Source organism: Mesorhizobium escarrei, assembly GCF_935825525.1.
GTDB classification, from domain to species: domain Bacteria; phylum Pseudomonadota; class Alphaproteobacteria; order Rhizobiales; family Rhizobiaceae; genus Mesorhizobium; species Mesorhizobium escarrei.
On the sequence record NZ_CAKXZT010000150.1, the window covers coordinates 54,914 to 104,363 of the forward strand.

The following is a 49,450-nucleotide window of genomic DNA, read 5'->3' on the forward strand; positions in this document are numbered from 1 at the left end:
TCCGGCCACGTCTCGACGCGACCGCCGAACAAGGCGCCCATGCGCGACGCAAGATCCGAGGCGCGACCGGGTTGACTGTCGAGGACGAACAGCCGGCCAACGCCCATTTGCATCAGCGCGTATGCGACTGCGGCGCCCGCTCCGCCGGCGCCGAACATTGCAACACATCCCATCGATGCGCCTGTCATCGCCTCGCGAAAACTTTCCGCGAAACCCCAGCCATCGGTGTTGTGGCCTTCCTTGCGTCCGCCAGCAAAGACGACCGTATTCGCCGCGCCTATTGCGCGCGCTTCCGGCGACAGCGCATCGAGGACGGGAATGACAGCCTGTTTAAACGGATGAGTGACGTTGAGGCCGTGAAAGCCGGCAATTTCCGCCGCCGCGATCAAGTCGCCGATCGCCGCGTCCGGAAATCCGAGCCTATCGAAATCGAGCAAAAGGTACGAATAGCCGATGCCAAGGCGCCGGGCTTCACGCTCGTGCATGCCGGGAGTGCGCGAGGACTGAATGCCGCGTCCGACGAGGCCAATCACGACCTTTTCGCTGTCGCCGCTGGCGGCGCCCTGGTGCGCGTCGGCAAGACGGCAAAGGAGGTCGACAAGGCTGTCGCCCATCTCCCGAAATTCCTCCCTGTGCGGACCGCCTCCCAGCCCAAATGCGGCAATTCCTGGATCGCCCTTGTGTTCACGCCAAACGCGCCGGTAAATGAGCCTGTCGCGATTTGCGAATGATGTACTAACTGGTTAGTTTAGTCAAATGCCGGCTGCGCCGGGGCGGGAACTCAAACTGCATGGCCGTGATCAAGAAGGAACGAAAGCCGAAGCCGGACGCGAGCACGACGCGTATCCAGGACCCTGAGGGCACGCGCCGCAACATCCTAGAGATCGCCTGCAAGGAGTTTGCCCTGAACGGCTTGTCGGGCGCGCGCATAGACGAGATTGCGGCGCGTACACGCTTCAGCAAGCGCATGATCTACTACTACTTCGGCGACAAGGAAGGCCTCTACCTGCGCGCGCTCGAGAACGCGTATCGCCAGGTGCGCGAGGGCGAGGCCCAACTTGATATCGAAGGTCTGCCCCCCGAGGCGGCCCTGACACACCTGGTGGAGTTCACGTTCGACCACCATCACCGACACGAGGAATTCATCCGCATGGTGATGATCGAGAACATCCATCACGGCCAATACCTCGAACAATCGGATGCGATCCGCGAACTGAACGTGACTGCGATCGACCACATCTCTCGCATCTATTCACGCGGTGTCGAAGAGGGGGTCTTCCGGCCGGGGCTCGACGCGGTCGAACTCCATTGGCAGATAAGCGCGCTGTGCTTCTTCAACGTTTCCAATCGCACCACCTTTTCGATGATCTTCGGACGCGACTTCGGCGCGCCGGCACAACTCGAGCGGCTCAAACGCAACAGCGTCGAGATGCTGTTGCGTTTTGTCGCGAAGGACGAAGCTGCCGCAGAACGTTGAGCGCGCCGAAACTTGCGATGCTGGCAGCGCTGCCTTAGTGTATGTACGAACTGGTTCGTTCACAACAAACCAGGGAGGAGGCGCGTCTGAAGACTTCGATCGCGACGGTGTCGATCGCCGGTAACTTGGCGGAGAAATTCGCGGCAATTTCCGCCGCGGGCTTCGACGGTGTTGAAATCTTCGAGAACGATTTCCTCGCCTTTGACGGCTCACCGCGCGACGTCGGCCGAATGGCTGGTGACACAGGTCTGACCATAACGCTCTTCCAGCCGTTCAGGGATTTTGAGGGTTTGCCGGAGCCGCAGCGCAACCGCGCCTTTGATCGTGCCGAGCGCAAGTTCGACGTCATGCAGGAACTCGGCACCGACCTGATGCTGGTATGCTCGTCGGTGTCGCCCGTCTCGCTTGGCGGGATCGACCGGGCGGCCATGGACTTTCACGAGCTTGGCGAGCGCGCCGCCAAACGCGGTCTGCGCGTCGGCTACGAGGCATTGGCCTGGGGGCGTCACGTCAACGATCATCGCGATGCGTGGGAAATCGTGCGCAGGACTGACCATCCCAACGTCGGGCTGGTTCTCGACTCCTTCCACACGCTGGCCCGCAGGATTGAACTCGGCTCCATCCGTTCGATACCCGCTGACAAGATCTTCATTGTCCAACTCGCCGACGCGCCGCTGATCGAAATGGACTTGCTCTATTGGAGCCGACACTTCCGCAACATGCCAGGCGAAGGTGATCTGCCGATGCGACAGTTCATGCAGGCGGTCGCGGCAACCGGTTATGACGGCTATCTGTCGCTCGAGATTTTCAACGACCAGTTCCGTGGCGGGTCGGCAAAGGCGATCTCGGTCGACGGACGGCGTTCGCTCGTATGGTTGATGGATCAGGTGCGGCGTGAAGAACCGGCACTTGAAATGGCCATCCCGCCAATGCCCGACCGCATCGGGGTTGGAGGGGTCGAGTTCATCGAGTTCGCGGCCGATCGCCAGGACGCAGGACAGCTTGGATCGCTGTTGCGCATGCTCGGCTTTGTCGAGGCCGGTCGGCACGTCTCGAAGGAGGTCACGCTCTACCGCCAGGGCGAGATCAATATTGTCATCAATACCGAGCGGCAGGGCTTTGCCCATTCTTTCTTTGTTGTCCATGGCACGTCGGCATACGCGATGGGCCTGAAGGTCGAGGACGCCGCCGCCACGGTTGCGCGCGCCGAGGCGCTGGGCGCCGAGATCTTTCACCAGCGGGTCGGGCCCGGCGAGTTGTCGATCCCGGCGATCCGCGGCGTCGGCGGCGGACTGATCTACTTCCTCGATGCCAAGACCGACCTGGCAAAGGTCTGGGACATAGAGTTCACGCCGGTCACGTCGGCAAGTTCCGGCAATGGCGTCGACCTCACCCGTATCGATCATGTCGGGCAGACGATGGCACAGGAAGAGATGCCGAGCTGGCTGCTGTTCTATGTCTCGATCTTCAGGACGACCAAGACCCCAATGGTCGACATCGTCGATCCGGCCGGCCTCGTGCGCAGCCAGGTCATCGAAGGTCTGGACAAGCGCTTCCGCCTCACGCTGAACGGCGCCGAGAGTCACCGCACCCTGGCCGGCCATTTCATCGCCGAAACCTTTGGTTCCGGCGTCCAGCATCTGGCACTCGCGACGGATGACATCTTTGCAACGGCGGCGAAGCTGCAGGCCAACGGCTTCGAACCACTTCAGATATCGATGAACTACTACGACGACGTAGAAGCGCGCTTCGGTTTGGATCCGGAGGTCGCCGATCGGTTACGCTCAGCCAACATCCTTTATGACCGTGACGACAACGGCGAATTCTTCCAGCTCTATGCGCCGACATTCGGAGAGGGTTTCATTGTCGAGTTCGTTGAACGGCGCGGCGCGTATGCAGGATATGGTGCGCCGAACGCACCATTCCGCATTGCCGCGCAAAAACGGCTGATGCGGCCCAAAGGAATGCCAAAGCTATGACGGATATGAACTTTGCTCGCATTAATGGCGCGACGATCCACTACCGGCATCGTCCCACAGCTGGCAGGCCGACGGTCGTCTTCGCGAACTCGCTCGGCACGGATATGCGCATCTGGAACGAGGTCGAGCGAAGGCTCGCCGACGACTGTGCGTTCGTTGCGTTTGACAAGCGCGGACACGGCCTGAACGAACTGGGTGGCGCGCCACAAACAATCAAGACCCATGCGACGGACCTTGCGGGGCTGCTCGACCATCTTGGCGTAAAGCGCGCGGTGATTTGCGGGCTTTCGATCGGCGGCGTCATTGCGCAATGCCTTTACAAGACGCGGCCGGATTTGATCGAGGGGCTGACCCTTTGCGATACGGCAGCGAAAATCGGTACGCCCGAGATGTGGAACGGGCGCATCAACGCGGCCCTGTCGGAGGGCATCGCGAGCTTTGCCGACGACGTGATGCGAAAATGATTCACGCCGGATTTCCATAAGAATCGCAGCGAGGACCTGGCGGGTTATAAAACGATGCTGACGCGCCAGGATCCGGCCGGCTACGCTGCTGCCTGCGCGGCTGTCCGCGAAGCCGATTTCACTTCTACGACCGCCGCGATCAAAGTGCCGACACTCTGCATTGTCGGCGATCAGGACGGATCGACGCCGCCTGAACTGGTGGAATCGCTGGCCCGCTCAATCCCCGCCGCACGGTTCGAGGTCATCGCCGGTGCGGGCCACATTCCCTGCGTCGAGCAGCCGGAAAGGCTCGCCGGGCTGATCCGTGGGCTCTATGTAGCTGCGCCCCACCCATGCGCGCCTATAACACGAAGAAGTCGTCCACTGTGAGGAATGTGCTCGGGTCCACGGCTGCAAACTTGACAGTCGCCGCTCCTCCTGCCCCGTCGACATCGAACAGCAGATCACCGGTCTGCTTGTCGTAAACGATGTGGTCGTTGTCATCCATGGCGTGCTTGCCGACGACGAAAACCGCAGCGGAAAGCGAGCCGGCCGACAGCCCGACGAATGCGGAGCTGTCCAGCCAGAACACATCGTCGAGCGCATTGAAGTCTTCTATCCGGTCGTAGTTCGCCGGCCCAAGTGCGTCGAACACGAAGACATCCCTGCCCGCCTCGCCGGCCAGCCGGTCGCGGCCGGCGCCGCCATTGAGGATGTCGTCGCCAGCACCACCTCGCATGTCGTCGGAGCCGGCGCCGCCGTCGAGGACGTCGTCGCCAGTGTCACCGCGGACGCCGTCTGCGCCCTCACCTCCGCTGATCTCGTCATCGCCAGCGCCGCCCTTCAGCCAATCGGTGCCCGCGCCTCCAATGATGTCGTCGGCGCCCGCGCCGCCGAACAGCTGGTCGTGGCCGGCACCGCCGTCGAGCGTATCGTTGAACGGGGTGCCGCTGATGCGGTCGCCCCCGCCCAGCGCGGCGACGAGCACGGCATGATCATGGCTTGCGTAGCTCGCGACGTTTTTGGCGTCGGTCAGGGTAATGGATTCGGCAGGCGGAGTGACCGTGATCGTAATCGTCGCCACATTGCTGTTGCCCTGGCCATCCGTAGCGTAAACCGTAAAGCTGTCGGTGCCGATGAAGCCGGCGTCCGGTGTGTAGTCGAACAGGTTTCCGCTCAGAAAATCCGCATGATAGTGCAGGGTAGTGCCATAATGACCCTGGTGAAACGGGTAGTAGTTGCCGTCGAAACTCGTCTCCTGCTCCAGGGTGCCGCTGTCCGGCCCGTCCAAGACGATAAAGTTCAAGAGATCGTAGTCGGCATCTGTCGCGCTGAACTTGACGTCGTCGAGAGATTGCGCCTGCGAAATCGACAATTCCAGGTCGGCAACGGTGGGCGCGTGATTAACGAAAGTGTCGGACTGAAGCACGCCCCCTTTCAAGATGATCTGGTGCTGACCGTATTGGGTGTTTTCGCCGCCGAAATATTCGTTCGCCCCGATCCATGTCACCGTGAGGTCGTCGGGGCTGTCGGCGCTGATCGAGACGATCCGGACCGACTGGAAGGCCGCCTGGTCGGACACGGTGCGGAGAAAATTGCCTTCGTTGTCGAAGACCTGCGTTTCCACTGTCGTCCAGGTTTCGGTCCTGCCCTCGTGGGTGAAGCTGGTGATGGTGAAGAAGCCGTCGAAGACATCGACCGAAGCTAGTTCGATCCCACCGAAGGGGAAATCCGGCTTTGCGCCTATCGGTCCGATTACGTCGCCGTCTGTTTCCGTAATGCTGAAAAGGACCGAGTCAGGGGTCGGATTGGGATTCTCGGGTTCGTTCCATACGATGAGTTCACTGCCATTGCTTAAGATCGGCATCCTGTCTCTTCCTTGCCTTTGCGCCGGACGTGCTGCGGATGCCCCCAATTCCAACGGTAACATGCTACGCGAGACGGATCGGTGACAACCCAGCCGCCCTTCGCCTTCTTCGAATGTGGTTAATTCTGTTTCTCGGCCGCGGGAGGTTCTCTCTTCACAGGGGGCCTTGGCTTTGAAGTGTGGTGGCGTGGACAGTCGCTGTTCTGACGACAGTGTTTTTTATTACGCAGGCGAAGACGGATCAGTTGCAGTCACCATGCCGTTTGGTCGCGGCAACTTTACCACCTGCTTTCGAAGCCGATTCACGTCGGCAAGATCAGGCACAGGGATCAGGTCTACGAAGGAGAGCGCGAGCCGATCGTCACGTCGGCCACATTCGAGGCGGCCCAGGCACTCCTCGCCTCTCAAGCGCCGCTGCGGCGAAGCCAATCCAATGTCACGCAACCTCATCTGCTCACCGGGCTGCTGTTCGATGAAGCCGGCGAAAAATTGCGATCGGGTTCATGCCAACACCGCGGCGTCTCAGCCAAGTGTTGCGGGCAACCCGCCGCTAACCTACGGAAATGTCGAAGCTATCCTGAGACGGAATGAAAACCGGTCGCGGCGACAGGAATGTCCGAACCGGCAACCAGGACGATAGTCCGGTTCGGGACGCATTCCGGCCTTTCATTCTGGAGATCCGCGTGTCCGCGGGTCATAACTTCCGCAAGCGTCGCGTCGATCGGTGTCGGTGCGCCGCCGAGCGACGCAAGCCACGCACTGTCGGGATTCTGTGCGAGCGAATCTTATTTCGTGATCACACCTATGACCACCTCGAGCGGTCGGTGAGCGCCTCCAGGCCATCATCCTTGTAGCGATTGAAGATCCGCGGCGACATAGAGGATGCACGCGGCACTGCAGTCCAGCCGCAGCCGCGCATCATGTCATTATGGGCAGCAGCGACCGACATCAGCACCGCCGGCCACACCGGCGCGCTCTGCGCCTGGCGGAGATGTCGTCTAGAAATAACCGAGAACGGATTTGACCTCGAGATACTCCAAGATGGCCATCGAGGACGCAACAAGGATCGTTCAGTCGAAAAAGCCCGCATCCTCTTCCTTGAGATACTTCCTGGCTGCTTTGGCGTCGATATCGAGGCCCAGCCCCGGCGCTTCCAGCAGGTCCACCATGCTGTCCTTCACGATCTGCGACGGCAGGCCGATGACGAGGTCCTCCCACCAGGGATCGGAGGCGCTCGGGTATTCGAAGGCGATGTAGTTGGCGGGCAAGGTGGCGCAGACATTGATCAGCGCGCCGAGGCCGAGCAGGCCGTTCGCCGTGCCGTGCGGCGCCATCAGGATCGAGTGCATATGGGCGTGCTCGGCTACCCATTTCAGCTCGGCGATGCCACCGATATCGGCCGGGTCTGGACCGATGATACGGACCGCCTGCGTCTCGATCAGCTCCTTGAAATTATGGCGCAGGTAGATCTGCTCGCCGGTATGGATTGGCGTCGAGGTGGAGGTGGTCAGCTCCCGATAGGCCTGCGGATTGACCCACGGCACATAGTCGCCAGTCAGCATGTCCTCGAGCCACATCAAATTGTACTTCTCGACCGCGCGAGCGAACTTGATCGCATCGGGCAGCATCCAGCCCGGGCCGCAGTCGAGCGCCAGGCTGACCTTGTCGCCCAGCACTTCCTTCATCGCGATCACGCAGTCGAGCATGTGATTGAAACCGCGCTCGCTGATCACACCCTGATCCATGGCACCGTGATAGCCGGCCTTCTTCTGCGTCACGCCGTAATGGAAGCCCTCGATGGTGTCCTTCATGTTGGAGTGGAACGAGATTCCTTGCTTGATCATGAAGAAGTTCTGCGGCTGCTCCATCATCCATTTGACGTCAGCGGCGTAGTCCTCCGGCCGGTCGCCAGTGCGTTTCCGACGGATGGAGCCGTTATAGACGCGCACCTTGTCGCGCACCTTGCCGCCGAGCAGTTTGTAGGCCGGCACGCCTGCGGCCTTGCCGGCAATGTCCCACAGCGCATGCTCGATAGCGCTTACCGCCGCGCCATAGGGCTTGAAAGAGCCACGTTGGCGGATCTTCAGCATCACCCGTTCGACGTCGGTCGGTTCCTCGCCGATCAGCGCCTCGCGAAAATGCAGGACCCAGGGCTTGAGGTAGGGCTTGGTGTACTCGACCTCGCCCAGGCCATAGAGGCCCTCGTCTGTGACGATGCGAACGATGGGGTGCTTGCCGATGACGGCACAGCGGAGATCGGTGATCTTCATCTTGGGTTCTTTTCGCCTCAGCTCCAGGTGCGATCCCAGGAATACTCGTCGTCCCAGCGATCGGTGGGCTGCCAGATGCCGGTGACACCCGGCTGCAGATGCTGCGAGATCACCTCGTCGACGACGTCGTCGATCCCCAGGCCCGGCTTGTCGGGAACAGTGATAAAGCCGTCCTTAACCAGCGGCTTGGCAACGCCGGTGACGATATCGTCCCACCAGTCGACATCGGCAGAATGGTATTCGAGCGCCATGAAGTTTTCGGTCGCGGTCGCGACATGTGCCGCGGCCATTGCGGCGATTGGACTTTCCGCCATATGGATCGCCATGGCGACGCCGTGATCCTGCGCCATGTCGCCGATCTTCTTGGTCTCGAGGATGCCCCCGCTGGTGAGCAGGTCCGGGTGGATAATGGAGAGGCCGCCGCTCCTAAGCAGAGGCTCGGAGCCCTCCTTGAGGTAGATGTCCTCGCCGGTGCAGATCGGCACCGTGGTGGCGTCCTGCAGTTGTCGGTACTGCTCGGTGTATTGCCATGGGATCACATCCTCGAGCCAGGCTGGGACATATTTTTCAATCCGCCTGGCGAGGCGAATACCATTCTGCAGTGAGATGTGGCCGACGTGGTCGATGGCGAGCGGAATATCCATGCCGATAATTTCGCGAACCTCGGCAATGTACTGCTCAAGCAGGTCGAGGCCCTTGTCGGAAAAGTGGAGACCGGTAAACGGGTGGCGGACGTTGTGCAAATCGTAGGCGGCGTTGCGGGCGCGCCGCTGTTCAAGGGTCTTGACCGGACCGCGGCCGGGGTGGACGCGGTACCCTTCAAGTGAGCCGGCAGGAGACACGACCGCACCGGGGACATCCGCGATCTGCATCAGCCCCAGATCCATCTTGAGGAAGGTGAAGCCGAGCGCCATGCGCTGCTTGAGGCGCTTGCCGGTCTCGGTGCCGCTCGGCACAGTGGCGTCGGTATCGCAATAGAGGCGCACCTTCTCGCGAAACCGGCCGCCGAGCATCTGGTAGATGGGCACGCCATAGGCCTTGCCGGCGAGATCCCACAACGCGATTTCGACCGCAGAGACGCCGCCGCCTTGCCGGCCGTGGCCGCCGAACTGCCTGATCCGGCGAAACAGGCGATCGATGTCGCAAGGATTCTCGCCAAGCAACCGGCTCTTCAGCATCAGCGCATAGGTGGCGCTGGCGCCGTCGCGCACCTCGCCAAGCCCGACGATGCCCTGGTTGGTGTAAATCTTGAGCAGCGCTGAGGTGAACGGCGCGCCGACGATTTCGGCTACCCGCATGTCGGTGATGCGAAGCTCGGACGGCCTGGAATTGGTGTTCACCCGATTGAGCGCCTCGTCGGCGCCACCCGTCTTTGCCATGACTTGTCCTCGTTCTGGTGGCTGGGGCTTGTCGCCCGCACGCCGGGCCGGCACAGTGCCTTGCTAGCCCAGCTCGATCTCGTGAGCCTGCAGGTAATCGCGGTTCATCTCGATACCGAGACCAGGCTTCGACGCCAGCTTGAGGCTGCCGTTCGAGACGTCGAGCGGTCTGTCGATGAGGTGATCGTATTTGCCCAGGTTCCACTCCGACGTTTCAAGCTTGTAGAAGTTTGGAACAGTCATCATCACCTGGGCTCCCGCAACCACGTTGATCGGTCCCGCGGCGTCATGCGGCGAGACAGGGATGTAGTAGGCTTCGCATAGGGCGGAAATCTTCTTGAGTTCGGTAATGCCTCCGGTCCAGGTGATATCAGGCATGATGTAGTCAGCGAGCCTGTTTTCGAGTACCGGCACGAAATCCCACTTCGTGTGGCCGCGCTCGCCCCACGAGATGGCGGCACTGACCTTCTCACGCACCTGTTTGAGGGCGTTCAGGCTCTCGGGCGGGCAAGGCTCCTCGAACCAGTCGATCTGGCCGGCTTCCTCAAGGCTCCGACAGAGGCGAATGGCGGTGGGAACGTCGAAGCGGCCATGCGCATCGATGAGAATGTCGACGTCAGGCCCCGCCGTTTCGCGGATCAGCGCCGTGAGTTCGGCGGCTTCGCGCTCGTCCTTGCGGCCCATGCTGCCATCGAGGTAGCCGTCTCGCTGTTCGCGGGACAGGCCGTCGGCGCTGCGGCCCTGGTGGGGGAAAGGATCGAACTTGAGCGCAGTGTGCCCGGACTCGACGATGTCCAGAATTTCGCGGACCACAGCCTCCTTGCTGGTAAATTTGGCCTGGTTGGGATGGGTGTAGAGGGCGATTTCATCGCGTACCGGTCCGCCCAGCAACTCGTAAATAGGCTTGCCGAGCACTTTGCCCCGGATGTCCCAGAGGGCTATGTCGATGGCGCTCACGCATTCGACGGCGGCGCCGCGGCTGCCCATATAGGTGAAGCTGCGAAAGATCTTGTGCCAGAGATGCTCGATACGCGCTGGATCCTCGCCTGTCACGGCGACGCCGATCTGCCGCAGGATCGTGCAGAGAGCGCGGTTGGCGAGCCTTGTAGTGGTGGTGATCTCTCCCCAGCCACTCACCCCCTCATCGGTCGTCACTTCGACGAACAGGAACTCACCCCAATAAGAAGCATCGGACTTGATCAGCCACGGCCGAATGCTCGTGATTTTCATCTCAATTCCTTTATCTGAAATGGTCAGGGCTAACGATGTTCGAGACTGGGCCTTCGTTTCCTAACCGGCCCGCGCGGCGTTGCGCGCACGCATCTGTTCGAGAATATGCCGGCCGGAACCCTCGACATGGCGGGAGATGAGCTCGGCTGCCTCGTCGGCACTTCCCGCTTTTACGTGCGCTATGAGTTCGCGGTGCTCGCGAATGATCGCGGCACGCCGCGCGAGCGTGAAATTGAAACGCCGGCTGACGGCTCGCAGCACTTCGCGATGCTTCCACCAAAGTTCGGCGGCATGGCGGTTATAGTGCCGCTGGTACATCACGGTGTGGAAAGCGGTATCAAGCTCACTGTGCCTGAATGTGTCGGCAAAGTTGTTCTCTTCAATCAGGCCTTGGAGACGTTCAAGTTCGGCGATGTCCTCGCCGGTCGCCATATTCACAAACCATCGCGTCAGGGCCGGCTCGATCAGAACACCGATTTCATAGATATCCCGGACAAAATCCTGATCTATGGGTCGGACGCGCGCCCCGCGGTTGGGGAGAAAGATGACAAAACCCTCCCCGCGCAAGAGCTGCAGGGCCTCGCGCACGGGGTTGGTCGAGGTGCCGTGACGCCGGGCGAGATCGGTGACCACAAGCCGTTCGTTGGCGGCGAGCCGCCCCTCGATGATGTCTTCCCTGATCAGCTGATACAGCGAGGCGCCCTCGCTGGAGGCACCGATGGGATCAGTGCCCACAGGTGGCATGGCTTTGAAATCGCTCATTTCGGCCAAGGCCCGGCTCTCCTAATCAATACACACCCTGCCCGATATCATACACGGTTTCCACAAACAATGTACGATCCTACGCGTTGACAGGCAATCCACGATCTGAAAACGTACAAGATGATCGAAGGGATACATAGAACAGAAAGGCGTCCCGCGGTCGAACGAGCTAGACCGCCTTGCCTCGGCGCAGGGCGGCATGGAGAACCAGGGAGGATACCTATGACGAGGATTACGCTCGGCAGTGCGGTCCTGCGCGGCACTGTCGCCACTGCTTTGATGGCATCGCTGATGTCCACATCGGCGCTCGGCGCGCCGCCGGTCGACCTGAGCAAGTGGTCGCCGGAATATGTGCGCTCCATTGCGGGCACACAGGATTTTGACACGGCGGCCGATTGCGCCAAGGTCACCCCACTCGACTACAAGGGGCGACTGACCTTCTGGTATCAGGGCGTGTTCGAGGGTGACCCCGACCTCTTGCGCCAGTACTACAAAGATTTCTTTGAGACCTTCCGCAAGACCTATCCGAACATCCAGCTCGAGGAACAAGCCCTCACCTATAACGACCTTCTTGACAAGTTCCGCACGGCGCTTCTGGGCAATGCAGCGCCGATGGCGGTCCGCCTGCAGATCCTGGGTGGTACCGAGTTCGCGTCAAAGGGCTATCTGGAGCCGCTCAAACCCGAGGATGTCGGGTATTCCACCGACGACTTCTGGCCCGGCGCCATGAAGGCCGTGACCTGGGAGGGGGTGAGCTACGGCATTCCAACCAATAACGAGACGATGGCGTTCATCTGGAACGCCGACATCTTCAAGCGTGCGGGCCTCGATCCGGACAAAGCTCCGGCAACCTGGGACGACGTCGTCAAATATTCCAAGCAGATCCACGACAAGCTCGGCATTGCCGGTTACGGCCTCGTGGCCCGCAAGAATGCTGGCAATACGCCGTACCGCTTCATGCCGCAGCTGTGGGCCTATGGCGGCGGCGTCTTCGACGAAGCCACCGCCAACCCAACCTATGAGCAGGTCAACCTCGATAGCCCGCAGAGCAAGGCTGCGCTGCAAGCCTCGTACGACATGTATGTTCGCGACAAGTCGGTTCCGGTTTCGGCGCTCACCAACCAGCAGGCCGATAACCAGCCCCTGTTCCTCGCCGGCCAGCTTGGCATGATGATCTCGCACCCGTCCGACTATGACGTCATGCTCGACCTGCAGAAGAAGGCGACGGGGGCCGACAAGGACAAGGCGCAGACCGTCATCGACAACATGCGCTACGGCCTGATTCCGACTGGCCCCGACGGCAAGCGCGCAGTCGTGTTCGGCGGCTCGAACATTCACATCCTGAAGCCTGAATATGTCGAGGGCGGGAAGGTCGACGAGCCGGCTGCAAAGGCTATCATCTGCATGTGGACGAGCCCTGAATGGTCGCTGAAGATGGCCTATGCCGGCTCGAACCCGGGCAACCTTAACGGCTTCAAGACCAAATGGATGAAGGAACGCCTGGACAACATCAAGTTCCTCGATGTCACGACCTCGATGCTACCATATGGCATCCCGTTCCCAGCGCTGCCGCAGGCCCCCGAGATCATGAACATCATCGTCCCGGACATGCTGCAGAATGCCCTGACCGGCGCGATGACCGTCGACGAGGCAGCGGACGACGCGGCCAAGAGGGTAAGAGACCTGATGGGCGGACTCTAAGCATGTCGCGCAAAAGCATGCCCTCGGGCTTGAACCGAGGGTGTGCAGCGGTTTTGCGATAACGACATGCATAAACAGCAACCTAAAGCGCGTCGCATGAGGCCGATTAAACGCGACCCGCTTTAGTCCAAGCCTGACCGGCTGCACCGATGATGCAGCCGGTGGGTCCCGAAAAAATCCGGTTCGTTCAGAAGAAACAAAGGCACGCCACAGTGACGATCGTGACCTGCAAGGCCGAGGCTCGCCGAAGATTGCAACCCGGCAGGTCCGGCGTGCTAGGCAAGATATGGAAGCATCGCGCTGACTACGCGTACGTGCTCCCTGCGATCGCGGTGATGCTCGTCGTCATCGCCTATCCGATCTACTACACGATCGAGCTGTCGTTCTTCAAGACGCCGCCTGGCCTGCAGCTTCGCGACAAGACCTTCATCGGCTTCGACAATTACGCGACCATCCTCACCAGCGAGTTGTTCTGGAGAGTGACCTGGAACACTCTGGTCTGGACGTTGGGCTCTACCTTGATTGCCTTTGTCCTGGGGTTTGCCACCGCGCTGGCGCTCCACCGCGAGTTTGTCGGCCGCAGCTTGCTGCGCGCCATCCTGATCATTCCCTGGGTCATCAGCGCGGTCGCCGCCTCCTATATCTGGAAATGGATCTATCATTCGGACTTCGGGATCATCGGTGCGGTGCTGGTTGGCCTCGGATTGGCCGACCGACCGCCCAACTTCATCGACAGCGTCAGCACGGTGCTGCCTTCCCTGATCGTCGTCAATATCTGGCGCGAGTTTCCGTTTGCCATGATCATGATGATGGCCGGCCTGCAGACCGTGCCCGAACAGTTGCTGCGCGCCGCAAGAGTTGACGGGGCCAGCGCCTGGCAGCGCTTCTGGCACGTCACCTTCCCGCACTTGCGCAACGTCTCGACGGTGACGATCCTGCTGCTCGCGGTAGCCAATTTCAATTCCTTCATCATCCCCTGGATCATGACCGGCGGCGGGCCCTCCAACGCATCGCATATCTGGATCACCCACATTTATGAGCTCGCCTTCGGCCGGCAGCGCTGGGGCGTGGCATCTGCCTATTCGGTGCTCCTGTTCCTCACCCTGATGACGCTCGGCTACTTCTACGTCCGTGCGCTAAGCGGTAACGAGCGGCAAGAGGGGAGCCCATGAGCACGACTGCCGAGACAGTCCCGCAAGGCCTGGGCCGTCGCCGCATGCGCGTCGACGGATGGCGGTGGACCGGGCGCATCTTCCTCGCGTTCATGCTGCTTTACACCGCGGTGCCGATGATCTGGATGCTGATCACCTCGATCAAGTCCGGGTTCGCGGCGATGCAATTCCCGCCGCAATGGTGGCCGGACGAACCTACTCTCGCCAGCTATGAAAAGCTGCTCGATCCCCAGAACAGCGTCGGCCAGGACTTCCTCCGCTTCTTCTGGAACAGCCTTTTCGTGTCGACCGTCACGACAATCCTCTCGGTGATCGTCGCCGTCCCTGCGGCCTACGCGTTTTCGCGCTTCAGTTTCCCCGGCCGGAACTTCCTGTTCTTTGCCGTGTTGCTGCGCAACATGTTCCCGGCGGTGATCTTTCTCGTACCGCTGTTCATCCTGATGCGCCTGCTCGGCTTGATGAACACGCATGGCTCGCTGATACTCACCTATCTCACCTTCGGCCTGCCGCTGGCGATCTGGTTGCTCAAGGGCTTTTACGACAACATTCCGGTGCAGCTCGAGCAGGCGGCGCGCATCGATGGGGCAACGCGGTTCCAGGCCTTCATCTTGATTGTGATGCCGCTCTCGACGCCGGGGATCATCGCCACCGCGATCTATTCGTTCATCGGCGCGTGGAACGAGTACATCTACGCCTACACCTTCCTCACCAAGAACGACCAGTTGACACTGCCGGTCGGCATCCAGCGCTTCTTCTCGGAAAACACGACGGACTTTCCGGGCCTGATGGCGGCCAGCTTCATGATGAGCGTGCCCGTCGTGGTGCTGTTCCTCGTCCTGCAACGATACTTCGTACGCGCCCTTACAGAAGGCGCGGTCAAGCACTAGGGAGTTGCCGATGGCCCACGTGGTCCTCAAAGAACTCGTCAAGGCCTATGGCAGCTTCAAAGCCGTCAACGACGTGTCGCTGACGGTCAATGACGGCGAGTTCGTTGCGCTCGTCGGCCCTTCAGGCTGCGGCAAGACAACCACGCTCAATCTCGTCGCGGGGCTGATCCCGATCACATCGGGCGACATCGTCATCGGCGACCGGGTGGTCAACGACCTCGACCCCAAGGACCGGGACATCGCTATGGTGTTCCAGAACTACGCGCTCTATCCGCAGAAATCGGTTTACAAGAACCTGGCCTTCCCGCTGCAGATGCGCAAACTGCCTAGGGACGAGATCGACAAGAAGGTCAAGGAAGCGGCGCGAGTGCTCGACATGACGCACCTGCTCGAGCGCAAGCCGCGCGAACTTTCGGGCGGGCAGCAGCAGCGGGTGGCCCTGGGCCGTGCGCTTGTCCGCGACCCCGCCGTGTTCCTGATGGACGAGCCGCTCTCCAACCTCGATGCCAAGCTACGCGTGCAGATGCGGTCTGAGATCAAGCGCTTCCACCAGGACCTCAAGGCGACAATCATCTATGTGACGCACGACCAGCTCGAAGCCGTGACCATGGCCGACAAGATGGCGGTGATGAACGGCGGCTACCTGCAGCAATACGATTCACCGGCGCAGGTCTTTGCCCATCCGGTCAACATGTTCGTCGCCAGCTTCATAGGCAGCCCGGCGATGAGCCTTATTCCGCTGCAGGCATCGACGGCAAACGGCAACGCTGTGTTGACCAGCGCGGAGGGTTGGAGCTTCGAGCTTTCGCCGCGCAACGCCCAGAAGGTCGCAAGGGCAACGACCAGGAAAGTCGTGCTCGGCGCACGCCACTCGACGATCAAGCTGCGCAACAGCGCGGCCCCCGGTGCCATTCCGGCCAAGGCTTACACGGTGGAGCCGACCGGAGACGTGACCTTCGTGCAGGCGTTCCTGTCCGGCGCTATCATCAACGTCAGCGTGCCGCCGAACATTGCCGTCGCCCCCGATGAACAGATCTGGCTCGAGTTCGACCAGGAGCGGATGCATCTGTTCGACGGCGAAACCGAAATGGCCCTCAAGGCGAACTGAGACAGGGCGGATGCGTGGGCGCGGATGACTGAGAAGCTTAAGATCACCGCGATCAAGTCCTATCCAGTGTGGGTAGGAACGCGCAACCAGATGCTCGTCAAGGTCGAGACCGACCAGGGCATCTTCGGCTGGGGCGAGAGCGGCTTGAGCGGTCGCGAGAAGGCGGTGGCCGGCGCGGTCGAGCACTATCGCGAGTTTCTCATCGGCCGCGACCCGATGCAGATTGGCCGGATCTGGCAGGAGGCCTATCGCAGCCAGTACTTCGAAGGCGGACGAGTTCTGCAGGCGGCGATTTCCGCCATCGACATCGCCCTTCACGACATCAAGGGCAAGGCGCTGGGAGTGCCGGTCTACGAGTTGCTGGGCGGCAAGCAGCGCTACCGCATCCCCACCTTCGCCTCGACCGGAGACGAGGCCGAAGGTGACGCTGCCATCGAACGAGCCCGCGAGCTGCGCGCACAGGGCTGGCAGGCGATCCGCTTCTTCCCCGCCGGGCAAAACAGCAGCAACATCTTCGAGCCGCGCGAGTCGATCGGCGCTACCGCGAGTATGCTTAACAGGGCGCGCGAGGCGCTGGGCGACGACGTCGTCCTCGGCATCGACTATCATCATCGGCTGTCGGTGGCCGAGGCGGCGAGCTTCTGCAACAAGCTCGGCCGCGGTGTGCTTGATTTCCTCGAGGAGCCGATACGGGACGAGACACCGGAGGCCTACGAATCCCTGCGCACGATGACCGACATCCCCTTTGCCATCGGCGAGGAATTTGCCAGCAAGTGGCAGTTCCTGCCCTACATCGAGCGCGGCATTCATCAGTTCAACCGGCTCGATGTTTGCAATGTCGGCGGGCTTACCGAGGCGATGAAAGTCGCGGGCTGGAGCGAGGCCCACTACGTGGACCTGATGCCGCACAATCCCCTTGGTCCGGTGTGCACGGCCGCGACCGTGCATTTTGCCGCCGCGGTACCCAACTTCGCGTGGCTCGAGACCAGGGAACCCGAAACAAAGCTGGGCTTCGACAATTCCGACTTTTTTCCCGTGCAACCACGGCTCGACGGGACCGACTATCCGGTCGGCGATCTCCCGGGGCTCGGCGTCGACGTCAACGAGGAGGCGATCCAGGCGGCGAGCTTTCGTTTTTGGGAAGCGCCTCACCTCAAGCGCCGCGACGGTTCTGTTACAAACTGGTAATTGCCTTTCAACCGGAGTCCACCATGACACATGCTCCCGACATCACCCGGCCGCCAAAAGACCTGATCGATGCGCTAAGGGAGATCGGCGCCGCGACGGTTGCCGGCACGCTTGGCCAGATGGGTTTTCGCAATCCGCACATGGTCGGACCGGTAGCGCAGAACCATGGCAAGTCGATCGTCGGGCCGGCGCTGACGCTGCAGTTCATGCCACAGCGGCCGGACCTGTTCACCGAGGGAGAATATGCCGATCCGGAGACGCAGCTGCATCGGCACGTGCTTTATCACGCACAGGAGGGTGATGTGGTCGTGGTCGACGCGCGCGGCGACATGAGCTCGGGCGTCTTCGGCGATATGATGTCGACGTATTTCAAAGGCAGGGGCGGCGCGGGCATCGTCATCGATGGATGCATGCGCGACCGGCCTAATGTTGAAAAGCTCGATCTGGCTCTATGGCTGCGCGGCTGGACGCCGAACTATCATGTGCAGACAAGCATCTATCCCAATGCCGTCAATGTTCCGATTGCCTGCGGCGGTGTCACGGTGATCCCCGGCGACATCATCGTCGCCGACGACGACGGGGTGGTGGTGCTTCCTGTCGCAATGGCCGCAAAGGTGATCGAAGAATCACAGAAGCATCACGATTGGGAGGAGTTCTCGCGAGTGAAGCTAATGGAAGGCGGGCCGTTGCAACGCTACTATCCGCTGCATGACGATGCCCGCGGGGAGTACGAGGAGTGGCGCAGGACAAACCGCCTGGAGAACCCCGGTTAGCGCATGGATACCCTGTGGCGGGCGGCAGCGGGGCTGCCATCAGCCACACTGAGCGCTCTCGCAGGCATCGAGTGGGTTGGAAATGGCCGTGCCCTGGTTTGCCGACAATTGTGCGGCCATACCCATGGCGACAGCTTTCCAACCATCATCCAGCGTCACCTCAACCGGCCCTTCGCCTCGTAGGGCGGCGCAGAACCGCTGATGCTGATAGAAAGTCGAGCCGTTGTGATCGCCGGCCGTCAGCAATTGTGGGTCGACCGGGATCTCGACCGTGTACGGTCCCTGCGGAGAGCGCGGGCTGACGATCAACTGCGGCGTCGGCGCCGCGCCGAGATGAGCCGGCCAGAAGCGGCCGGGACCCGGCACCAGGCATTCGACTTTACCTCGCGCACCAACGGCGCTGATCTCCTCCTGATAGCGGCTGCCCTCTGCATACATGCATAGTTCCAGCATGGCGCGCGCGCCGCTGGCGAAATCGACCAGCACGTAGCCGCAATCCCAGATATCGGGTGTCTCGCCATCATAATTTTCGTTGAGATGGTTCACTTCCTGTCCGGCCGACGCCATGATCCTCACCGGTTCCGATTTCAGAATCAGCCGCATGAGATCGAAGAAGTGGCAGCATTTTTCGACGAACGTGCCTCCCGATCGACGGTTGAAGCGGTTCCAGTGGGCCACCTTGTCCAGGAACGGGTAGCGATGTTCGCGGATCGTCAGCATCCGGATGCCGCCGGTGGCGTTCTGCGCCTGCTCGATGAATCGAGCGACCGGCGGCATATAGCGGTATTCCATCGCGACCCAGACTGGTGCGGCATAGGTCGCGGCGAACGCCTTCACCGCGGTTGCGTCGACCGGATCGGTGAAAAGCGGCTTCTCGACCAGGATGGGCAGCGCGCGGATAGCAGCGATTTCCTTGAGCTGCGCGAAATGCACATAGTTCGGACTGGCGATGAGCAAGCAGTCGACGCGCGGATCGGCCGCCACCTCCGCGACCGAGCCGGCGATCGACGCTTGCGGGGCAAGGTCTGCCGCGCGTGCGCGCATCATCGCGTCGGGCTCGAAGATCGCCGCGACGCCAACATCGGGCAGCAGCGCGATATTGCGAAGATGCTCCTGCCCCATCATGCCGCAGCCGATGACGCCGTAGGAAATGTGCTTCGCCATATCCGTTCCCTATCGAAGCCGCGCGACATAGCGCGCGACGCCATGATCAAACCAGGTCCTGGAAAACTCCGCGCTGGCGCCGTCCTGCATCCAGCCGGTACGCTCGATGAAGCCGGCGGCGGCGCCCGGCACGAGGCCGAATTCAGGCAGCGCCCATCCCGGCACCTGGCCGACCCCGACGCGGTCCTCTGCACGCAAGATCCAGATACCGAGCGCCTTGCGGTAGTAGAGATAGAGCGAATCCGACAGTTCTTCGATAGCAACCGTCTCCGCACGGGAACCGTCGAGCCAGATCTCCTCCAGCGCCGCCGGTTTGCCGCCGAGGCTCCGCAGCCGTCTTATTCTATGGGCCTCGCCGCTCGATCCGAACACCGGCAGGTCCATCGGTTTCGCCAGCCGATCGACTGACAGAACGCGCGCCGTCGGCAGCCCGCCTCCCTCCATGAGTTCCAGCCGGAACATGGAATAGACACTGGCCACGTCGGGTTGCGAACGTACGTAGTTGCCGGAACCCTGGATGCGACTGAGCAAGCCCTTGCGCTCGAGATCGCCGAGCGCCTTGCGCAATGTACCGACCGCTATTCCGAGGCCCGCAGCCATGTCGCGCTCCGGCGGAAGCTTCTCGCCCTCGATCATCCGCCCAGCCGCGATCTCGCGGATGAGCATTTCGCTGACCTGCTGATGCATCGGAAGCGCGTAGGCGTTTCTGGACGTGCTCAAATTGTCTCCAAACGCAAAATTGATACACTATTGATCTACACAAACACGAATGATATGCAACAGGGAAATCCAGTCTCTGACAACGAGGGAGTGCCGACATTGACGGTCGTTCCGGTGACGTCCGCAGATCTCGATGCTGCTGAAGTGTCGTGGTTTTCCGCTTTGTGCTCCGATGATTTCCGCTATCTCGGCGTTCCGGATGGCGCGCTGCGGTCGAGTTGGGAGCACTGCTCCGATATCGTCAAGACAGCCGAAGGACTGGGCTTTCGCAATATCCTGTGTCCCTCGTCCTATCAGGTTGGCCAGGATACCCTGTCCTTCGTGGCGGGCTGCGCTCCGATAACCTCGACGATCAACTTTCTCGCGGCGGTGCGTTGCGGCGAAATGCAACCGATCATGCTGGCGCGCACGCTCGCAACGCTCGACCACATGCTAAGGGGCAGATTGACTATAAACGTCATCTCTTCCGACTTTCCCGGCGAACTCGCCGACAGCCGCTTCCGCTATCAGCGTTCGCGCGAGGTTATCGAGATCCTGCGTCAGGCCTGGACGCGCGATGAAATCAACCATCAGGGCGACGTCTATCAATTCAAGAAAGTGACCGCCGACCCCGCAAAGCCCTACCAACAGAATGGCGGGCCGCTACTCTATTTCGGCGGCTATTCGCCCGACGCGCTCGAACTCTGCGGCGCACAGTGTGACGTGTATCTGATGTGGCCGGAGGCGAAGGACGTGTTGGCGCACCGCATGCGTGATGTTCACGAGCGTGCAGCCGCCCATGGCCGCACACTGGATTACGGCCTGCGCGTCCACGTGATTGTGCGCGACACCGAAGTCGAAGCCCGCGAATATGCCGAGGAGTTGGTTTCGAAACTCGATGACGAGCAGGGCAGAATTATCCGCGCCCGCGCACTGGACGCGACATCCCTGGGCGTCGCGCACCAGGCAAAGAACCGCGCCGGCGCCGACGCACACGGCTATGTCGAGCGGCATCTGTGGACCGGCGTTGGCCGCGCACGCTCCGGTTGCGGCGCCGCGATCGTCGGCTCGACCGACCAAGTCATGTGCGAGATCGAGGAATACCGGAAAATGGGCATCCGCGCCTTCATCTTCTCCGGCTATACGCATCTCGACGAGGCCTTGTCCTTCGGCAAGCGCGTGCTGCCGAACATCAACACCTGCTCGCTGCCGCATGTCTATGGCCGGGTGCCAGAAATCACCCCGCCGACTCCGCTCGGAACCGGGGAGCGGCGATGATGATGCTGCGAATGCGCCTCAGCGAGATTGAAGCTTCCACCGCAGCCCTTGGCCAGGAGGGCGACTGATGTACCACTTCCTCGACCCCGAGCAGCAACCGATGAAAAGCTTCGTGCCCGGCCCCGACCACAAGCGCGAGTTCCGCGACGCGCTCGGCCGGTTTGCGACCGGTATCACAGTCGTCACCACGATGACGCCTGATGGTCCCGTCGGCATCACCGCGAACAGCTTTGCATCGGTGTCCCTCGATCCGCCGATCGTGCTCTGGTCGATCGGCCGGCATTCCAGGCGCTTTGCCGCCTTCGCAGGTTGCGAGCACTTCGCGGTTCATGTTTTGGGGGCGGAGCAGATGGAGCTGAGCCAGCGCTTCGCTCGCGTCGGTCAAGCCTTCGACGGCCTCCCGCACGAGTTGAACGATGCCGGCGTGCCGCTGCTGGGCGGCTGCCTGTCGCGGTTCGAATGCGTGCGGATCTCCGGGCATGAGGGCGGCGATCATTTGATCGTCGTTGCCCGCGTAACCGCCGCGACCTTGCGAGACGGCGAACCTCTGCTTTTCTTCGGCGGAGCTTACGGACGCTTCGAAGACGGTTCGAACGTGACCCCATCGATGTAGCGATGGCCCGGCCCACACAGCGGTGTGAACGATACGTCTCAGGCGCGAGCCGGGCCGGTCGACTGGCGTTGCACGATATGGCAGGCGAATTCGATACGGCGCGGCGGCAGGTCCCCGCCGAGATCGGCGAGCAGGAGGTCGAGCGACGCCGCGCCGATCTCGCGCATCGGGATATGCATCGTCGTGAGCGGCGGGTTTTGGAAAGCCGCCTGCGGAAGGTCATCCATGCCCATGACCGACACGTCGGCAGGCACCTCGTAACCCGACTTCCGGATCGCCATCATCGCGCCGATAGCCAGGCTGTCGCCCGCGGCGAGCACAGCTGTAAAGTCGAGGCCACGAGCCTCGATGCGCCGCGCAGTCGCTTCGGCCGCAAGGTCCGGCAGCCAATCCGCCACCTCCACAGCCAGGTCGCCGGCCGCCAGGCCGCGCTCTCGCAGTGCATCCTGCCAGCCCTCGAAGCGACGCTCGATCGTGCGCCGCCCGCGCCGCATCAGGAACAGGATGCGCCGGTGGCCGAGGTCGAGCAGGTGCTGCGTCGCGAGATGCGCCGCGGAGCGGTTGCATGGCGTCAGGCTCGAATGGTGCATCGCCGGGTCGTCGCCGTTTATGAGCACGATCGGCTTGCCGAAACCGCCGGTCAGCGTCAGCACCGCCTCGTCGTCAAGCGTCAGAAACAGGCAGCCGACGACGCTCTTGTCTTGCCTGGCCTCATTGAGCAGCGCGATCTGCTCACCGGCGTCGGCGATCGAGCGCGACACCAGCTCGACGCCGAGAGTTCGTGCGCGCTCGTTCAGTCCGTCGAGCACATAGAAGTTGAACTGGTTGCGGCCATAGTCGATCCTGGCAGCGTTGCTTGCGGCGAGGATCACCTTGCGGCCGGCGATCGAAGTGGGGATCGTGTAGTTCAACTTCTTGGCGGTTTCGATGATCATCGACCGGAGGTCGCCGCGCACGCCCTTGCCGCCGGCAAGCGCCCGCGACGCCGTGCTGACGGAAACGCCACAGCGCGCGGCGACGTCTTCGAGCCGCACGCGCCGGCTGGGCGTGCCGCGCTTCCCGGTTTCGACCTTCACGACCATCGGCTGTTTCCTCACAGACCTTCATGCTGCAAAAAAATTTCAGATTGCGCAACAAAAATGCTTGTGGCACCCATTTGCCCGGCATCGCGCAAAACCTGGGAGGAGTAGTGGCGTCGTCAACGAGAGATATGCGCTCGAAACTCGACCTGCTCGTGCGCGGCATGACGGGCCTGCGCCATGACGGCCGTTTCGACGAGCCCAATCTCGACGGCACGGCCGGCGACTACATCAGCTTCGATTCCTGGGAATGGCCGCAGGGTGTGGGGCTGTACGGCCTCGTTTGCCTCTGGCGGCACAATCGCGACCCGAAGCTTCTGAAGACAATTGAAGACTGGTACGAGCGCCATTTAAGGGCGGGCCTGCCGCCGATGAACATCAACACCACCGCTCCGATGATGGCGCTGGCATTGCTCTGGGGCGAGACACGCGATCCGCGCTGGGAAACGCCTCTCGGCCAATGGGCCGAAAGGCTGCTTCGCGACATGCCTCGCACGCCCGAGCGCGGGTTCCAGCACAATGTCTCAGACAAGATCAACGACGACGAATTGTGGGACGACACGCTGTTCATGGCTGGCCTGTTCCTCGCTTTCCACGGACGCGCAGCCGGCCGGCAATCTTGCATCGACGAGGCTGTTCGCCAGTTCCTCGTCCATGCTCGCTATCTCGCCGACCCGAAAACGGGCTTGTGGTTCCATGGCTGGACATTTGCCGGCCGACATAATTTTGCCCGCGCTCTCTGGGCCCGCGGCAACGCCTGGATCACAGTCGGCATCCTCGACCTGATCGAAAATGGCGGCGTCGGCAAGCCGGTCGAAGCCTATCTGCTCGGCGTGCTGGAAGCGCAGATCGACGCCCTGCTGCGCCTGCAGGCGCCATCGGGAGCATGGCACACTTTGCTCGATGACCCGACCTCCTATGAGGAGATGTCGGCCACCGCCGGCATCGGCTATGGTCTCATGAAAGCTGCGCGCATAGGCGTCGGGCCCAAGGAGTGCGGTCCGGCGGGCCGGCGCGCACTCGACGCGGTGCTGGCCAGCATCGACGAGAACGGCGTGCTCGGAAACGTTTCCTATGGCACCCGCATGGGCCATGATCTCCAGTTCTACCGCGACATCCCGATCCAGCCTACCGGCTACGGCCAGGCCCTGGCGATCCTCTGCCTCACAGAGGGGATGATCCATGCCGAAGCTGCCGAGGCCGCGGCATGACGATGCGCGTTCTCTTTGGCGCCGGTCCGGGCGATATCGACGGCTACGGGACGGAGCGGCTACGCGCCGAGTTTCTGGTGGAGCGGCTGTTCGAGCCCGGCCGCATCGCCTTCGCTTACACCCATGTCGACCGCATGATCGTCGGCGGCGCGTGCCCAACCGGAGAGCCGCTGAGTTTCGGCGATGGCGCGGACGTCGGCACGCCGCATCTGTTCACCGCGCGCGAGATGGGCATCGCCAATCTCGGCGGCGCAGGATCAGTGAGCGTCGACCAGCAGCGCTTCGCGCTCGCCAACCGCGATGTGCTCTATGTCGGGCGCGGCGCTAAACAAGTGACGCTCGAAAGCGACAGCGCCGCGCATCCCGCCTGGTTCTATATGAACTCGGTTCCGGCCGGCGCAGACATCAGGCATCGGCTGATCGCTAAATCCGAGGCGAAGCCGCTTGAACTCGGCGAGGAGCGACGCGCCAACAAGCGCACGTTGCGCATGTACATTCATCCGGAAGTCGCGCCTTCCTGTCTGCTGCTGATGGGCATCACCGATCTCGCTGCGGGCAGCGTCTGGAACACCATGCCCCCTCACCTGCATGAGCGGCGCATGGAAGCCTATCTCTATTTCGACCTCGCGGCGGAAGACCGGGTGGTCCACCTGATGGGTCGGCCGGACAATACCCGCCATCTGATCGTGGCCAATGGCGACTGTGTCATCTCGCCGGCCTGGTCGATCCATATGGGCAGCGGAACCGGACCCTACGCCTTCGTCTGGGGCATGACGGGCGAGAACCAGGCCTATAACGACGTGTCGCCCGTGCCTGTTGAGACGCTGCGATGAACACCGTGGAACCGATCACGCACGATCTTACGCTGCGCCGGCCGCTTGCGCTCGGCCGCCCTGTCGTTTACTGGCTCATCGGCACGACGTCTGAGCAGCGCTACGATGTTGCAGATCAGCCGATGCAAGGGGAGATGGATCCCTTCTTCTTCCTGACCAAGCACAAGAATTTCATCCCGCACGAATATCCCTGCCGAACCGAGTTCGCCGCCGAACGCCGCGGGAAGCGGCCCAAGCCGCAGGGCGTGTTCGAGCCGGACCGTGTTTGGCTTCCGTTCGGCTCGCCGCGCGTCGACCTGTCGGGCTTCTGGTTCCGCCCGACCGTGGTCGCCACCTGGGCAAGTACCGCGCTCGACGCAGGCTCGGACGGCCGGGCGCGGCTGCGGCTGCGCACCTGCGGCGGCGCCGTTTTGTTCGTCAACGGGATAGAGGCCGGCTGGATGGCGCCCTACGGGCGCAATCTCGAGGCTTCTCAGGATTTCGAGGTCGATCTCGTCGCCGGCGCTAACCAGATCAGCATCTGGTTCGACGATCTCGCCGAGCGCGACGCACGCTACTTCTTCCAACTCGACTATCTCCGGGGCCCAGCTGCCGAACAGGTCTTGCCCACGACCGTCAAAGACGACGTCGCGGCGGCCATGGAAGCCGCTCTCGACGCGATGCATTTCGAGCGTCCATTTTATTCCGGCGGCGAAGTGGCGCTGGTGACGGATGTGGCGCTGCCGGTTGCGGTGGATGTTTCGATTGTGATCGAGGGCGACTTCATGTCGATCGAGGCGCCCGTAATCTTCCGCCGCCGCATCGAAGCGGGGGCGAGACGCATCGCTATTGCCGCCACGGAAGACCTTTCTGCCGACTTCCGGCATTTTGCCGTATCGCTCTCATCTTCAGGCTTTGTTGCCCGGCGGGTCTTCGGCGTGGAAATCTGTCATGCGGCGCGTCAGGGCCGCGCTCCTGCCATCCTTGCCGACAGGATCGTCGAAGCCCTGGAACAGGTTTCCAACTTCGCGGAAGCCGATACCGTGCGGGCGCTGGCGCGGCTGGCGACGGGCCGCGGCGGCGCCGAAACCGACGCCATCATTGCTGCTGCACTGCCGGCGATCGAAGATTGCCACGACTGCGCGGATTTCATCCTGGTGCCACTGCTCTGGTGCCGTCGTGTCTATGGCGACTCGATCGCGGTCGATCTGCGTCACCGCATTGACGAGGCGATCCTCAATTACCGCTATTGGATGGATGAGCCGGGTAACGACGTGCAGTGGTACTTCTCCGAAAACCATGCGCTTCTGTTTCACACCGCGGCCTATCTCGGCGGCCATCTCTTGCCCGATGCCCGCTTTGTCCGCTCGGGACGCACCGGCGCAGAGCAGTCGACCGTGGGCCTTGCGCGCGTGCGCGCCTGGCTCGATCATTTCGAGGAATGGGAAATGGCGGAATTCAACTCCGCCCCTTACTTCCCGATCGATCTCAAGGGATTGACGATCCTGTACGCGCTTGGGCCGGATGCCGACGTCCGCCGGCGCGTCGGGGCTGCGATCAACCGCCTGCTCGAGATCGTCGCCCGCTCGGCTCAGCAAGGCATGCTTACCGGCGCGCAGGGCCGCTCCTACGAACACACGCTGCGCGCCGCCCGTTCGCTGGAACTTTCCGGCATTGCACGCATGCTGTGGGGCAAAGGTTTCTACGGCATGCGCTTCCATGCCCTGCCGCAGCTTGCGCTCTGCCTGCGCGACCATGGGCTCGACGTCCCGCAAGAACTGACCGGCATCGCATGCATGGCGGGTGACGACGCGCAGGAATGGTGCTTCGCGCAAGGCCAGAACCGGATCGCCAAGCTCTACCACTACAAGACCCGCGATTTCGCCATGGGAAGCGCGGCAGCCTATCGCTGGAACGAATGGGGTTATCAGGAAACGGTGCTGCACCTGCGTCTCGGCGGCAATCCCGACGCGCAGATATGGATCAACCATCCGGGCGAGACAATTCATTCGGGCTATGGCCGGCCGTCCTACTGGGGCGGCTGCGGATCTCTGCCGCGCGTGCATCAATACCGCGACTTGGCAGTTGTGCTGTTCAGCTGCGCAGCCGAGCAGCCCGACTTTACCCATGCCTGGTTCCCACAGAGCGCGTTCGATGAAGCGTGGGTCAAGAAAAATATCGCTTCGGCGCGCGGCGGCGATGGGTTCGCGATGCTGAAGGCCGACAGCGCCTTCGAGCTGGTCGGCCGCGGACCGACCGCTGGAAACGAGCTGCGCGTGCCCGGGCACCAAACCGCATGGATCATCCGCTTGGGCCGGCGCCGGCAATACGGGTCGCTGGAGGAATTCGAGGCGCGGTTTTCTCAGCTTGCGCTCGGCCACGGAAAAAACGACCTTCTGCATGTCAATGACCCGGAATACGGCGACGTGCTGTTCCATCCGGATGGCCGCATAGAGGCTGAGGAGCGTGTCATCGATCCGGCCGACTGGCAGGTCAGCGGCGAAGCCTCGTTCTTCACAGCCGACGCCATCGCAATCAGGTAAGGATCAAATCAAAAGGAGCCGACAAGCAGCTCGGACAGCGACAATCAAGCGGTGGAAACCGCAAAAGCGGAGGAGTGAACCATGAGAATGAATTCGATAATCCTGGGCCTTTCGGCGGCCCTTCTGTCGTCGACCGCGTTCGCAGGCGACGTTCGCGTGATGTGGTATTCGGATGGCGTCGAAGGCGAGGTTATACAGGACCTGCTCAACCGCTTCATGAAAGACAATCCGGGCATTAACGTCATTCTCGACAATGTCGCCTACAAGGTTGTCCAGGAGCAGCTTCCGGTCGAACTCGAGGCAGGACGGGGTCCCGATATCGCCCGCGTCACCAATATCAAGGAACTCGCCGACCATTGGCTCGACCTGACGCCTGTGGTCGCCGATCCAGCATACTGGCAGACGAATTTCGGCGACCAGTTCGACTGGATGCGCCCTGACGGTTCCAAAATCATTCCGGGCTTCATGACCCAGATCACGCTGACCGGCGGCTTCGTCAACAAGACGCTTTTCGAACAGGCCGGCGTGCCGATCCCGGCCGAGACCGCAACCTGGGACGAATGGATCGATGCCGCCGGCAAGGTGCAGCAGAGCCAGCAGCTTAACGCTGCCTTTGCCATCGATCGCAGCGGCCATCGTATCTCGGCGGCGAACATCTCTTATGGCGCCAACTACATCGGCGCTGATCGACTGCCGGCGCCGATCGACGCCGGCACGAAAGCTTTCGCCGAAAAGCTGGTCAATTGGGTTGCCGACGGCCGCATGAACAAGGAAATCTGGGTTTCGGCGTCGGGCACCACCTATCGCGCCGGGGCCGACGACTTCATAAATGGGCAGATTGCCTACTATTATTCGGGCAGCTGGCAGGTTGCCAACCTCGCCAGCAAGATTGGCAAGAACTTCGACTGGGTGGCGACGGGCTCGCCCTGCGGCCCCGCCGCCTGCACCGGCATGCCGGGCGGCGCCGCGCTGGTCGCCGTCAAATACACCAAGAACGCCGCTGAAGTCGGCAAGGTGATGGACTTCCTGAGCCGCGAGGACATCATGCGCGAATTCACCGAGCGCACCCTGTTCCTGCCCGCACACAAGGGCGTTCTCGCCGGCAAGATCGATTACAAGACCGATGACGAGAACGTCAAGGCGTCGCTTGAAGCCTTCCTGAAGGCATCGGGCAAGATCGCGCCGAATGCCGCCGCCCTGCCGGCATGGAAATGGGGAACTCCGGTTTATGGCGCGCTGGTGACCCGCATCAGTCAGGTCATGGCCGGCGAGCTGAAGCTCGACGAGGCTTTCGTCCGCATCGACGAGGACATCAAGGCACAAGTGACCGAGGCATCGAAGTAGCGTCGCGGCAGTGTCATGGCAGACGTCCGAAACGGCATAGCGACCCGCGCCGGCGCCATGATCCTGGCGCCGGTCGGCTGGCTTGCGAATTTATTCGATTCGCCACTGCGCATGTTGCAGCGGCGCACGGGCAGCAATGGCATGGCCGTGTTCTTCCTGGCGCCGAACATGCTGGTGTTCGGCATTTTCGTGCTGTTTCCGCTGGTCATCAACATCCTCTATTCGATGACCGGTGGCGGGGCGTTGTTCCTCGGCGACCGCACCTTCGTCGGCGCCGATCAGTATGGGCGGCTGTTCAGTTGCAGCAGCTATCTCGATCCGAAGAGCTGCATCGAGGACCTGTTCTGGATCGCGGTTTGGAACACCCTGGCCTTCGTTGTGCTGCAAGTGGCGATGATGGTCGCCGTGGCGCTTGTCACCGCACTCGTGCTCAACCGTGAGTTGCGTGCGCGCAGCTTCTGGCGCGCCGTGTTCTTCTTCCCTGTGCTTCTGTCGCCGGTTGTGGTCGGTCTCATCTGGCGCTGGATCCTGCAGCGGCAGGGACTGCTCAACCTGATGGTGTTCGAGGCGGGCGGAACTCCGGTCAACTGGCTGGTGGAGCGCAACTGGGCCTTCACCGCCGCGATCATGGTGTCGGTCTGGGCCCATGTCGGCTTCTATGCGCTGATCCTCCTCGCCGGCCTTCAGGCCATTCCAAAAGACCTCTATGAGGCCGCCGAGATGGACGGCACCCGGCCCTTGCGCGTCTTCTGGCGCATAACGCTGCCCTTGCTGGCGCCCAACCTCCTGGTCGTGCTGGTTCTGACACTCATCCGCGCCGTGCAGATATTCGACGAGGTCTATGTGCTGACCGGAGGCGGTCCCGGGACCAGCACGCTGTTCCTCACGCAGTACATCTACGAGGTCGGCTTCGCCTCGATGCTGCGCAATCCGGGACTCGCCTCCGCGGCCTCGATCCTCATGGGAGCGGTGCTGGTCGTGCTGACCTTGATCCAGCTGGGCATCGCAAGGCGCAACGAGCAGCGGGGCAAAATGCGATGAGCAGGGTTGCGGAATTTCTGTTTCGCCGGCGCGGCGGCGCCGGTTGGCACTGGACCGACGTTTTCACCTGGTTCTGGCTGATCGGCGGGCTGATTGTCATGTTCGGCCCGGCGCTCTGGCTGGTCAACTCCTCGTTCAAGACGCCTGCGGCGCTGGCGGAGTTCCCGCCGACTGTTTTGCCCTATGTCACCGCCGAAGCGATCGTAGCAGGGTACGAGGAGCCGCTGCAGCTCTTCGAAGTGCGCAATGACGACGGCAGCGTGCGCGTGCTCGCCGAAGTGCGCCGCCTCGGCACCGTCGCGCAGATGGTCGATCCCGCCAACCCGGGCGAGATCATACGCGTCAACATCAAGAACCGTACGCCCAAGCGCAGCATCGCTTTCGCGCTCGACAATTATGTCCAGCCTTTCCTCGCCTTTGACTTCTTCCTCTATCTGCGCAACTCGGTCTTCGTCACCGTGGTCGCCACCCTGATTACGCTGCTGACCAATTCGATGGCCGCGTTCGCACTGTCGAAGTACAATTTTCGGGGACGTTCGGCTGTGATGATGCTCATCGTCGCGACGCTGATGGTGCCGCTCTCCGTCATTCTGGTGCCGCTCTATTCGGTCATCTCGGCAATGGGACTGTTCAATTCGTTATGGGGCGTGATCCTGCCCACAGTGGCGACGCCCACGGGCGTCTTCATGCTACGCCAGTACATGCTGACGATCCCCGACGAGCTGATCGAGGCAGCGCGCATGGACAAGGCGTCCGAATGGCAGATCTACTGGCGCATCATCCTGCCGCTGACCGCCCCCGCGCTGGCGGTACTGGCAATCTTTTCCGTCGTCTGGCGCTGGAACGACTTCCTCTGGCCACTGATCGTTTTGTCGCGCAAGGAGGTCTATACGCTGCAGGTTGGTCTCAACACCTATGCCGGCCAACTCAATGTGCAATGGCATTACATCCTGGCCATGACCGTGGTCACCATGATCCCGGTCGTGCTGGTGTTCATTTTCCTTCAGCGCTACATCACCACCGGCATTGCCGGCTCCGGTCTGAAATAGAGGCTACCATGAGCCAGATCACACTCACCGGCGTATCGAGGGCATTCGGCAAGGTCGGCGTGCTGCACGACATCAATCTCAATATTCTTGACGGCGAGCTGATCGTCTTCGTCGGCCCCTCCGGCTGCGGCAAGTCTACGCTGCTGCGGCTCATCGCCGGGCTTGACCGGCCGACAGGCGGCGCCATCGCGATCGACGGCAAGGACGTGACCACCGTTCCGGCCGCCGACAGGGGATTGGCGATGGTGTTCCAATCCTACGCGCTTTACCCGCACATGAGCGTGCGCCAGAACCTGGCCTTCGGACTGGAGAACGCCCGCATGGCGCGCGCCGAAATTGATGCGCGCATCGCCGAAGCCGCGCGGATGCTGGAAATCGCGCCGTATCTCGACCGGCGCCCCGGCCAGCTCTCCGGTGGCCAGCGCCAGCGCGTCGCGATCGGCCGCGCCATCGTGCGCAATCCAACTGCTTTCCTGCTTGACGAGCCGCTGTCCAATCTCGACGCCGAGCTGCGCATCTCGACACGCGCCGAACTGGCCGCCCTGCACGAGCGGCTGTCGGCGACGATGGTCTATGTCACGCACGACCAGATCGAGGCGATGACGCTTGCCGACCGCATCGTCGTGCTGCGCGCCGGCCGCATCGAGCAGATTGGCACGCCGCTCGACCTCTACAACCATCCGGCCAATCTGTTCGTGGCCGGTTTCATCGGTGCACCGCGTATGAACTTCCTGCCGGTAAAGGTGGCAGCCGGAGGCACTGGCCGGTCAAGCCTCACCCTGGACGGTTCAGCTGGGTTCGAGATCGACGGGAACGTCAGCGCGGTGAATGGCGACGTGACGCTCGGGCAGCGGCCGCATCACATCAGCCTCGCCGATGCTGGCAAGGGAGACATTGCGGCACGCGTCGCGCTGGTCGAAGCCCTCGGCTCCGAGACAATCGTCCACACCAAGACAAGCGGCGGCCAGACCATGCTAGCAGTTGTCGCCGGACAATGTCCGGTGGCTTCAGGCGACACGGTGGATCTGAAGTTCGATACCAGCCATCTGCATCTTTTCGATGACACCGGCCAGCGCATCGCTGTGAGTTAGAAGCCCCGTCCGGGATGGCGTCGGAGAATGAATGGGCGTCCCGACATGGCCCGTTGGATCTTTCGGGTTGGGCAATCCCATCTGGCAGGGCTGCATGCATCTTTGGGTTGTATGGACGTTTCGAGGCTACAGCGCGTTCAGCATCCAGTGCGTGCAGATGGCGCGGTACTGGCTCATTCGGCAGCTTCGGCCTTCGCCGCCGGCGCAATTCGCGCGGCGCAGTATTTGAACTCCGGGATCTTGCCGTAGGGGTCCAGCATCGGGTTGGTGAGCACGTTGGCCGGACTTTCGTTGAAGCAGAACGGCATGAACACCGTGCCGTCGGCGACCTCCCGGTCGGCGCGGAGGATGGCGTCTACCGTCCCGCGCCGGGTCTCGACCGCAATCATCTCCCCTTGGCGTAGGCCGTGCCGCTTGATCTCATAAGGGTTCATCGCAGCGATGCCGTGTGGCTCGATCGCGTCCAGCACGCCCGCCCGGCGGGTCATGGAGCCGGTGTGCCAATGCTCGAGCAGTCGGCCGGTGGTGAGCACCAGTGGAAACTCTTCATCGGGCACTTCGTCAGGCGGTAGCAAATCGGCCGGCACGATGCGACCGCGTCCGTCCGCGGTCGGGAATCCGGACGAGAAGATGATCTCATTGCCAGGCTTGTCGGGGCCGTCGGCCGGATAGACTACGGATCCCTCGCGTTCGACGCGGTCCCAGGAGATATGCTTGAGCGAAGGCATGACGCTGGCCATCTCGGCATAAACATCCGAGACATGGCCGTAATTCCAGTCCAGACCGATGCGCCTCGCCAGTTCGACTATCAGTTCCCAGTCCTGACGCGCTTCGCCTGGCAGTTCGAGTGCTGGACGCCCAATCTGCACCTGCCGGTTGGTGTTGGTGTATGTGCCGAGCTTTTCGGCATGCGCCGAGGCCGGCAGCACCACATCTGCATGCCAGGCGGTCTCGGTCAGGAAGATGTCCTGCACTACGAGATAGTCGAGCATGGCCAGTGCTTGCCGGGCATGGGTTTGGTCCGGATCGGACATGGCCGGGTTCTCGCCCATTATGTACATGCCCTTGATTTCGCCTTCATGGATGGCGTCGATGATTTCGACGACCGTCAGGCCCCGTTTCGGGTCCAGCGTCTGGCCCCAAAAATTCTCGTATGCGCCGCGGATGTCGATGTTCTCGACCGATTTATAGTCGGGGAAATACATCGGGATGAGCCCGGCATCGGATGCGCCCTGCACGTTGTTCTGGCCGCGCAGTGGATGCAGGCCTGTTCCCGGCCGGCCGACATGTCCGGTGATCAGGGCCAGAGCGATCAGGCAGCGCGCATTATCGGTTCCGTGTGTGTGCTGGGAAATGCCCATGCCCCAAAAGATGATCGACCGCTCGGCGGTCGCGTAGGTGCGGGCGACGTCGCGCAGCACGCTCGCCTCGATGCCGCAGACCTCGGCCATCGCCTCGGGCGAAAAATCCTTCACCTTGGCCTTCAGGGCCTCGAAACCGGAAGCGTTGGCCTGGATATACTGCTCGTCGTAGAGCTTCTCCTCAACGATGACGTGGATCAGCGCGTTCAGCATGGCGACGTCGCTGCCGGCCTTGAATTGCAGCGAATGCGACGCATGGCGCATCAGGTCCTGGCCGCGTGGGTCGATGACGATCAGCTTGGCGCCGCGCTTGGCCGCCTGCTTGAAATAGGTCGCGGCGACCGGATGGTTGGTGGTCGGCCGCGCGCCGATGACGATGATGCATTCGGCCTTCAGCGCGTCATTGAAGGGCGCCGAAACCGCTCCCGAACCGACGCCTTCCATGAGTGCTGCCACTGACGATGCGTGGCAGAGCCGGGTGCAATGATCGACATTGTTGGTGCCAAAACCCTGGCGCACCAGCTTTTGGAACAGATAGGCCTCTTCGTTGGAGCCTTTTGCCGAACCGAAACCGGCCAGCGCCTGCCCGCCATGATCCCTAAGGATTGTCTTCAGCCCGCCGGCGGCGCGCGCAAGCGCTTCTTCCCAGGTAGCCTCGCGAAAAACGGTCAGCGGATCGACGCCGCGCATATCGGCATCGCCCGACTTCGGCGCATCGTCGCGCCGGATCAGCGGCTTGGTCAGCCGTTCAGGCGACATCGCATAATCGAAGCCGAAACGACCCTTGACGCAGAGCCGGTTCTCGTTGGCATAGCCATTGCGGCCATCGACCTGAACGATCCTGTTGTCCTTGACCGCAACGCTGGTCTGGCAACCGACGCCACAGAACGGGCACAGCGTGTCGATGACCTTGTCGAATTCCTGGATGACCCGGGTCTTGCCTGCATTGTCCATCAGCGACTTTTCGTAGAGCGCGCCGGTCGGGCAGGCCTGCACGCATTCACCGCAGGTGACACAGGTCGACAGGCCCATCGGATCGTGCATGTCGAAGACGGGAAGCGAGTGATTGCCGCGCTCGGCCATGCCGATCACATCGTTGACCTGGACCTCGCGGCAGGCCCGGACACAGGCGCCGCAAGTGATGCAGGAATCGAGATTGACGGCAATGGCCGGATTCGTGATGTCGAATTCCGGCCGGACATCATCCGTGGCGAATTTTGAGCTGTAGCGGCCGCCGGAAATGCCCATCGAACCAGCCCACTGCCAGAACATCGACTGCTGATCCGGACCGTCGGCCACCGGCCGCATGTTGCTGGCGAGAAGCTCGAACACCATCTGGCGCGATTTCCTGGCCCGTTCGGTATCCGTCTTCACCACCATTCCGGCGGAAGGCTTGTGGATGCATGAGGCGGCAAGCACCCGTTCGCCCTCGACATCGACCATGCAGGCGCGGCAATTGCCGTCTGGCCGATAGCCGGGCATGTCGACGTGGCACAGATGCGGGATCCTGGTGCCTTCACGCTTTGCAACGTCCCAAATCGTCTCGTCGTCAGCGGCTGTGACCGTTTTGCCGTCGAGGGTGAATATGACGCCATCTGCCATTTCAAAGATCATCCCTAAAATGCGTCAAAAGGTGATTGACCGGATTGGGCGCCGCCTGGCCGAGACCGCAGATGGAGGAATCGCGCATCACGGTTTCAAGGTCGCGCATCGCCGTCTCATTCGGCACGCCCTTCTCTTTCAAGAGCGTTACCAGCTTTTCGGTTCCTTCCCGGCACGGCGTGCATTTCCCGCAACTCTCATGTTTGAAGAAATTCATGAGATTGAGGGTCACATCCCTGATGTTGTCGACTTGCGAAAGCACGACCACCGCATGTGAGCCGACAAAGGCGCCCTGTTTAGCGAGTTCGCCGCCGAAATCGAGTTCAATGTCGCCCATCGACGCCGGAAGGATGCCGCCCGAGGCTCCACCTGGCAGATAGGCCTTGAATTCATGCCCGTCCGCCATGCCGCCGCAATAATCCTCGATCAGTTCGCGCACGGTGACGCCGGCCGGGGCCAGCTTGACACCTGGCTCCTTCACATGTCCGGAAACCGACCAGGAGCGAATTCCCTGGTGGCCGGGCTTGCCCTGCGCGGCAAACCATTCAGGTCCCTTCTCGACGATATCGCGGATCCACCACAGCGTTTCGACATTATGGTTGAGTGTCGGGCGTCCGAAAAGGCCGACTTCGGCAATATAGGGAGGCCGGTGGCGGGGCATGCCGCGCTTGCCCTCGATGCTTTCCAGCATCGCGCTTTCTTCGCCGCAAATATAGGCGCCGGCGCCGCGCCGCAGTTCGATAAAGCCGGGCTTGACGATGCCGGCCGCCTCAAGCGCCGCGATCTCGGCGCGCAAAATGGCGAGCACGGCTGGGTACTCGTCGCGCATGTAGAAATAAATGCGCTCGGCCTCCACCGCGTGAGCGGCGATCAGCGCCCCTTCGAAGGTACGATGCGGATCGGTTTCAAGATAGACGCGGTCCTTGAAAGTGCCAGGCTCGCCTTCGTCGCCATTGATCGACATCAGCCGGGGCCCTGGATAGCCGCGCACGAAGCCCCATTTCTTGCCGGCCGGAAAGCCGGCGCCGCCGAGGCCGCGCAGTCCGGCGTGCTCCATGATCTCGATGATGCCATTTGTGGTCAGCACGCCATCGCGCACTTTCTGCAAGAGCTGATAACCATCCGCAGCGCGATAGGCATCCAGGCCGACATAGTCGGGCGCCGCTGCGCTGACGGCCCCGCCTCTCGCCATCGCCAACAGCTTTTGGCTTGTCGCGTGGTCGACTTCGCGGTTGCCGACGCGTGCGGCAGGGGCGGTGGCGCAGCGGCCCATGCAGGGCGCACGCATGACGCGGACTGTCTTCGGGTCGGCGTCGGCGGCCAGTTCGCCAATCAGGTGTTCCGCGCCGGCCAGCATGCAGCTTATCGATTCGCACACCCGAATTGTCAGCGGCGGGGGCCTCGCCTCGCCTTCCCTGACGATATCGAAATGGTCGTAGAAGGTCGCGACCTCGTAAACCTCAACCTGGGACAGGCGCATGTCTTCGGCAAGCGCGCGCAGATGCGCGGCCGACAGACAACCGTAACGGTCCTGGATCAGATGCAGGAACTCGATCAAAAGATCCCGGCGCCGTTCGCGAGGGCCAAGAAGTTCCCGGACCTCGGCCAGGGCAACATCATCCAGCGCCCGCCCCTTGGGTCCGCGATCGGGGCCTCGCCGTTGCTGCACTGTCATGCTCTCTCCTCCCGGGGCGAACCCTTCGTCTGAGGAAGGCGGCTGCCGCCACCGATGTGGTTGTGAGCCTCATCCGCCCTCAGCCCGGCGCATTTGGATAAGGACTTGGCACACAAATCGACTTGGCACACAAGTTGTACCAAATGCCGGTCTGGCAATCTTAGCAGACCGCGGCAGCGCGATAGAACTGATCTGCGCCCTGATTTGTCGCACGGCCTATAGCGGAGCAGCTTGCGCCTTCTCGATCAAGAAAACGATGTGGTCTCCCTGCCGTTGCATCGCCTCCAGGCGGTCGCCCATTTCGTTGATCAGATTGGGAATGTCTATGGCTGCCAGCGGATCGGTGCAACGGACCTCAAGGCGCTCGCCTGGCCCTATGCCGCTGAGCGCCTTGCGGGTTTTCAGCGCCGGCAAGGGACATTTCAATCCCGTCAGGTCGAGCTGTCTCGCTGTCATGGTGGCGCACCATGGCCGACCGCTCACCGGTCGTCAACGGTCGCGCCGTCAGGGGCCCGCAAATGAGAGCGGCCAGGCGTCGCACCGCTTTTCTGCCGAACTGCGTGCCGCCGGCTCGACGGCGTTGGTCAATTCAGGTCCGAATAGGCAAGGAACTGAACGGTCTGGCCCGGCTCGACCTGGGTTGTTTCCTCGCCGAGCTCGACAAGGCCGTCCGTTTGAACCAAAGAAGACAGCAGGCCAGCGCCCTCGCGCGGGAATTTGACGGCTTCACATGTGCCGTCCTGCGTTCCATGCAGGCTTACCCGCACATATTCGCGTCGCCCCGGCTTTTTGCGGTAGGAAAAAGCCGCCCGCACAGGCCGCGAAATTGGTGGCTGCTGCCGCGCGCCGGCCAGTGCAAAGATCGCGGCGCGCGCAACATGGGCAAATGTGACGAAACTCGCCACCGGATTGCCGGGCAGCCCAATGAAGGCTGTCCCCCTGATCACCCCCATGGCGACTGGCCGGCCGGGTTTTATGGCCACCCGCCAGAAGACCAGGGTTCCCACACTCTCGACGGCCGCCTTGACGCAGTCGGCCTCCCCGGTCGAGACGCCGCCGGACGCCAGGATCAGGTCCTGCCCTGACGCAACCTCGCCCAGCACATCCGCGATCAGGCTGCTGTCGTCTGTGAGAATGCCCAAATCGGTGGTCTCGCAGCCCAATCTTGCCAGCATGGCCATCAGCATGAAGCGGTTCGAATCGAAAAGCTGGGCCGGTCCGCGGACCTCTCCCGGCGCGACGATCTCGTTGCCGGTCGAGAAGATCGCGACGCGAATTTTGCGCCGCACATCGACCTGCGTCATGCCGAGAGCCGCGGCGAGCGCAACATCCTGCGGGCGCATGCGCTGACCGGCCTGCAGCACCACCTCGCCTGCCGCGACGTCCTCGCCCGCCGGCCGCACGTTGGCTCCCCTTTTCAGGCCGGGCGGAACGATGACCCTGCCGGTATCGTCGAGACGGACATCTTCCTGCATGTAAACCGTGTCTGCCCCCTCCGGCAGCGGAGCGCCGGTGAAGATGCGTATGGCTTGTCCGGGCGCGGCGGGCCGATCCGGCGCCACCCCAGCCTGGATCCTGTCGCGCACGGGGAAAGCTTTTTCAACGGTTCCCGGCAGGTCGTCGCCGCGCAGGGCATAACCGTCGACGGCTGAGTTGGTGAAAGGCGGCAGGGGCAGCGGCGCCACCAAATCTCTTGCCAGGACGCGCCCATCGGCAATCGCCAGTTGGACGGTTTCGGTCCCGTCGACAACGGTCAGCCGTGAAGCAATCAGTGCGGCAGTATCGTCGAGCGATCGCATCGGGCCGCCGAAAGCGAAGCAGTCGTCTGAAAGTTGCGCCATCGAGCCTTCAGCCTCTGTGGATCCGGCCGAACCGGCAGCTCGGCGCCATCCGGCAGCCCAGTCTGCGCCTGCGCGCGCTTTTGTGGACCGGCATCGGTTTGAACAGGCTATATAGTGCAGGTCAAGCCGAAGGTAACGCATCCATCCGGCGAGCGGGATTGCAATTGTCATGAGATCGCCATGCAGCAGATGAATAACCGACCAGACATCATCATGCCGAGCCCGGACGACATCCGTTTGACCGAACAGGTCAGCGGCATCGATCATACGGGCGCTGCCATTCAAGTCCGCGTCCCCGTTGAACGCCCGCTGACGCTCTATCTGAATGCGCAGGAGATCGTCACGATGATGACGATCGGCGACTATCCCGAATATCTGGCGCTGGGCTACCTGCTCAATCAGAACATGCTCAAATCCGACGACGTGGTGACCGAGGTCGAATATGACGACGACCTTCAGGTTGTGATCGTTCGTACCGAGCGCAACACCAATTACGAGCAGAAGCTTAGGAAACGGACGCAGACTTCAGGCTGCGCGCAGGGCACGGCTTTCGGAGATCTTCTAGAGGCGCTGGAAAACACCGCTCTGCCGGCAGCCGTACTGCACACCTCCTGGCTTTACCAAATGACTCGCACGATCAACACGACGCCGTCGCTCTATCTCCAAGCGGGTGCAATTCATGGTTGCGTGCTTTGCAGGCAAGGCACGCCGATCTGCTACATGGAGGATGTCGGGCGCCACAATGCCGTCGACAAGATCGCCGGCTGGATGTATCGCCACGGCATCGATCCGGCTGACAAGATCCTTTATACGACGGGCAGGCTGACGTCGGAAATGACGATCAAGACGGTTCGAATGGGCATTCCGATCCTCGTCTCGCGCTCAGGTTTCACCGCCTGGGGCGTGGATTTGGCGCGTCAGGCCGGCCTGACGCTGGTTGGCCGGGCGCGCGGCAAGCGGTTCGCGGTGCTGTCGGGCGAGGATCGGATCGTCTTCGACCAGGACCTCGCTTCCGTCGACGAGGAAGCGCCTCGTCACAGACGCAAGGCAGCCGCCGATGGCGAATGAAAAGGTGCCGACCCTGGGCGTCGTTCTCGCCGGTGGGCTCGCCCGGCGCATGGGCGGTGGCGACAAATCCATGCGTCGGATCGACGGACTCACCATCCTCGATCGTGTCCTCGAGCGCCTCGGCCCGCAATGCGACGGGCTGTTGCTGAACGCCAATGGCGATCCTGCCCGCTTCGACCGCTTTCGCCTTCCAGTCGTCGCCGACCCGGTCGAGAACTATCCGGGGCCGCTGGCTGGCGTGCTTGCGGGCCTCGAATGGACGGCGGCGAACAGGCCCGATGTCGAATGGATCGTCAGCGTCGCAGCGGACTGTCCTTTCCTGCCGCGCAACCTCGTCGAACGGCTGCATCGGGCGCGCGTGGCGAAAGCTGCGGATCTGGCGGTGGCGATGTCGGCGGGTCGGACGCATCCTGTCATCGGACTGTGGCAAGTGGCGATGCGCGATGCGTTGCGCCATGCGCTCGTCGAAGAGGGCATTCGCAAGATCGACCTGTGGACGGCTCGCTACCAGCTTGCCACCCAGTCCTGGCCGGACAAGCCGGTGGATCCCTTCTTCAATGTCAACACGGTCGAAGATTTTGCCGAGGCCGAACGGCTCGTTTCACACCTTACCGACCCTTAGCCCGGATATCAGCCAGGTCGCGTAAAGCCCATGCGCTCGATCCCCTCGTTGAATTCAGGCGAAGCGAGCGCGTTAAGGAAGGCCTGCACCGCGGGTCGCTCTTTGCGAGCAGAGACCAGCGCGAAATCATAATGCTCTTCCTTCAGCGCAATGAAACCGAGCCCGGCTGAGCGCGCCACCGGCGCAATGGTGACGCCCCAGTCGGCTCGGTTCTGTGCGACGGCCGCCGCGACTGCATTGTGCGAGCGGGGCTGGTTCCAATAACCGTCGGGACGCGCCGGACCAAGCAGTTGGTCGATCAGGATGCGCGTACCCGAGCCCTGGTTGCGGTTGACCATCATGCAATTGGGGTCGGCGAGTGCGGCTCGCACCGCCTCCTCTGGGTCGGTCCCCTGGAAGCGCACGTCGCCGGGGCGGTAGACGATGCCCTGCATGCGCCGCCATCCCTGCACAAGTTCGAGGCCGTCGCTCAGGAACGGCGCATTGTAGCTTTGCGTCTTGGCATCGAAGAGATGGATCGGCGCGAAGTCGCACTCGCCTCGCTTGGCCGCGGCCAGGCCGCCCAGGCTCCCGACTGCGATGGACCGCACAGTGAGGCCGGCGCGAAACAGAATGCCCACGACAAGATCCAGACCCGTGCAATTGCTGCCGATCACCACGAGATCGGGAACACGCACGTGCGGTGTGAACAGCGTCACTGACGCCTCGCTTCCGGCAGGCATGTTGTCGGCCAAAGCTTCGATGCTGACGAAGCCATCCGCCTGGGCAAAGGACGTTATCGCCCCCGAGCCCTTGCCGGTGGGATAGGCGACCAGCCCTTGCTCACCCTCGACCAGCGATACCATCACGAACTCCGTGCGGCCGAGTTCGGACTGAATGCGCAGCGGAACCTTTGCCGCGACCTTCGCTTCGGTCCGAGGCGGCAGGCCCGCCATGCGGCGCAGCACAGGTACGATCATGTCGTGGAAAGTGAACATGGCCGAAGTCGGGAATCCCGGCAGCACGACGACCGGCTTGCCGTCGCAAACGGCGAGGCAAAGCGGCTTTCCCGGCTTCAGCGCCACACCATGGGCAACGATGCCGGGCGCGCCGAGACGGTTCACGATGCGGTGGCTGACATCACCCGCGCCCTTGGACGTCCCACCAGACAGTACCAGCACGTCATGCGCCGCTAGCGCCTCGCGCATGCCGGCTTCCAGCGTGGCTTCGTCATCCGGATAGGCGCCGAGAAAGCTCGCCTGGCTGCCATTTTCAGTTATCGCGGCGCTGACGATTGCGCCATTGGCGTCGTATATGCCGGCGGGCCGCAGGCTGCCGCCCGGTTGGATAAGTTCGTCGCCGGTCGACAGAACCGCCACGCGCAGCTTGCGCGCCACCGTCACCAGCGCAACTCCGCAGGCGGCAAGCATGCCGATTTCACGAGAGCCGATCACCGTTCCGGCGCGCAGCAGAACTTCACCGCGGGCAATATCGGATCAGGCATGCGAGATGAACTGGCCGGGCGAGGCTCCGCGCCTGACTTCGATGGCATCGCCTTCGGCCGGTTGTGTGTGCTCCACCATGACGATGGCATCGGCGCCGCGCGGCACGGGCCCGCCCGTCGCGATCGAGGTGGCGGTGCCTGCGAGCACCGGTATTTGCGGGGCGACACCGCAGGCGATGGTTTCGCGGTTGAGCAGCAGTCTGGCTGGAAGGGCCTCCGACGCGGTGGCCATGTCGGCGGCGCGCACGGCAAAACCATCGACGTTCGAACGGTCGAAGGGCGGCACGTCGATCGGAGCCGTGACATCATCGGCAAGCGCCAGCCCAAGCGCATCCGCAAGCATCAGTTCTTCGGTCGGGATCGTTCGCGGAAATAGCGCCGCCTCGAAACGAGCGAGCGCCTCGTCGCGCGACAGGACCGTCAGGAACTGCTCCTGGCCGGCATCCGGGCGGGTGGATCTGGTCATGACCGACTCATCTGGGGTCGTCGAACACAAAGGCGCCAACAAATGTTCCCGCGGCACAGCCCTCACTGCCGCCTGGAATGGCAAGCCATGCACCCGCCAGGCGGATCGCCTCCAGCGAAAAATCGCCTATCGCAAGCGGCCGCCATCTGTCTTGTTCCTGCTTCAGGAGGACGATCTCGGCCAGTCCGACCGTGGAGGAGATTTTTCGCTCCAGCGCCAGGACCGTCTGTCGCCGGGCGCTCCTGGCCGACAGGCGATCGATAGCCGGCTGAACAAGCGCCAGAAAGGCGGCAAAGGCCTGATCGGGCGCGCCGGGCAGAGCAATGATCGGGACCGCGTCGAGCCGGCCGATCGCCGCGGTTCGGCCGGGCTGCAGCGCTATGTTGTGGGCGATGAGCGCCCCACGCGCCGCAAGCGCGTCGGCTGTAGCGTCGGCGCGCCCCGCACCAGTGCCTCCAATCAGGATGATCAAATCGCCGGCTGCATTCCCAAGCGCCTGGGCGACGGATCTGGCGTCGCGTGTAACCGTTTCGATGTCGAACACCGTCGCGCCAGAGGCTCCTGCGAGGTCGGCGATAAAATGGCTCGTGAAAGTATCGCTCGCCGGGGCGGCGACATCGATCAGGCGCAGCTTCGGCGCCCGCACCGCAATTTCACCAATCCCTGCACTTCGCACGGCCAGGAGGTCCGCGGCTGACAGCCTGTGCCCCGCAATAATGAGCGGTCGGCCCGCCTCCATGTCCTCGCCAGCGCGTCGCACGCCCTGGCCTGGTGCTGCTTCCTCGAGCGCCTGGGGCATCGGGCCGCTGCAATCGATGAGATCGGCATCGAGAATGCAATCGCATCCCTCCGGCATGGCGCCGCCTGCCTCTATCCAGACCGGAATTGCCGTCAGCGGCAGCGGCGAATAGGCCGACGCACCGGCAAGATCGAGCGCGCGACACGCCCAGCCATCTGTCTTTGCCGTGTCGCGGATCGGCTGCGCGTGTGCCAGGGGCGGCATAGCGGCGCCGATCTTCCCAATCGTCTGGTCAAGCGGCAAAAGAGTGGGCGCAACCGGCGCCACCCCGTCGAGGAGTGCGGCGAGAGCCGCTTCGAGACCGGTCAGCGCGCCGACGGAAGGCTGCATTCTCATCATGTCCGATGATGGAGCAGATGCGAACCGCATTGCAACGGGCTTCAGAAGCGGCGCACCGCCGAACCTATTCAGCCAAGGTCGATGTCGCCTTCGACGATGTGGTGCAGACCGGCGCGTTCAGCCGTAATCACGGCCCTCACGGTCAGGCGCCCCTGCCCCTTCAGTCCGGCATCCGCCACGGCCTTTTCGATCGCCTGCTGCGAGGTTACGCCGACCTGCTTGAGGAACTTGCGCATCGACACGTTGAAGGGATCGGTTTCCATGTTTTGAGTCATAGGATTGCCTCCAATAGCTGGGAGTGTGCGGCTGGTCGGGTTGCAATCGCATGCTGCTCCCCGGCGAAGGCGCTGCCCGCCAGCGGAACACGGAAACGTATGATGCGCAATGCATAAGACGCTCGCATTCGCTTTGCTCGCCGCTGTTTTCATCGCCGGCGCGATGGCACATGGTGCGGAACTGCGTGGGCATGGCGGCCCCGTGCGGGCGATTTCCGTAGCGCCGGACGGAAAGACGGTGGCAACCGGCAGTTTTGACACCAAGACGAGTATTTGGTCGCTTGAGACCGGCGAAGCGCGCGACGTGCTGCTCTTTCACGAAGGTGAGGTAAGCGCCGTCGCAGCATTGCCGAACCGGCGCTTTGCCAGCGCCGGTGCGGATGGTCGCATCGCGATCTGGCAAATCGGTCGAGGCGAGCCTGCCCACATCCTGGAGGGTCACACCGGACCTGTCGCCGACCTCGAACTGTCGCCCGACGGATCGATGATGGCTTCGGCGTCCTGGGACACCACCGTCCGGCTCTGGCCGCTTGCTTGCAAGAGCGCCCGGCGACCGCCCGTTCGTCGGAGGTGCGGACGGGCAGGTACGGTTGCTCGACCGACGCGGCAAAGTGCAGCTGGAAGTTCCGGTCTTGCGCAAACCGGTGATTGCCCTCGCCGCCACGCCAGACGCGAATCATCTCGCCGTCGCCGGCATCGTTGATGGAATCCTGTTGCTGGACGCTATGAGCCTCTCCACCATCCGCACTCTCGACACGTCCGGCGTGGCGGTATGGTCGCTTGCGTTCGCGGCTGGCGGCAAGACGCTTCTGGCTGGCGGCGCCGACCATCTGGTGCGGGAATGGAACATCGAGACGGGCGAGCGCCTTGGGGCGGCTGCGACCGGCAGGACCGATCCGATGGCCAGATACGCTGGTAATCCGGACGCGGAAGCATTTCGCGCCTGCATTGCCTGCCATACGCTCGACCCGAACGACGGCAATCGAGCCTGGCCCACGCTGAATGGCATTTTCGGGCGCAAAATAGCGTCCGTGCCGATCTCCTCCTGCCAATCTCGAGGGTTTGCGATTAGCCATAAGCCACCACGTCTTCGTCATCCCAGGGCGGAGCGACGCGAAGCGGAGCGCAGACCCTGGGATGACGAAGTGGAAGAATGGTTCGGCCAATCCTAGAGGTTTGCGATTTGCCACTGAAATTTGGCTGAGAGAATTGTCGACGGTCGCTGCCGATCGGCCCAACGAGGCAACAACCTAAAGCTCGTCGCACGAGGCCGGTCGAACGCGACGCGCTCTAGGCCATGAACTCCGACATCACCGTCTCGACCGAGCGCCCAAAAGGCTCGATGACTCCAGCCTGTGGAACACCACCCGATTGCGGCCGGTTTGCTTGGCAACATAGAGTGCTTCATCCGCTTGGCGCTGGAGCTGCTCTGGCGAAATGACCTGGGCCGGCGCCTGGACCGCCACGCCGATGCTAATGGTGATATAGCGGGACACGCGCGATCCAGGGTTAGGAAAACAGGCAGCTTCCACACACTCGCGAATTCGCTCGGCTACAACCGCGGCCTCCTGCTCGTTCACACTTGGAAGGAGCACGAGAAATTCCTCACCGCCGTATCGCGCCACATGATCGCGATCGCGCCTCACATTCTCCCGGATCAAGCGGGCGACCTCGATGAGGCAACGATCGCCCTCGGCATGGCCGAGATGATCGTTAAGCTTCTTGAAGTGGTCGATGTCGCACATCAGCATAGCGGCGCCGCCGGGGCATTTCCCGCCACCGCCCCACACGTGGTCGAGCGTTTCCGTCATCCGGCGCCGATTGTCGATGCCGGTTAGCGGATCGGTTCTCGCCAGAAGCTCCAGCCGATCGTTCGCTTCGGCCAGTTCGGCAACCCTGTGCCGGTCTCGAAGCTCAAACAGAAAAGTCTTCTGAGCTAGAATTGTCATCGTACGCCGCGCGGCGACCGTAGCGAGAATGCCGCTGGCGAAAAACAACGTGGCGGCCACCGCATTGCCAATCTCAAGGCCCGGGTTCTGCAACTGAAAGACGAGATAGAGACCAAGAGCCAAAGCGGCGATCGTCACGGTCCATGCCTGAGGGATGCCGAAGATGATGATGGCCGTGATCGCTACGAACAGCATGATGTTCAAGTGCCGTTCGTAGAACTCGCCGCCGGCGCTTGCGCCAACCAATACGATCGACAACAGGATGAGGAACATGCCAGTGATCAGCGAAACCCCCTGGACCCAGGCGGGGCGCCGTTTTCGCCAGACAAGGACCACGACTGCAGCGACGGGCGGGATGATGGCGGCAGGCAGGAGCATGGATAGCGCGATCGCCCTTGGAAGCATCACCATGTTGAGCGCCAGCGTCAGCACATCCAGGAATGCCACCCATATCATCCAGGCGCGGATGATCTTGGCCGTTTGCGACCAGACACGTGCCTGGAACAGGCGTTTGATCTCGCCTTTGAGCCGGATGTCGCGCGTGCGGTGCGCCAGAAGTCGCTCAACTTCCGCCGTGACGGCTGGATCGTCCTGCATGTCGAGGTGCGTCCGATCTACCAATCGACGGGCCCTGAGGCCCCCCTTTCCTGAACATCCATTCGAACCGTCCGGTGTCGGCCGAGGGGCAAGAATGTCACTCGATGCTGAAGATTTGATTGCTAAAGGGCGCTTATTTGCGTGTTGATCGTGTAAGCCTCTTGGTCACCCTCGTAGGGCTCTCGGCCTCGATCGCCGGGAAACGCATGTTGAGGACGATCAGCCCTAGACAGCGCATCGGCCACGTGCTCCCGACCTGACGACCACGTGCGCGAGGCCAACAGAAAGCGGATGGCAGTCGCATCGCGAGGGCGATCAATCAGCGCGAGGAAAAGCGCGATCAGATGAAGCGGTGGGCGAATTTGCGGATCGTGCGGTAAGAAGGAATCGCGAGGCGATTAAGGAGGCGCATTTGGTCGCTCTCTTCTCGGTCGCCGCGCCGTGGGCAACGTGTTTGTACCGCAGTCATTCTGCCGTTTTGGCAGGCCGATGAGAAAGGCCGCGGACGGAAAAATGCCGCAAATCAGCGGCGTACTGTACCCGCGGAGCCGCTCAGGCGGCCGTTTTGCCTACCACGTCAGCGGGAAAAGCCGAAGGATGACCAGCCGCACGCAACCCGACATCATCCGCCGGGAAAGTAAGACCTTCCGTTTGGCGCATTGCCTTTTGCCGGCATGGCGCGACGGCGAGATCGACTCGGCGTCGGCGCCCGGGTCGATCGCCATGGCTTTCACAGGCCAGGCGGATGCCGTTGTGCGCGTAGCCGATGGCACTGCAAGGCCGCGGGCAGTGCCGCCTATGACAATCGGGCTTGGCGGCGAGACGCCGATCGCCTGGTTGGAGACGGACTCTCCCTCCGACGTTCTGGAAATCACCGGGGCGTCCGGGCTACGCTGCGAGATGGCGCGGGACATGCGTGTCGAAAGCCACGCCGATCTCGACGACGTGCATGGCTGGCAGGACCCGATCGTTCAGGCGGTCGCGACCAGGCTGCGCGCCGCCCTGCGCGGGTGGATACCGATGTCGGACCTGGAGGCCGAGACACTGGTTCGCGCCGCCTATGCCCAGGTGCTGCGGCGGCACTTCGGTGGCCGCGAGGGTATCCGGCGAACGCTTGACGCGCGGCGGCGTCAGCGTGTGGTGGAACTGGTGCTGGACATCGGCGACAAACCGCTGACCTTGGGAGATCTTGCCGAGGCGGCCGCACTCAGCCCGTTTCACTTCGCGCGCAGTTTTGCCAACACCTTCGGCATGCCACCGCATCGATTTGTAACTGTAAGTCGGCTGGATCGAGCGTTTCACGCTCTGCGGTCGACCCAGGCATCCGTGCCGCAGGCGGCTGCGGCTGCGGGGTTCTCGAACCTGCATCATTTTCGTCAACTGTTCCGGCGGCAGTACGGCGTGCCGCCATCGGACATAGCAGGCAGGCGCGGACTCAGTCGATCCGGCACCGATAGGCTTTCGAGCGACGGCTTCGCCTGAACCCCGGCGAGCCACGAAGTGAGCAAGAATCGAGCCTGTCCGTGGCGCCGGCCATGTCTATCTTCAGCAAACCACCCTTTGAGGCCGCACCGAACATCCGCGTCGGCCTCATGGCATATCCCGAGCCAAGGATCGTGACATGACGAAATCTCACCGAGTCGATCAGTCTCCCTCAAACATTGACAATCCGCAGCGGCGGCAATTTCTGGCGTCGGCAGCTTTTCTCGGCGTTGCGCCCTGGCTGCTGTCTTCGCTTGGCGAAGCGGCGGCGCAAACGGCCAGCCCGCAACCCGCGAGCCAGCGCCGCAAGCTGGGCGCCCTCGAGGTGTTTCCCGTGGGGCTCGGATGCCAGTGGAAACCTAGCCCTGACGACGGCACCGCCCAGGATTATTTCGGCAGCCCCATAGATCGCTCCGCCGCGGTTGCGCTTATCAGGCGCGCGGTGGACCAAGGCGTCACCCTCATCGATACGGCGGAAGTCTATGGACCCTTCATTTCGGAGGAGATCGTTGGCGATGCGCTGCAGGGGCTGCGCGAGACCGTCGTTCTGGAGAGTAAGTTCGGGTTCAACGTTGACCTTGAGACCGGCAAAATCGGAGAGGGCCTGAACAGCCGGCCCGAGCACATCAAGCGCGCCGTCGAAGGCAGCTTGCGCCGCCTGCGCACCGACCGCATCGACGTGCTCTACCAGCACCGCGTCGACCCGCTTGTGCCGATCGAAGACGTCGCCGGCGCGGTCAAGGATCTCGTCGCCGAGGGCAAGGTTCTGCATTTCGGGCTCTCCGAGCCGGGACTGGAGACCATCCGACGCGCGCACGCGGTTCTGCCGCTCGCCGCCATCCAGAACGAATATTCGATGGTCTGGCGTGGTCCCGAGGCCGACGTGCTGCCTCTGTGCGAGGAACTGGGCATCGGCTTCGTGAGCTGGGCTCCGCTGGGCTATGGTTTCCTGACCGGCACGATTACGGCAGGAAGCCGCTTTGGCGACGACCCCGAGCGAGACTTCCGCGCCTGGGTTCCCCGCATGGCAGAGGATGCCTTGGCGGCCAACATGGCGCTCGTCGATGTCGTGCGGACGTGGGCGCAACGCAAGGAGGTCAAACCCGCCCAGCTGGCGCTGGCCTGGCTGCTGGCACAGAAGCCGTTCATCGTGCCGATTCCCGGTACAACGAAGGCCGCCCACCTCGACGAGAACATTGCAGCCGCTGCCATCACCTTTACGGAGGACGAGTTGCACGAGCTCAATGCTGCCGTGGCCGCGGTCAAGATCGAAGGCGCTCGGCTTCCTCCCCCGGTTCTCGCAATGTCCGGAGTGGAGGCCCCACCCAAGGCTTAGTCCGGGTGACCGCCTGCTCATGGTGAATGCACCTAAGTCGTGGGACTCAGCGAATCTAAATTGGCCCACTTCAAAGCGAAATTGACCATAAGTGGTTGATTCATGGACTTTGGTGGGCCCGGAGGATGTCATCAATTACTTGTTTTAGTTGTGTTTTTCGTGGGCACAAGGCAAACATCCTTCCCGTATCGTTCCGTATGGTTTCGCGACCGTCGTCGGGCGAGATTAGCTGTCTATGCCACCTTGCGCCAGAAACGGACGCTCCTCACCCCATTTCGAACGTCTTGATAGGGCCGAACCTGCCCTTCCGCTTTCGGGACGAAGTTACCGAGAAGCTGCCTGGCAAGCTGTATGCGGACTCGTCGCGTGACCACACCAAAAGTATGAGGCTTCTA

General features: G+C 62.4%; 39 protein-coding genes and 2 pseudogenes (1 of these 41 only partly in view). 24 read left to right on the forward strand and 17 right to left on the reverse strand.

Going from position 1 to position 49,450, the window contains the following annotated elements:
- Positions 1-614, reverse strand: partial view of a shikimate dehydrogenase gene (locus NMG80_RS26870; protein WP_254020916.1) — the 5' portion only. It extends 295 nt beyond the left edge of the window; only the first 614 of its 909 coding nucleotides appear in the window; it begins with the start codon at positions 612-614; its stop codon lies off the left edge, out of view.
- Positions 615-790: 176 nt separating this feature from the next.
- On the opposite strand from NMG80_RS26870, the gene NMG80_RS26875 reads away from it, so the two are divergent.
- The 3 genes and pseudogenes from NMG80_RS26875 (at position 791) to pcaD (ending at position 4,289) form a co-directional block, all read left to right on the forward strand.
- Entirely contained in the window at positions 791-1,477 is a 687-nt protein-coding gene (locus NMG80_RS26875; RefSeq protein ID WP_254020917.1) for a TetR/AcrR family transcriptional regulator, read from the forward strand.
- Positions 1,478-1,563: 86 nt separating this feature from the next.
- Complete coding sequence (locus NMG80_RS26880; protein WP_254020955.1) at positions 1,564-3,456, forward strand: bifunctional sugar phosphate isomerase/epimerase/4-hydroxyphenylpyruvate dioxygenase family protein; 1,893 nt, start codon at positions 1,564-1,566, stop codon at positions 3,454-3,456.
- A gap of 5 nt (positions 3,457-3,461) precedes the next feature.
- A pseudogene (gene pcaD / locus NMG80_RS26885) lies at positions 3,462-4,289 on the forward strand (3-oxoadipate enol-lactonase).
- On the opposite strand, the gene NMG80_RS26890 reads toward pcaD, so the two are convergent.
- From NMG80_RS26890 to NMG80_RS26910, 5 genes are all read right to left on the reverse strand, one after another.
- Positions 4,261-5,766, reverse strand: coding sequence for a calcium-binding protein (locus NMG80_RS26890; RefSeq protein WP_254020918.1), 1,506 nt, complete (start codon positions 5,764-5,766; stop codon positions 4,261-4,263). The pseudogene pcaD and the gene NMG80_RS26890 sit on opposite strands and share 29 nt — an antisense overlap.
- 1,070 nt (positions 5,767-6,836) lie before the next feature.
- Positions 6,837-8,036: a mandelate racemase/muconate lactonizing enzyme family protein gene (locus NMG80_RS26895; RefSeq protein ID WP_254020919.1), complete on the reverse strand. Its 1,200-nt coding sequence runs from the start codon at positions 8,034-8,036 to the stop codon at positions 6,837-6,839.
- A 17-nt stretch (positions 8,037-8,053) separates the two neighbouring features.
- Entirely contained in the window at positions 8,054-9,415 is a 1,362-nt protein-coding gene (locus NMG80_RS26900) for a mandelate racemase/muconate lactonizing enzyme family protein (RefSeq protein ID WP_254020920.1), read from the reverse strand.
- A 63-nt stretch (positions 9,416-9,478) separates the two neighbouring features.
- Positions 9,479-10,645, reverse strand: coding sequence for a mandelate racemase/muconate lactonizing enzyme family protein (locus NMG80_RS26905; protein WP_254020921.1), 1,167 nt, complete (start codon positions 10,643-10,645; stop codon positions 9,479-9,481).
- Positions 10,646-10,705: 60 nt separating this feature from the next.
- Entirely contained in the window at positions 10,706-11,416 is a 711-nt protein-coding gene (locus NMG80_RS26910) for a GntR family transcriptional regulator (RefSeq protein WP_254020922.1), read from the reverse strand.
- A 213-nt stretch (positions 11,417-11,629) separates the two neighbouring features.
- On the opposite strand from NMG80_RS26910, the gene NMG80_RS26915 reads away from it, so the two are divergent.
- The 6 genes from NMG80_RS26915 (at position 11,630) to NMG80_RS26940 (ending at position 18,236) form a co-directional block, all read left to right on the forward strand.
- Positions 11,630-13,108, forward strand: coding sequence for an ABC transporter substrate-binding protein (locus NMG80_RS26915; protein WP_254020923.1), 1,479 nt, complete (start codon positions 11,630-11,632; stop codon positions 13,106-13,108).
- A gap of 212 nt (positions 13,109-13,320) precedes the next feature.
- Positions 13,321-14,280, forward strand: coding sequence for a carbohydrate ABC transporter permease (locus tag NMG80_RS26920; RefSeq protein ID WP_254020924.1), 960 nt, complete (start codon positions 13,321-13,323; stop codon positions 14,278-14,280).
- Positions 14,277-15,167 carry a carbohydrate ABC transporter permease gene (locus NMG80_RS26925; protein WP_254020925.1) on the forward strand — a complete coding sequence of 297 codons (891 nt, stop codon included), beginning with the start codon at positions 14,277-14,279 and terminating at the stop codon, positions 15,165-15,167. The genes NMG80_RS26920 and NMG80_RS26925 overlap by 4 nt, the downstream gene beginning before the upstream one ends.
- Positions 15,168-15,177: 10 nt before the next feature.
- Positions 15,178-16,275, forward strand: a complete 1,098-nt coding sequence (locus NMG80_RS26930; protein WP_254020926.1) for an ABC transporter ATP-binding protein — start codon at positions 15,178-15,180, stop codon at positions 16,273-16,275.
- A 24-nt stretch (positions 16,276-16,299) separates the two neighbouring features.
- A complete protein-coding gene (locus NMG80_RS26935; RefSeq protein ID WP_254020927.1) occupies positions 16,300-17,463 on the forward strand; it encodes a mandelate racemase/muconate lactonizing enzyme family protein in 1,164 nt (387 codons plus the stop codon).
- 23 nt (positions 17,464-17,486) lie between these two features.
- On the forward strand, positions 17,487-18,236 hold the full coding sequence (locus tag NMG80_RS26940) for a ribonuclease activity regulator RraA (protein ID WP_254020928.1): 750 nt from the start codon (positions 17,487-17,489) through the stop codon (positions 18,234-18,236).
- A gap of 39 nt (positions 18,237-18,275) precedes the next feature.
- On the opposite strand, the gene NMG80_RS26945 is transcribed toward NMG80_RS26940, so the two are convergent.
- Together NMG80_RS26945 and NMG80_RS26950 are read right to left on the reverse strand one after the other, a co-directional pair.
- A complete protein-coding gene (locus NMG80_RS26945) occupies positions 18,276-19,400 on the reverse strand; it encodes a Gfo/Idh/MocA family protein (RefSeq protein WP_254020929.1) in 1,125 nt (374 codons plus the stop codon).
- Between the two features lie 9 nt (positions 19,401-19,409).
- A complete protein-coding gene (locus NMG80_RS26950) occupies positions 19,410-20,087 on the reverse strand; it encodes a GntR family transcriptional regulator (RefSeq protein WP_254020956.1) in 678 nt (225 codons plus the stop codon).
- Positions 20,088-20,219: 132 nt separating this feature from the next.
- Between NMG80_RS26950 and NMG80_RS26955 the strand changes: the two genes are divergently transcribed.
- Both NMG80_RS26955 and NMG80_RS26960 read left to right on the forward strand, forming a co-directional pair.
- Positions 20,220-21,377 carry an LLM class flavin-dependent oxidoreductase gene (locus NMG80_RS26955; RefSeq protein ID WP_254020930.1) on the forward strand — a complete coding sequence of 386 codons (1,158 nt, stop codon included), beginning with the start codon at positions 20,220-20,222 and terminating at the stop codon, positions 21,375-21,377.
- Positions 21,378-21,444: 67 nt separating this feature from the next.
- Entirely contained in the window at positions 21,445-21,990 is a 546-nt protein-coding gene (locus tag NMG80_RS26960) for a flavin reductase family protein (protein WP_254020931.1), read from the forward strand.
- A 38-nt stretch (positions 21,991-22,028) separates the two neighbouring features.
- On the opposite strand, the gene NMG80_RS26965 is transcribed toward NMG80_RS26960, so the two are convergent.
- Positions 22,029-23,072, reverse strand: coding sequence for a LacI family DNA-binding transcriptional regulator (locus NMG80_RS26965; RefSeq protein ID WP_254020932.1), 1,044 nt, complete (start codon positions 23,070-23,072; stop codon positions 22,029-22,031).
- Positions 23,073-23,179: 107 nt separating this feature from the next.
- Between NMG80_RS26965 and bglB the strand changes: the two genes are divergently transcribed.
- The 7 genes from bglB (at position 23,180) to NMG80_RS27000 (ending at position 32,160) form a co-directional block, all read left to right on the forward strand.
- Positions 23,180-24,280, forward strand: a complete 1,101-nt coding sequence (gene bglB, locus NMG80_RS26970; RefSeq protein ID WP_436798691.1) for a beta-galactosidase BglB — start codon at positions 23,180-23,182, stop codon at positions 24,278-24,280.
- A complete protein-coding gene (gene kduI, locus NMG80_RS26975; RefSeq protein WP_254020934.1) occupies positions 24,277-25,113 on the forward strand; it encodes a 5-dehydro-4-deoxy-D-glucuronate isomerase in 837 nt (278 codons plus the stop codon). Before bglB ends, kduI begins: the two co-directional genes overlap by 4 nt.
- On the forward strand, positions 25,110-27,635 hold the full coding sequence (locus NMG80_RS26980) for a hypothetical protein (protein WP_254020935.1): 2,526 nt from the start codon (positions 25,110-25,112) through the stop codon (positions 27,633-27,635). Before kduI ends, NMG80_RS26980 begins: the two co-directional genes overlap by 4 nt.
- An 81-nt stretch (positions 27,636-27,716) precedes the next feature.
- Complete coding sequence (locus NMG80_RS26985) at positions 27,717-28,979, forward strand: ABC transporter substrate-binding protein (RefSeq protein ID WP_254020936.1); 1,263 nt, start codon at positions 27,717-27,719, stop codon at positions 28,977-28,979.
- A 15-nt stretch (positions 28,980-28,994) separates the two neighbouring features.
- Positions 28,995-30,020, forward strand: a complete 1,026-nt coding sequence (locus tag NMG80_RS26990) for a carbohydrate ABC transporter permease (protein WP_436798692.1) — start codon at positions 28,995-28,997, stop codon at positions 30,018-30,020.
- The gene (locus tag NMG80_RS26995) at positions 30,017-31,069 is read left to right on the forward strand and encodes a carbohydrate ABC transporter permease (RefSeq protein ID WP_254020937.1); all 1,053 of its coding nucleotides are present in this window, start codon (positions 30,017-30,019) and stop codon (positions 31,067-31,069) included. The genes NMG80_RS26990 and NMG80_RS26995 overlap by 4 nt, the downstream gene beginning before the upstream one ends.
- An 8-nt stretch (positions 31,070-31,077) precedes the next feature.
- Complete coding sequence (locus tag NMG80_RS27000; RefSeq protein WP_254020938.1) at positions 31,078-32,160, forward strand: ABC transporter ATP-binding protein; 1,083 nt, start codon at positions 31,078-31,080, stop codon at positions 32,158-32,160.
- A gap of 173 nt (positions 32,161-32,333) precedes the next feature.
- On the opposite strand, the gene fdhF is transcribed toward NMG80_RS27000, so the two are convergent.
- The 4 genes from fdhF to NMG80_RS27020 form a co-directional block, all read right to left on the reverse strand.
- Complete coding sequence (gene fdhF, locus NMG80_RS27005) at positions 32,334-35,123, reverse strand: formate dehydrogenase subunit alpha (protein ID WP_254020939.1); 2,790 nt, start codon at positions 35,121-35,123, stop codon at positions 32,334-32,336.
- A 1-nt stretch (position 35,124) separates the two neighbouring features.
- Positions 35,125-36,798, reverse strand: a complete 1,674-nt coding sequence (locus NMG80_RS27010; RefSeq protein WP_254020940.1) for an NADH-ubiquinone oxidoreductase-F iron-sulfur binding region domain-containing protein — start codon at positions 36,796-36,798, stop codon at positions 35,125-35,127.
- 216 nt (positions 36,799-37,014) lie between these two features.
- Complete coding sequence (locus NMG80_RS27015; RefSeq protein WP_254020941.1) at positions 37,015-37,254, reverse strand: sulfurtransferase TusA family protein; 240 nt, start codon at positions 37,252-37,254, stop codon at positions 37,015-37,017.
- Positions 37,255-37,382: 128 nt separating this feature from the next.
- Complete coding sequence (locus NMG80_RS27020) at positions 37,383-38,639, reverse strand: molybdopterin molybdotransferase MoeA (protein ID WP_254020942.1); 1,257 nt, start codon at positions 38,637-38,639, stop codon at positions 37,383-37,385.
- Positions 38,640-38,819: 180 nt separating this feature from the next.
- Here NMG80_RS27020 and fdhD point away from each other — a divergent pair, with 180 nt between their 5' ends.
- Positions 38,820-39,707 (forward strand): formate dehydrogenase accessory sulfurtransferase FdhD, encoded by an 888-nt coding sequence (fdhD, locus tag NMG80_RS27025; protein ID WP_254020943.1) that lies wholly within the window; start codon positions 38,820-38,822, stop codon positions 39,705-39,707.
- A complete protein-coding gene (gene mobA, locus NMG80_RS27030; protein WP_254020944.1) occupies positions 39,697-40,329 on the forward strand; it encodes a molybdenum cofactor guanylyltransferase MobA in 633 nt (210 codons plus the stop codon). Before fdhD ends, mobA begins: the two co-directional genes overlap by 11 nt.
- Before the next feature lie 8 nt (positions 40,330-40,337).
- Here mobA and NMG80_RS27035 read toward each other — a convergent pair.
- The 3 genes and pseudogenes from NMG80_RS27035 to NMG80_RS27045 form a co-directional block, all read right to left on the reverse strand.
- Positions 40,338-42,278, reverse strand: a pseudogene (locus tag NMG80_RS27035) (molybdopterin biosynthesis protein).
- 7 nt (positions 42,279-42,285) lie between these two features.
- Positions 42,286-43,416, reverse strand: a complete 1,131-nt coding sequence (locus NMG80_RS27040; protein WP_254020945.1) for a molybdopterin-binding protein — start codon at positions 43,414-43,416, stop codon at positions 42,286-42,288.
- A gap of 68 nt (positions 43,417-43,484) precedes the next feature.
- A complete protein-coding gene (locus tag NMG80_RS27045; RefSeq protein WP_254020946.1) occupies positions 43,485-43,691 on the reverse strand; it encodes a DUF6494 family protein in 207 nt (68 codons plus the stop codon).
- A gap of 163 nt (positions 43,692-43,854) precedes the next feature.
- On the opposite strand from NMG80_RS27045, the gene NMG80_RS27050 reads away from it, so the two are divergent.
- Positions 43,855-44,394, forward strand: a complete 540-nt coding sequence (locus NMG80_RS27050) for a WD40 repeat domain-containing protein (RefSeq protein WP_254020958.1) — start codon at positions 43,855-43,857, stop codon at positions 44,392-44,394.
- Positions 44,282-44,863, forward strand: a complete 582-nt coding sequence (locus NMG80_RS27055; protein WP_254020959.1) for a hypothetical protein — start codon at positions 44,282-44,284, stop codon at positions 44,861-44,863. The genes NMG80_RS27050 and NMG80_RS27055 overlap by 113 nt, the downstream gene beginning before the upstream one ends.
- A 138-nt stretch (positions 44,864-45,001) precedes the next feature.
- Here NMG80_RS27055 and NMG80_RS27060 read toward each other — a convergent pair whose 3' ends face one another.
- On the reverse strand, positions 45,002-46,237 hold the full coding sequence (locus NMG80_RS27060) for a GGDEF domain-containing protein (RefSeq protein WP_254020947.1): 1,236 nt from the start codon (positions 46,235-46,237) through the stop codon (positions 45,002-45,004).
- Between the two features lie 597 nt (positions 46,238-46,834).
- Between NMG80_RS27060 and NMG80_RS27065 the strand changes: the two genes are divergently transcribed.
- Both NMG80_RS27065 and NMG80_RS27070 read left to right on the forward strand, forming a co-directional pair.
- Positions 46,835-47,719, forward strand: a complete 885-nt coding sequence (locus tag NMG80_RS27065; RefSeq protein WP_254020948.1) for a helix-turn-helix transcriptional regulator — start codon at positions 46,835-46,837, stop codon at positions 47,717-47,719.
- 139 nt (positions 47,720-47,858) lie between these two features.
- On the forward strand, positions 47,859-49,055 hold the full coding sequence (locus tag NMG80_RS27070; RefSeq protein WP_254020949.1) for an aldo/keto reductase: 1,197 nt from the start codon (positions 47,859-47,861) through the stop codon (positions 49,053-49,055).
- Positions 49,056-49,450: the final 395 nt, after the last annotated feature.

Bases quoted from the DNA above. Each gene is read 5' to 3' on its own strand.
- NMG80_RS26900 (WP_254020920.1), bottom strand. From the start codon at position 9,415: ATGGCAAAGACGGGTGGCGCCGACGAGGCGCTCAATCGGGTGAACACC.
- NMG80_RS26915 (WP_254020923.1), top strand. From the start codon at position 11,630: ATGACGAGGATTACGCTCGGCAGTGCGGTCCTGCGCGGCACTGTCGCC.
- NMG80_RS27045 (WP_254020946.1), bottom strand. From the start codon at position 43,691: ATGACTCAAAACATGGAAACCGATCCCTTCAACGTGTCGATGCGCAAG.
- kduI (WP_254020934.1), top strand. From the start codon at position 24,277: ATGACGATGCGCGTTCTCTTTGGCGCCGGTCCGGGCGATATCGACGGC.
- NMG80_RS27070 (WP_254020949.1), top strand. From the start codon at position 47,859: ATGACGAAATCTCACCGAGTCGATCAGTCTCCCTCAAACATTGACAAT.
- NMG80_RS26875 (WP_254020917.1), top strand. From the start codon at position 791: ATGGCCGTGATCAAGAAGGAACGAAAGCCGAAGCCGGACGCGAGCACG.
- fdhD (WP_254020943.1), top strand. From the start codon at position 38,820: ATGCAGCAGATGAATAACCGACCAGACATCATCATGCCGAGCCCGGAC.
- NMG80_RS27050 (WP_254020958.1), top strand. From the start codon at position 43,855: ATGGCACATGGTGCGGAACTGCGTGGGCATGGCGGCCCCGTGCGGGCG.
- mobA (WP_254020944.1), top strand. From the start codon at position 39,697: ATGGCGAATGAAAAGGTGCCGACCCTGGGCGTCGTTCTCGCCGGTGGG.
- NMG80_RS27000 (WP_254020938.1), top strand. From the start codon at position 31,078: ATGAGCCAGATCACACTCACCGGCGTATCGAGGGCATTCGGCAAGGTC.
- NMG80_RS26995 (WP_254020937.1), top strand. From the start codon at position 30,017: ATGAGCAGGGTTGCGGAATTTCTGTTTCGCCGGCGCGGCGGCGCCGGT.
- NMG80_RS26890 (WP_254020918.1), bottom strand. From the start codon at position 5,766: ATGCCGATCTTAAGCAATGGCAGTGAACTCATCGTATGGAACGAACCC.
- NMG80_RS26945 (WP_254020929.1), bottom strand. From the start codon at position 19,400: ATGGCGAAGCACATTTCCTACGGCGTCATCGGCTGCGGCATGATGGGG.
- NMG80_RS26905 (WP_254020921.1), bottom strand. From the start codon at position 10,645: ATGAAAATCACGAGCATTCGGCCGTGGCTGATCAAGTCCGATGCTTCT.
- fdhF (WP_254020939.1), bottom strand. From the start codon at position 35,123: ATGGCAGATGGCGTCATATTCACCCTCGACGGCAAAACGGTCACAGCC.
- NMG80_RS27060 (WP_254020947.1), bottom strand. From the start codon at position 46,237: ATGCAGGACGATCCAGCCGTCACGGCGGAAGTTGAGCGACTTCTGGCG.
- NMG80_RS26935 (WP_254020927.1), top strand. From the start codon at position 16,300: ATGACTGAGAAGCTTAAGATCACCGCGATCAAGTCCTATCCAGTGTGG.
- NMG80_RS27040 (WP_254020945.1), bottom strand. From the start codon at position 43,416: ATGATGAGAATGCAGCCTTCCGTCGGCGCGCTGACCGGTCTCGAAGCG.
- NMG80_RS26950 (WP_254020956.1), bottom strand. From the start codon at position 20,087: ATGCATCAGCAGGTCAGCGAAATGCTCATCCGCGAGATCGCGGCTGGG.
- NMG80_RS26895 (WP_254020919.1), bottom strand. From the start codon at position 8,036: ATGAAGATCACCGATCTCCGCTGTGCCGTCATCGGCAAGCACCCCATC.
- NMG80_RS26930 (WP_254020926.1), top strand. From the start codon at position 15,178: ATGGCCCACGTGGTCCTCAAAGAACTCGTCAAGGCCTATGGCAGCTTC.
- NMG80_RS27020 (WP_254020942.1), bottom strand. From the start codon at position 38,639: ATGGCGCAACTTTCAGACGACTGCTTCGCTTTCGGCGGCCCGATGCGA.
- NMG80_RS27010 (WP_254020940.1), bottom strand. From the start codon at position 36,798: ATGACAGTGCAGCAACGGCGAGGCCCCGATCGCGGACCCAAGGGGCGG.
- NMG80_RS26990 (WP_436798692.1), top strand. From the start codon at position 28,995: ATGGCAGACGTCCGAAACGGCATAGCGACCCGCGCCGGCGCCATGATC.
- NMG80_RS26960 (WP_254020931.1), top strand. From the start codon at position 21,445: ATGTACCACTTCCTCGACCCCGAGCAGCAACCGATGAAAAGCTTCGTG.
- NMG80_RS26985 (WP_254020936.1), top strand. From the start codon at position 27,717: ATGAGAATGAATTCGATAATCCTGGGCCTTTCGGCGGCCCTTCTGTCG.
- NMG80_RS27015 (WP_254020941.1), bottom strand. From the start codon at position 37,254: ATGACAGCGAGACAGCTCGACCTGACGGGATTGAAATGTCCCTTGCCG.
- NMG80_RS26980 (WP_254020935.1), top strand. From the start codon at position 25,110: ATGAACACCGTGGAACCGATCACGCACGATCTTACGCTGCGCCGGCCG.
- NMG80_RS27065 (WP_254020948.1), top strand. From the start codon at position 46,835: ATGACCAGCCGCACGCAACCCGACATCATCCGCCGGGAAAGTAAGACC.
- NMG80_RS26925 (WP_254020925.1), top strand. From the start codon at position 14,277: ATGAGCACGACTGCCGAGACAGTCCCGCAAGGCCTGGGCCGTCGCCGC.
- NMG80_RS26940 (WP_254020928.1), top strand. From the start codon at position 17,487: ATGACACATGCTCCCGACATCACCCGGCCGCCAAAAGACCTGATCGAT.
- NMG80_RS26965 (WP_254020932.1), bottom strand. From the start codon at position 23,072: ATGGTCGTGAAGGTCGAAACCGGGAAGCGCGGCACGCCCAGCCGGCGC.